Here is a 57,671-nt window from a genome sequence, read left to right as displayed (position 1 = left end):
CGTAAAACCTTTGGCGCAGTGATGGCTGGAATGACCCTGCCACATCACTGGTCTATCTCCCTCTATCGCGCCAAGGACTTCTGCACTCACCCGGGCCAGTGGATATAACTGCAAAAGTGAGTGTAGATGAACTTTTAATATGAGTGCTTTTTGTACAGTTGGCCGATAAGCGGTGGTTACCCACAATCGCTGTGCACGTGCCTGTGGATAAGGTGTTTGTGCTTGTCCACAGGTCACGGGAATCAAGGCCTGTGGCGGTCTGTACGAAAAATGACCAGGCTAAGTGGCGGTTTTTACAGGTGTTTTGATGTGGATAAAGTCTGCGCCCGGTGTCGAGTTGCCCCCAAACTCTGTTGGCGGTTCTGTGGATAAGATGTTCGCTATCGGCTGCAGGCCATATGAACAGTGGGTTTCATGGGTTTGGTTGTATTTTGATCAATTTGCGTCTTTTGCTTCGAAAAACCGATGGATGCCCCGGTTTGTGAAGGTTTGAGATGGTTTTCCACAGCTCGGCCAGAGTTGCCCCCAAAGTCTGTTGGCGGTTCTGTGGATAAGGTGTTTGCGTACCGCTGTGAACCATGTATTCCGTAGCGTGTAGGCTATTGATCATAAATTGATCAATGTGCGGTGAAACCCGTAAAGTTGAATAAGTCACGGATTTTCTTCAGTTAATTTTGAGCAAGCAACGCAGTTGCCCACAATTGCTGTGGGTGGCTTTGTGGATAAGTTGTTGGTCAAAGGCTGGGAGGCAGGGTGGGAGAGGTCTGTGGGAGGTTTGGTTGAATTTTGATCGATGGCGAGGTGCGTGGCGAAACGCGCGCTTGCCCGGTGTGAGTCAAGACGGTATCTACGGGGCGAACGGTGCGCTCGCCCGGTAGGGGTAAGACGACTATGAGTGACCTCAATCAGTCGTGTACGGCCACGCCTTTGAGATACGGCGCCGGGGCCGCGCCCAGGTTGCTCAGCAGGCGTTCGCTGTACCAGTCCACAAAGTTCACCACGCCGAACTCGTAAGTCTTGGAGTACGGGCCAGGCTGGTAAGCGGTGGAGTTGATGCCGCGCTGGTTCTCTTCGGCCAGGCGACGGTCCTGGTCGTTGGTGGCGTCCCACACCTGGCGCATGCGATCCACGTCGTAGTCCACGCCTTCGACGGCGTCCTTGTGCACGATCCACTTGGTGGTGACCATGGTTTCCTGGGCGCTGATCGGCCACACGGTGAACACGATGATGTGGTCGCCCATGCAGTGGTTCCACGAATGCGGCAGGTGCAGGATGCGCATCGAGCCCAGGTCCGGGTTCTTGATGCGGCCCATCAGCTTGGCGCAGCCCTGCTTGCCGTCCAGCGTCATCGACACGGTGCCTTTGAGCAGCGGCATCCGCACGATGCGGTTACGCAGGCCGAAGCTGGCGTGGGCGTAAGGGATCTTCTCGGCATCCCAGGCGGCGGCGGATGCGGCCACGTGGTCCTTGAACGCCTGGTCGGCGCGTGGGTCGGTGACGTCGTCCCATTCCAGCAGGGTTTTCAACAGTTCCGGGTGCGACGCATTGCAGTGGTAGCACTCGCGGTTGTTTTCCAGCACCAGTTTCCAGTTGGCCTTCTCGAACAAAGTGGTCTGAATCGCCACCTTGGTGTTCTCCATGTCGTACGGTTCCATGTAATGGTTCAGCGTCGACAGGAAGTCATCAATGGCCGGCGGGTTCTCGGCCAGGCTGATGAAGATGTAGCCGCCAGCGGTCTTCACGTTCACTGGCTTGAGGCCGTACTGCTTCATGTCGAAGTCGGCGCCCATCTCGGTACCGGCGAACAGCAGGCGGCCGTCCAGTTCGTACGTCCATTGGTGGTAGTGACACACAAGTTTGGCGACCTTGCCCTTGTCGCTGGTGCACAGGCGCGAGCCACGGTGGCGGCAGACGTTGTGGAACGCATGCACCACGCCTTCGGCGCCACGGATCACGATGATCGGGTTCTTGCCGATTTGCAGGGTCAGGTAGTTGCCCTTGGCGGGAATCTCGCAGGTCATGCCGGCGATCAACCACTCTTTCTGGAAGATCTCCTGCATGTCGATATCAAACAGCCGCTCATCAGAGTAAAACGGCTGCGGCAGCGAAAACGTGCGCTCGCGCTCTTGCAGCATTTGCGCGGTGGCCTTGCGTGCGGGTTCCAGCGGATCGCCCAAGCTTAAAGTTGCGGTGACGTCCATCGTGTGTGTCCTCATGGCCATTCTGTGTGGCCGAGATAAGTGGCTAATCAGGTTTGCAGCAAGGCGTAAAGAAAGCGTCGTTGTTGGGAGTGAGTGTGGGGCCGGCGTTGCGACGATCCTTATCCATGGGCGACATGGCCCAATCTGATCCCGACGCGCAACCCCCTGTCGTTGGGGGCTGGTCGCGATAAGTATGTGAATGTCGCAGATAGGTAAATGGGTGGTTCTCGCGTTACGCAGAATCGCCACCATAAAGCCGAGCATCGGCAGTGGAGAATCAGCATGTCCAACAGTTTCCTGAATCCAGTAACCACCCAGACCTGGGCCAATGGTCGGCACATCGTCCGTTGCGTCAAAGTCATCCAGGAAACCTGGGACGTGCGCACCTTTTGCTTCATGGCCGACCAGCCGATCCTGTTCTTTTTCAAGCCGGGGCAATTTGTCACCCTGGAGCTGGAAATCGAAGGCCAGCCGATCATGCGCTCCTACACCATTTCGAGCTCGCCGTCGGTGCCGTATAGCTTCTCGGTGACCATCAAGCGTGTGCCGGGGGGCAAGGTCTCCAACTGGCTGCACGACACGTTGCACGAAGGCCAGGAGTTGGCAGTGCACGGCCCGGTCGGGCTGTTCAATGCCATCGATTTCCCAAGCCCGAAAGTGTTGTACCTCAGCGGCGGCGTGGGGATCACGCCGGTGATGTCCATGGCGCGTTGGTTCTACGACACCAACGCCAATGTCGACATGACCTTTATCCACAGCGCCCGCTCGCCCAAAGACATCATTTACCACCGCGAGCTGGAGCACATGGCATCGCGGATCGACAACTTCAGCCTGCACCTGATCTGCGAAAAGCACGGCCTGGGCGAGCCTTGGGCGGGTTATCGCGGCTACCTGAACCACAAGATGCTCGAACTGATGGTGCCCGACTTCCTGGAGCGCGAAGTGTTCTGCTGCGGGCCGACGCCGTACATGAACGCGGTCAAGCGCCTGCTGGAAGTGGCTGGGTTCGACATGGCGCGCTATCACGAGGAATCCTTCGGTGCGACGCCGCCGGAAGCCCGTGCCGATGCGGTGGAACAAGCCGAACAAGCCGCCGACGCGCCGGAAGTCGACTTGGCGGACCTGCATCAGGTGGAATTCATTGCGTCAGGCAAGAGCATTCGCGTGGCGCCGGGCGAAACCGTGCACGCAGCGGCGGCCAAGCTTGGGCTGTTGATTCCGAAAGCCTGCGGCATGGGGATATGCGGGACGTGCAAGGTGATGAAGCTGGGTGGCGAGGTGGAGATGGAGCACAACGGTGGGATTACCGAAGAAGACGAAGCCGAAGGTTACATCCTGTCGTGCTGCAGTGTGCCGAAGGGGGACGTGCGCATTGAGTTCTGACTAACAGCGCCGGTCTGAAATGTGGGAGAAGGCAAGCCCCCTCCCACAGTCAGTGCTTAACGCACAAACAGGTTGATGATGTACGCCCCGGATGCTGTCATTTCGAATTCTTTACCGGTCACGGTAAAGAGTCGTGAAGGCTCGATGATGGTATCGCCGACGTTCGCCAACTTTCGAAGATCGTCCAGGCTGACGAGTGTGGCGTTGGTGTCGTTCCGGAGTTGCGAATCAGTGGTGTAGCGTTGAATTTCCATGGTGTTGCCCTCGATAGGATTTCCTTTTCCAGCCGACAATTCGGCAGGCAGTCAGCCCCGATATAACGCGTCCGTTCAATCGGGGTGACGAGATCCTAACCAAGGCAAGGGGTAGATAGATACTGTCAGAAATACGTACAAACAGTCTCTGAAAATGAGCTGGAAGGCCCGTGGTTTCAGGCTTCCATCACTTTCCGAATATCCGCGGCTAATTCTCTTACACGCTCTTCCTCGGTATCCCACGCACACATGAAGCGCGCGCCACCTTTGCCGATAAAGGTGTAGAAGCGCCAACCCTTGGCCGTCAGCGCCGCAATGGCCGGTTCGGAGAGTTGCAGGAACACACCATTGGCCTGCACCGGGAACATCAGTTCCACCCCCGGAATATCCGCTACCAGGCTGCTCAGCAGTTGTGCGCAATGGTTGGCGTGACGTGCGTGTTTGAGCCAGGCGTCGTTCTCCAGCAGGCCTACCCACGGGGCGGACAAAAAGCGCATCTTCGACGCGAGCTGGCCGGCCTGTTTGCAGCGGTAGTCGAAGTCTTCGGCCAGCTTGTGGTTGAAGAACAGGATGGCTTCACCCACGGCCATGCCGTTTTTGGTACCACCAAAGCACAGCACGTCGACGCCGGCTTTCCAGGTCAGGTCGGCCGGCGAGCAGCCGAGGAATGCGCAGGCGTTGGAGAAGCGTGCGCCGTCCATGTGCAGGTTCAGGCCCAGCTCTTTGCAGGTGGCGCTGATGGCGCGGATTTCTTCCGGGGTGTACACGCTGCCGACTTCGGTGGCCTGGGTCAGGGTCACGACGCGCGGCTTGGGGTAGTGGATGTCCTGACGCTTGAGGGCGATCTCGCGGATCGACTCCGGGGTCAGCTTGCCGTTTTCAGTGCGGGCGACGAGCAGCTTGGAACCGTTGGAGAAGAACTCCGGCGCGCCGCATTCGTCGGTTTCGACGTGGGCCGTTTCCGAGCAAATCACGCTATGGTAGCTCTGGCACAAGGACGACAGTGCCAGTGAGTTGGCGGCAGTGCCGTTGAAGGCGAAGAACACTTCGCAGTCGGTTTCAAACAGATTGCGGAAACCGTCGGCGGCGCGGTGGGTCCATTCATCATCGCCATAGGCGCGTTGATGGCCCTGGTTGGCTTGTTCCATGGCGGCCCAGGCTTCCGGGCAGATGCCGGAGTAGTTGTCACTGGCGAATTGTTGGCTCTTGTCGGTCATGGCCCATTCCTGTGGTCGATGTTGGTGCGCACTGTAACCAAGATTGTCGCGGGTGCGCACGCTCTGTAAATGCAAAGTCACTGGGGAATTATGCACGGGACTGAAACGATGCCTGTCGGACGTGTCCGCGATGGCGCTTTGGATTTGCTCAAGTGGTTGGCGCTGCTGTGCATGGTGCTGGATCACCTGCGCTATGTCGGCTTGAGCCTGGATGGGCTGTATGTGCCTGGGCGCCTGGCGTTCCCGTGGTTTTGCCTGGCGATTGCAGCGAACCTGCATCGCACCCGGCATGCGTCGGTGACCGGCCATTGGCGTTACCTGGCATGGCTGCTGCTGTTCAGTGTGATCAGCGAAGTGCCGTATCGGTTGTTTATCGAGGATGCCGATACGTTGAACGTTCTTCCCACGTTGGCGCTGGGGTTGCTGGTTGCCCGAGGATGGCAGCAGAAGGCGGTGGTTGATCGAGGATTGGCGCTGATCGCCGTCACGATAGCGGCTTTGTTTTCATCCCACTTAATGTTCGGTTTCTTTGGTGTATTGCTGCCATTGGCGATGCTGCTGGTGTTTCATCGGCCTTGGTATTTCGGTGTGTTGCCGGGATTGGTCTGCGTGGCCGCCAATCAGTGGCAAATCCTGCTCAACAGCGGCACGCCGGTGGCGCTGCTGGGATTGGCTGCATGCCTGATTGCGCCATTGGCCGGATTGGTCTTATTACGACATGCCACAAGCACCTCACCACCCGCCATGCGCCGCTGGGCGTACAGCCTCTATCCCCTGCATTTCTTCCTGCTGCTACTCGTCCGCCAGACTATCGCCTAACCCCCTCCCACATTTGTTGTGTGTTGTTCCGGCAATGTCGTAAACGCACCTTTGCGTGGCGTGCGTAGGCATTTGATCTACCAGCGCCAGCCCTACCATCGCATCAAAGGGCCCTGCGAGGGCCTCAACAATACGAAAGGCTGGGAGAGACGCGATGTTCAGCAAGAAAGACCAGATCCAGGGTTATGACGATGCACTGCTGGCGGCGATGAATGCCGAGGAGCAGCGTCAGGAAGATCATATCGAGCTGATCGCGTCGGAGAACTACACCAGCAAGCGCGTGATGGAAGCTCAAGGCAGCGGCCTCACCAACAAATACGCCGAAGGTTACCCGGGCAAGCGCTACTACGGCGGCTGCGAGCACGTGGACAAGGTTGAAGCCCTGGCCATCGAACGCGCCAAGCAGCTGTTCGGCGCCGATTACGCCAACGTGCAGCCACACTCCGGTTCGTCCGCCAACAGCGCCGTGTACCTGGCGCTGATCAATGCCGGCGACACCATCCTGGGCATGAGCCTGGCCCATGGCGGTCACTTGACCCACGGCGCCAAAGTGTCGTCCTCGGGCAAGCTGTACAACGCGGTGCAGTACGGCATCAACACCGACACTGGCCTGATCGACTACGACGAAGTCGAGCGCCTGGCTGTCGAGTGCCAGCCGAAAATGATCGTGGCTGGTTTCTCGGCCTACTCCAAGACCCTGGATTTCCCGCGCTTCCGTGCCATTGCTGACAAAGTCGGCGCGCTGCTGTTCGTCGACATGGCCCACGTCGCCGGCCTGGTCGCCGCTGGCCTGTACCCGAACCCGCTGCCGTACGCCGACGTGGTCACCACCACCACTCACAAGACCCTGCGCGGTCCACGTGGCGGCTTGATCCTGGCCAAGGCCAACGAAGCCATCGAGAAGAAGCTCAACGCCGCCGTATTCCCTGGCGCCCAGGGTGGCCCGCTGATGCACGTGATCGCCGGCAAGGCCGTTTGCTTCAAGGAAGCGGCTGAGCCTGGCTTCAAGGCCTACCAGCAACAAGTGATCGACAACGCCCAGGCCATGGCCGGCGTGTTTATCAAACGCGGCTACGATGTAGTGTCCGGCGGCACCGATAACCACCTGTTCCTGGTCAGCCTGATCCGTCAGGGCCTCACCGGCAAAGACGCAGACGCCGCTCTCGGTCGCGCCCACATCACCGTCAACAAGAACGCCGTGCCGAATGACCCGCAGTCGCCATTTGTGACCTCGGGCCTGCGCATCGGCACCCCGGCGGTGACCACGCGTGGTTTCAAAGTGGCGCAGTGTGTCGAGTTGGCTGGCTGGATCTGCGACATCCTCGACAACCTCGGCGACGCCGATGTCGAGGCCAACGTGGCCAAGCACGTGTCTGCCCTGTGCGCTGATTTCCCGGTTTATCGCTGAGCGCGGTTTTGGAGTAATGACTATGCAACGCTACTCGGGCTTCGGCCTCTTCAAGCACTCCCTCAGCCATCACGAAAACTGGCAGAAGATGTGGCGCACGCCGACCCCGAAAAAGGTCTACGACGTGGTCATCGTCGGCGGTGGCGGGCATGGTCTGGCGACCGCGTACTACCTGGCCAAGGAACACGGCATCACCAATGTGGCCGTGGTCGAGAAAGGCTGGCTGGGCGGCGGTAACACCGCGCGCAACACCACCATCGTGCGTTCCAACTACCTGTGGGACGAGTCGGCGCACCTGTACGAACACGCGATGAAACTGTGGGAAGGCCTGTCCCAGGACCTGAACTACAACGTGATGTTCTCCCAGCGTGGCGTGTACAACCTGTGCCACACCCTGCAAGACATCCGTGATTCCGAGCGTCGCGTCAGCGCCAACCGCCTCAACGGCGTGGACGGTGAACTGCTCAACGCCAAACAAGTAGCCGACGAGATTCCGTACCTCGACTGCTCGAAAAACACCCGCTACCCGGTACTCGGCGCCACCGTGCAAAGGCGCGGCGGCGTGGCCCGTCACGATGCCGTGGCCTGGGGCTTTGCCCGCGCCGCTGACGCACTCGGCGTGGACTTGATCCAGCAGACCGAAGTGATCGGCTTCCGCAAGGAAAACGGCGTGTGCATCGGCGTGGAAACCAACAAAGGCTTTATCGGCGCCAAGCGCGTCGGTGTGGTGACGGCGGGTAACTCCGGTCATATGGCGTCGCTCGCGGGCTTTCGCCTGCCGATCGAATCCCACCCGCTGCAAGCGTTGGTGTCGGAGCCGATCAAGCCGATCATCGACAGCGTGATCATGTCCAACGCCGTGCACGGCTACATCAGCCAGTCCGACAAGGGCGACCTGGTGATCGGCGCCGGTATCGACGGCTACAACGGCTACGGCCAGCGAGGTTCGTACCCGGTGATCGAACACACCATCCAGGCCATCGTCGAGATGTTCCCGGTGCTGTCGCGGGTGCGCATGAACCGTCAGTGGGGCGGCATCGTCGACACCACGCCGGACGCCTGCCCGATCATCTCCAAGACGCCGGTACCGAACATGTTCTTCAACTGCGGTTGGGGCACCGGTGGCTTCAAGGCCACGCCTGGCTCAGGCAACGTATTTGCCGCGAGCCTCGCCAAGGGTGAAATGCACCCGTTGGCCGCACCTTTCTCCATCGACCGTTTCCACAACGGTGCGTTGATCGACGAACACGGCGCTGCGGCTGTCGCCCACTAACAGGAGAAATTTCCTATGTTGCATATCTTCTGTCCTCACTGTGGCGAACTGCGCTCCGAAGAGGAATTCCACGCCTCCGGCCAAGCGCACATCCCGCGCCCGCTGGACCCGAATGCCTGCACCGATGCGGAGTGGGGCGACTACATGTTCTTCCGCGACAACCCCCGTGGCTTGCACCACGAGCTGTGGATCCATGCCGCCGGTTGCCGTCAGTACTTCAACGCCACCCGCGACACCGTCACCTACGAAATTCTTGAAACCTACAAGATCGGTGAGAAGCCACAATTCACCGCCAAGGCCTCTGGAGAGAAGGTATGAGCCAGACCAATCGCCTGTCCAACGGTGGCCGGATCGACCGTAATAAAGTCCTGACGTTTACCTTTAACGGCCAGAGCTACAAAGGCTTTGAAGGCGACACTCTGGCCGCAGCCCTGCTGGCCAATGGCGTCGACATCATCGGCCGCAGCTTCAAATACTCGCGTCCGCGCGGCATCTTTGCTGCGGGCGCTGAAGAGCCAAACGCGGTGCTGCAGATCGGCGCCACCGAAGCCACGCAAATTCCCAACGTGCGCGCCACGCAACAGGCGCTGTACCAGGGCCTGGTCGCCACCAGCACCAACGGCTGGCCGAACGTCAACAATGACGTGATGGGCATTCTCGGCAAGGTTGGCGGCAAGCTGATGCCGCCGGGTTTCTACTACAAAACCTTCATGTACCCGCAATCGTTCTGGATGACCTACGAGAAGTACATCCGTAAGGCAGCAGGCCTTGGCCGCTCGCCAACCGAGAACGACCCGGACACCTACGACAACTTCAACCGTCACTGCGACGTGCTGATCGTGGGCGCAGGCCCTGCCGGCCTGGCGGCTGCACTGGCGGCTGCGCGCAGCGGTGCCCGCGTGATCATCGCCGATGAGCAGGAAGAGTTCGGCGGGTCCTTGCTGGACTCGCGTGAAAGCCTCGACGGCAAGCCGGCTGCTGAGTGGGTTGCCAGCGTCATCGCCGAATTGAAAGCCCTGCCGGACGTGGTGCTGCTGCCCCGCGCCACCGTCAACGGCTACCACGACCATAACTTCCTGACCATTCACGAGCGCCTGACCGATCACCTCGGTGACCGTGCGCCGATTGGTGTGGTGCGTCAGCGTATCCACCGCGTACGTGCCAAGCGCGTCGTGCTGGCGACTGGTGCGTGCGAGCGTCCGCTGGTGTACGGCAACAACGACGTGCCGGGCAACATGCTGGCCGGTGCGGTCTCGACTTACGTGCGTCGCTACGGTGTGGCGCCGGGCAAGAAACTGGTGCTGTCGACCAACAACGACCACGCCTACCGCGTCGCGCTGGACTGGCTCGACGCCGGCCTGCAAGTGGTTGCCGTGGCTGATGTGCGCCACAACCCACGTGGCGCGCTGGTGGAAGAAGCCCGCGCCAAAGGCATTCGTATCCTCACCGGCAGCGCTGTGGTCGAAGCCCGTGGCACCAAGCGCGTGACCGCTGCACGGATTGCCGCGATTGACGTCAAGGCACATAAAGTCAGCAGCCCTGGCGAGTGGCTGGACTGCGACCTGGTGGCCAGTTCCGGCGGCTACAGCCCGGTGGTTCACTTGGCCTCGCACTTGGGCGGCAAGCCGACCTGGCGTGAAGACATCCTCGGTTTTGTTCCGGGCGAAGCACCGCAGAAACGCGTGTGTGTCGGTGGCATCAACGGCGTCTACGGCCTCGGTGATTCCCTGGCGGACGGTTTTGAAGGCGGCGTTCGCGCGGCCAGCGAAGCCGGTTTCGCTCCGGTGGAAGGCACGCTGCCAAAAGCCCTGAGCCGTCTGGAAGAGCCAACCCTGGCGATCTACCAAGTGCCGCACGACAAACCTACCGCACGGGCGCCGAAGCAATTCGTCGACCTGCAAAACGACGTCACCGCTGCGGCCATCGAACTGGCCACCCGCGAAGGTTTCGAGTCGGTCGAGCACGTCAAACGCTACACCGCGCTGGGCTTCGGCACCGACCAGGGCAAGCTGGGTAACGTCAACGGCCTGGCCATCGCCGCCCGCTCGCTGAACGTGACCATCCCGCAGATGGGCACCACCATGTTCCGTCCCAACTACACGCCGGTGACTTTCGGCGCGGTGGCGGGCCGTCACTGTGGGCACATCTTTGAACCGGTGCGTTACACCGCGCTGCAAGCCTGGCACGTGAAAAACGGCGCTGAGTTTGAAGACGTCGGCCAGTGGAAACGTCCATGGTACTTCCCGCGTAACGGTGAAGATCTGCACGCCGCCGTCAAACGCGAATGCCTGGCCGTGCGCGACAGCGTCGGCCTGCTCGATGCGTCGACCCTCGGCAAGATCGACATTCAAGGCCCGGATGCCCGCGAATTCCTCAACCGCATCTACTCCAACGCCTGGACCAAGCTCGACGTGGGCAAGGCGCGCTACGGCCTGATGTGCAAGGAAGACGGCATGGTCTTCGACGACGGCGTCACCGCCTGCATCGCCGACAACCACTTCCTGATGACCACCACCACCGGCGGCGCGGCTCGCGTTCTTCAGTGGCTGGAAATCTACCAACAGACCGAATGGCCGGACCTCAAGGTGTACTTCACCTCGGTCACCGACCACTGGGCAACCATGACCCTGTCCGGCCCCAACAGCCGCAAGCTGCTGAGCGAAGTGACCGACATCGACCTGGACAAGGACGGCTTCCCGTTCATGACCTGGAAAGAAGGCCTGGTGGGCGGTGTTCCAGCGCGGGTGTTCCGTATCTCGTTCACCGGTGAGCTGTCGTACGAAGTCAACGTGCAAGCCGACTACGCCATGGGCGTGCTGGAAAAAATCGTCGAGGCCGGCAAAAAGTACAACCTGACCCCGTACGGCACCGAAACCATGCACGTCCTGCGGGCCGAGAAGGGCTTCATCATCGTCGGCCAGGACACCGACGGCTCGATGACCCCGGACGACCTGAACATGGGCTGGTGCGTTGGCCGCACCAAACCGTTCTCGTGGATCGGCTGGCGCGGCATGAACCGTGAAGACTGCGTGCGCGACGAGCGTAAGCAACTGGTGGGCTTGAAGCCCATCGACCCGACCGTGTGGCTGCCGGAAGGCGCGCAGTTGGTGTTCGATCCGAAGCAGACGATCCCGATGAAGATGGTCGGCCACGTCACCTCAAGTTATGCACACAACTCCCTGGGTTATTCGTTTGCCATGGGCGTGGTCAAGGGCGGCTTGAAGCGCATCGGTGAGCGGGTGTTCTCACCGCAGGCGGATGGCAGCGTGATCGAGGCGGAGATTGTGTCTTCGGTGTTCTTTGACCCTAAGGGTGATCGGCAGAACATCTGATAGACCGAGTTGCCTGCATCGGGGGCAAGCCCCCTCCCACATTTTGAAATGCATTCCCCTGTGGGAGGGGCTTGCCCCGATGAGGCCATCAGCCTCACAACAGAATTCAGAACAGGTGCTTTATGACAGCAGCCAATGTCTACCAACAACGCCCCACCAACGGCGCCAAGGCCGAATCCTCGCTGCACCACGCCGACCTCGCCAGCCTGGTCGGCAAGGGCCGCAAGAACGCCGGCGTGACCGTGCGTGAAAAGAAACTCCTCGGTCACCTGACCATTCGTGGCGACGGCCATGACGCGGCCTTCGCCGCCGGCGTGCACAAGGCCCTGGGCATCGAACTGCCCGGCGCCCTGCAAGTCATCATCAAAGGTGAAACCAGCCTGCAATGGCTCGGCCCGGATGAGTGGTTGCTGATCGTGCCGAGCGGTGAAGAATTCGCCGCCGAGCAAAACCTGCGTGCCGCGCTGGGCGATTTGCATATCCAGATCGTCAACGTCAGCGGCGGCCAGCAGATTCTTGAGCTGAGCGGCCCGAACGTGCGCGACGTGCTGATGAAGTCCACCAGCTACGACGTGCATCCCAACAACTTCCCGGTGGGCAAGGCAGTGGGCACGGTGTTCGCCAAGTCGCAATTGGTGATCCGCCACACGGCTGAAGACACTTGGGAACTGCTGATCCGTCGCAGTTTCTCGGATTACTGGTGGCTGTGGCTGCAGGACGCCTCTGCCGAATTCGGCCTGAGTGTTCAAGCCTGAGGAATGACCCATGAGCCGCGCCCCTGATACATGGATTTTGACTGCCGACTGCCCCAGCGTGCTCGGCACGGTGGACGCGGTCACCCGCTACCTGTTCGAGCAGGGTTGCTACGTCACCGAGCACCATTCGTTCGATGATCGCCTCTCGGGCCGATTTTTTATTCGGGTGGAATTCCGCCAGCCCGACGGCTTCGACGAGCAGGGTTTCCGCGATGGCCTGGCCACTCGCGGTGAAGCCTTTGGCATGATCTTCGAGCTGACGGCGCCGAACTACCGGCCAAAAGTGGTGATCATGGTCTCCAAGGCCGATCACTGCCTCAATGACCTGTTGTACCGCCAGCGCATCGGCCAACTGTCGATGGACGTGGTCGCGGTGGTGTCCAACCACCCCGATCTGAAACCTTTGGCCGACTGGCATCAGATTCCCTACTACCATTTCCCCCTCGACCCCAACGACAAACCGTCCCAGGAGCGTCAAGTGTGGCAAGTGGTGGAAGATACCGGCGCCGAACTGGTGATCCTTGCGCGCTACATGCAAGTGCTGTCGCCGGAGCTGTGCCGCAAGCTGGATGGCAAGGCCATCAATATTCACCACTCGTTGTTGCCAGGGTTCAAGGGCGCCAAGCCTTACCACCAGGCGTACAACAAGGGCGTGAAACTGGTGGGCGCCACGGCGCATTACATCAATAACGATCTGGACGAAGGCCCAATCATTGCCCAAGGCGTGGAAGTGGTGGATCACAGCCACTATCCCGAGGATTTGATTGCCAAGGGGCGGGACATCGAAGGGCTGACATTGGCGCGGGCAGTGGGGTATCACATTGAGCGGCGGGTGTTCTTGAATGCCAATAGAACTGTGGTGCTCTGACTGACGCCATCGGGGGCTAGCCCCCTCCCACCTTTTGAATTGTGAATACCTTCAAATGTGGGAGGGGGCTTGCCCCCGATGAGGCCCAACAAACAACACAAGAAACAGCATCTGTACCCGAGCATTTAACGCGCTGCCCCCAAGGGCAACGTAGTTCCATAAAAACAACAGCGAGGTGAAAGCATGTCTGGTAATCGTGGTGTCGTGTATCTCGGCAACGGCAAGGTCGAAGTACAGAAAATCGACTATCCCAAAATGCAGGACCCCCGTGGCAGGAAGATTGAGCACGGCGTCATCCTGCGCGTGGTTTCCACCAACATCTGCGGCTCCGACCAACACATGGTGCGCGGCCGCACTACTGCCCAGACCGGCCTGGTGCTCGGTCACGAGATCACTGGCGAAGTGATCGAAATGGGCAAAGGCGTCGAAAACCTGAAAATCGGCGACCTGGTCTCGGTACCGTTCAACGTCGCCTGCGGCCTGTGCCGCTCCTGCAAGGAGCAACACACCGGCGTATGCCTGAGCGTCAACCCGGCCCGTCCGGGCGGTGCCTACGGCTACGTCGACATGGGTGACTGGACCGGTGGTCAAGCCGAATACGTGCTGGTGCCGTACGCTGACTTCAACCTGCTGAAACTGCCGGACCGCGACAAGGCCATGGAAAAAATCCGCGACCTGACGTGCCTTTCCGACATTTTGCCGACCGGCTATCACGGCGCCGTGACCGCTGGCGTTGGCCCGGGCAGCTCCGTCTACATCGCCGGTGCCGGTCCCGTGGGCCTTGCGGCTGCCGCTTCCGCACGCTTGCTCGGTGCGGCCGTGGTGATCATCGGCGACGTCAACCCGATCCGTCTTGCCCACGCCAAGGCGCAGGGTTTTGAAATTGCCGACCTGTCCACCGACACACCGCTGCACGAGCAGATTGCCGCGCTGCTCGGCGAGCCCGAAGTGGACTGCGCCGTCGATGCCGTAGGCTTCGAAGCACGCGGCCACGGCCACGACGGCGTCAAGGCCGAAGCCCCGGCCACCGTACTCAACTCGCTGATGGGCGTGGTGCGTGTAGCGGGCAAGATCGGTATCCCTGGCCTGTACGTCACTGAAGATCCAGGCGCCGTCGACGCCGCCGCCAAAATGGGCAGCCTGAGCATTCGTTTTGGCCTGGGCTGGGCCAAGTCCCACAGCTTCCACACGGGTCAGACGCCGGTGATGAAGTACAACCGCCAGTTGATGCAGGCGATCATGTGGGACCGGATCAACATCGCCGAGATCGTTGGCGTGCAGGTGATCAGCCTGGATGACGCGCCGCGTGGGTACGGCGAGTTCGATGCGGGTGTGCCGAAGAAGTTTGTGATTGATCCGCATAAGTTGTTTAGTGCGGCGTAAACGTTAGATAAGGGCGACTTAGAGTCGCCCTTTTTTATCACGGATAAGTCTTATATAAAAAACCAGCTGATAAACATGCCGGCAAAAGATATGCAGGCAGTGAGTGTCGGTATCACCATCCAATACCTAAGGTGTTTTGGTATTCTTTCAACGTCCTCCACAAGTACCAGACGTCTCCATTGAAGTATCTTTGGAATGAGAATAATGGTGGCCATGGCGAATACACGCTGGGGCCGTCCGTCAAAGTGCGCATTACGAAAGATATGTTTTTGCACGACTAGGTAGGTACTGTATTGCACATAGCCTTCTGCAGCATCCAGCTTTTTGTACATGGCACAAAAGATCAGCGGAAAGCTCAACAGCATCAGGATGACTGAACCAATACCGAGGTAGAACCAGACCATTTAATCCCTCGCAGTCTTATAGATGAAATCGCCTGTGCTTTGCGCAAGCCCGGTTCCCAGCGCAGCCCCCCCTAGTCCGCCTGCGGCACCGCCGACGATGCCACATGCCAAGGCTCCGGCGCCAGCCGTGGGTATTCCAAAAACTAACATGCAGGCGCCGATGCCAATGGAGGCTCCAAGTCTTGCTCCCAAGTATGAGCCACCAACGCCAGCTACCAACTTTCCTCCTTCAACGTATTTCGCTTGCGTACATTCTTGCTCACGCCCGGTGGAACACGCCTCCGCTATCTCCATTGCCGTCGACCCCACATCCAGTGCGAGACCAATGTAAGTACCTTTCTTTAATATCTGCGAAGCCTTGGCTACACGTTTGACTGTTTCCTCATACCCCTGAATCTCCCCGTGATGCCAATAGCTCTTAGTGGAAATTCCCAGCATTTTCTTGATCGAACCTTCATTCTTCAACCTCGTACCTAAGCGCGCCATCCCCGAGAGTTGGGTGTCGAGCCTCGCAAACAAAGCCCTGCGCTTAGCCAGAAATTCATTTCTCGCACTCACGGTACCGCTCCTCAGGTACTGCTTATGCAACTCATCGATTTCCTTGAGCGTCTGCTCGACGTGCGTCAGGTGCTTGCTCCAAGCACTGCTCACGCTGCCGATGCCCAAAGACGCATGGGACATGATGGCCTGTAACTGATCGTAGTTTTTGATCAGGAATTGATCAGTGGCGGAGTGTGCCAACAAAGCATGTTTGATGTTAGCGGCTGATTGCATCAAGCGAGCTTCTTCAGCGGTACAAGCAGCGGTTCGGCTGTCACCGATAATGACCAATTGCCCAGGCAGCACGACGGTGTTGCGAATGTGCTGGTTGAGGATGTCGAACTTGGTTTGGGTATTGGGGTTGAGCGAGAGGCTCAGTTTGAGCAACGGATAAGGCTGCGGCCGTTCATTGATAAATGCATAGGCTCCCTGCATAACGTGTACCTCCATGACTGTGGCGCACGACTATAAGAAGGCGCTACAAGCGAGGTAAGACGCATGCAGGGGCGGTTTTAACGTTTCGGAAATGGACTACTTAAGTCCAGGCGCATGCCTACGATCCCATCAGCTGATGAAGATCAAATGTGGGAGGGAGCTTGCTCCCGATGACGGTGGGTCAGCTACACATAGGCTGCCTGACACTCTGCCATCGGGGGCAAGCCCCCTCCCACACGGGTTTTACGCTATCAGCGAATAGCCAGTGCGCCCTGGTACACCGTCGGGCCTGTCGGTTGCTTACTCAGCGAACCACCTTTGGTTTCCGCACTCACCATCAATTCCACCGGCTGGCTGATGCTCGCCTGCTGGCGCGGGTTCAAGCCGATGATGCCTTGGCCATCCTCCGGCAACAGCCCCAGCGAAACCGGCTGGCCACCTTCGGGCATGGCCCACAGCTCCAGGCTTTGGTCGGGTGCCGGGGCAGTGGCGGCGATGGGTTCGACTTCGAGGTAATCCTTATGCGCCCTGATTTGCGCAGCCGGTTGCTGGGTGGTGGTCACCAGGGTGGCGGCGGATTGGACGTTGTCTTGAGTGTAGAGTGCGCCGCCGAGGCCGCTGAGGAGGGCCACGCAGACGCCGATAAGCAGGCGGGGGCGGTTCCAGAATGGGGGCTTCTGTTCAATCACTGTGGGACGTGTCGCGCTCATTGAGATTTTCCTGACAGGGCTTTCACACTTGTCATTGACCCCGATGGGCGCGATGGGTTCCTGGCCCCGGTTCAGCTCACAGTGATGCCAATTGGCCTTGATACAGCACCGGCCCGGTTGGTTGACCGGTCGGCGAGCCGCCCCGAGGCTCCAGGCTCACGGCCAGGGTCAGCGGCGCTGTCAGCAGCGCTTGCTGTTCCTTGCTCAACTGGATTCGACCCTTGCCGGCAGCCGGTACCAGCCCCAGTGAGATGGGTTTGCCACCGGGCGGGATGACCCACAGCTCCAGGTCTCGCGTCGGCTCTACCGCAGCCAAGGCCAGCGGTTCGATTTGCAGGTGGTCGCTGAACGCCTGGATGTGCAGCGCCGGTTGCTGGTCGGCGGCGACCAGCGTGGCGTTGTATTCCACGGATGTGTCGCGCTGGTAAAGCAGGCCGACCAGCACCGCGAGCACGACCCCAAAGGCTGCCGCCAACAGGCGCAGGTTCATCCAGAACGGTTTCTGCGCCGGCACATGCAGCACTTGCGGCTCGATCCGCGCGTTGATGGCTGCCCATACATGCTCAGGCACCGGCCGCTCGGGCAGGCCGCCGGTCAGGCTGGCAAGCGTTTGCTGCCAATGACCCAGTTCGACGCGCAATGCGGCATCGTCCAGCAAGAGGGCATCAAAACGCCGACGGGCGGTGGCGGGCATCAGGCCGATGGCGTAGTCGGCGGCCAGGGCGCGGCGCAGGGCTGTGGTTTGGTAGTTCATGATTCGAGGCACCTGCGCAGGCGTTCCATGCCGCGGCGAATCCAGGATTTGACCGAGCCCAGCGGCGCGGCCAAGTGGTCGGCCAACTCCGAGCACGACAGGCCCTGGAAGTACGCCGCCGTGATCGATTGACGCTGCATGCCGTCGAGGGTGTCGAGGCAGCGGTTGAGGGCGCGGGCGTCGCGTTCGCTGTCGAGCAGGTCGTGGGCGCTGGGGCTTTCGTCGAGCAAGGCGTCTTCTTGACCGTCGGCCAGGGGCTGTTCGCGGCGTTTACGCAGTTGGTCGATGGCCAGGTTGCGGGTGATGTTGATCATCCAGGTCATCGGCGCAGCCAAGTGGGCTTCGTAACGCGAGGCGTTGTACCAGATGCGTATGAAGGCTTCCTGCAGCACCTCTTCAGCCAGGTCCTGGCGGCCCATGAAGCGCATGGCCACGCCGTGCAGACGTGGCGATACAGTGCGATAGAGCGTTTCGAACGCTTGGCGATTGCCCAAGGCGCATTGGGCCAGCAGGGGCCGCAACGGGTCAGCATCGGTGAGGGTAATAGGGCTTCTCCAGGCTCTCTTTCGAGGGCGACGGGACTGCGCACGGTAGGCAGAGGTTAGTCCAGCTTGGGCATTCATTCCATCCTGCTCCGGGCGGGGTATGAAGCCTATACGTAGGGTAGGGCGATTCGGATGCGGGCATGGGAACAATCCTCCGGAATACCCAGTCAAACGCCTGCTTTCGCACCTATATCCAGAGGTTGTTTCAATGAAGATTTCACGCGGTTTCGCCCTTTCCTGTCTGATGACCCTGGCGGCAACCCCGGTGTTTGCCGCAGGCTTCAGCCTTGGCGACGCGGCCAATGCCATTTCCGGTATGCAGGGCGGCAGCAACAAAGCCGCTGCCGCCGCGCCGTCTTCCGAGACGGCCGGCCTGCTGAGCGCCCTGACCTCGCAACTCAATATCACCCCCGAACAAGCCGTTGGCGGTACTGGCGCCATGCTGGGCCTGGCCAAGAACAAACTGAGCGGCAACGATTACTCGCAGTTGGGCAGCAGCGTGCCTGGCCTGGATCAGCTATCGGGCAACAATGCCCTGGGCAGCCTCGGTGCCTTGAGCGGGATGCTCGGCCAGACCGGCGGCAGCAAGACCAGCGGCCTGGACGGCCTGCTGGGTAATGTGAAGAACACCAACGACCTCAACACTGCGTTCAGCGCGCTGGGCATGGACAGTGGCATGATCGGCCAATTCGCCCCGGTGATCCTGCAGTACCTGGGCGGCCAGGGTGCCAGCAGTTCCGTGCTGGGCAAGCTGGCCGAGGCCTGGGGCACCGGCAGCTAAGTCGATTCCGCGCGCAGTTGCCCGATGCGCGCGTCCTTCTCCTTCCAGAGCTGGTTGACCCAGTTCTGGACGGTCTGGCGAAACGCCGGATCGTTCTCGTAATCCCCCTGCCACAACGCCGGGTCCAGCTCACGGGTACGGATATCAATGATCACCTTCGGCACTGCGCCGCTGATCAAGTCCCAGAACCCCGGAATCTTCTGCTGCGGATAGACCACCGTGACGTCGAGGATCGCGTCCAGTTGTTCACCCATCGCCGCCAGCACAAACGCCACGCCGCCCGCCTTGGGCTTGAGCAACCGCGTGAAGGGTGAACCCTGCTGCGTGCGCTTGGCCTTGGTGAACCGCGTACCTTCCAGGTAATTGACCACCGTCACCGGCTGGCGCTTGAACAGCTCGCAGGCCTCTTTGGTGATTTTAAGATCCTGCCCCGCCAGTTCCGGATGCTTGGCCAGGAATGCCTTGCTGTAGCGCTTCATGAACGGGTAATCCAGCGCCCACCAGGCGAGGCCCAGGAAGGGCACCCAGATCAGTTCTTTTTTCAGGAAGAACTTAAAGAACGGCGTACGCCGGTTAAGCGCCTGGATCAGCGCCGGAATATCCACCCAGGATTGGTGGTTGCTGATGACCAGATACGAGGTGTCACTGCGCAAGTCGTCGCCGCCGCGAATGTCCCATTGGGTGGGGATGCAGCGTGCGAAGATCAGTTTGTCGATCTCGGCCCAGGTCTCGGCGATCCACATCACCGCCCACGACATGTAGTCACGCGAGCGCCCCGGAGCCACCAGCTTGAGCAGGGCGAACACCAGCAAGGGGCCGATCAGGATCAGCGTATTGAGTAACAGCAGCAGGGTGACTAGACAGCCGGTGAGCAGGCGGCGCATAAGCAACTCTTGGGATCTTGTGGGCGGGCCATGATAAGAGAGCTGAGTCTAGAGGCCAAATCGCAAAACGCCTGACGAATGTTTCACAAGGCACCGGGTACGGTGGGCAGACTAACTAACAGTCACTTTTGCGGTCTAGAATCCGCCTACTTAATTCAAGGAAACCACCTACGTGAAATCTATCCTTGCCTTGCTTGCCCTCGTTGCGCTGCCCGTCATGGCCGCCGAGCCGACCCTTTACGGTCGCTACGAATACATCCAGTTGCCGGAGATCGGCGAAACCTTCAAGGCCAAGATGGACACCGGCGCGCTGACCGCCTCGCTGTCGGCCCGCGACATCGAAACCTTCACCCGTGATGGCGACGATTGGGTGCGCTTCCGCCTCGGCGGCAAGGACGCTTCCAACAAAGTCTACGAACACAAAGTCTCGCGCATCAGCAAGATCAAGAGCCGCGCCGACGAAGACGACGACAAGGACGAAGCCAGCGTGGCCAAGCGTCCGGTGATCGATCTGGAAATGTGCCTGGGCGACGTCAAGCGCACCGTCGAGGTCAACCTTACCGACCGCAGCAGCTTCAACTACCCGCTGCTGATCGGCGCCAAGGCCCTGCGTGAATTTGGCGCAGCGGTAAACCCGGCCCGTCGGTACACTGCCGACAAACCGGACTGCTGACAGACCCAAATGCCCCACATCCTGATTGTCGAAGACGAAGCGGCGATAGCCGATACGCTGATATTCGCCCTGCAAGGCGAGGGTTTCACCACCACCTGGCTGAGCCTCGGCCAGGAGGCGTTGGCCCATCAGCGCCAGAGCCCCGCCGACCTGATCATCCTCGACATCGGCCTGCCCGACATCAGCGGGTTTGAAACCTGCAAGCAATTGCGCCGTTTCACCGAAGTGCCGGTGATGTTCCTCAGCGCCCGCGATGGCGAAATCGACCGCGTGGTGGGGCTGGAAATCGGCGCTGACGATTATGTGGTCAAGCCGTTCAGCCCTCGGGAAGTGGCGGCGCGGGTCAAGGCAATCCTCAAGCGGGTCGGCCCTGGCGTTGCACCGCCAGTGTTCCAAGTGGATCTGGAACGCATGCAGATCCACTATCGCGGCCAGCCCCTGAACCTCACGCGCCATGAGTTCCGCCTGCTGCAAAGCCTGCTGGAGCAACCCGAGCGGGTGTTCAGCCGCGAGCAGTTGCTCGATGCGGTGGGCGTACCGGCGGATGCCGGCTACGAGCGCAATATCGACAGCCATATCAAAAGCCTGCGCAGCAAACTGCGTAGCGTGGCAGCGCAGGCCGAGCCGATCCAGACCCATCGTGGCCTGGGCTACAGCTACAGCCCGAGCAACAGCTGATGCGCCTGGGGCTGCGGATTTTCCTGGTGTACGCGCTGTTTATCGGCCTTACCGGTTACTTTGTGCTCAGCACCGTCATGAAGGAAATCCGCCCCGGCGTGCGCCAGTCCACCGAAGAAACGCTGGTGGACACCGCCAATCTGTTGGCCGAGATCCTGCGCGACGACGTGAAAAACCGCACCCTTGGCCAAAGCCACTGGCAGGAACTGCTCAAGGCCTACGGCAACCGCCAGCCGGGCGCGACCATCTGGGGCCTGCCGAAAAACCAGGTCAACCACCGCATCTACGTCACCGACGCCAAAGGCATCGTGTTGCTCGACTCCACGGGCCAGGCGGTGGGCCAGGACTACTCCAAATGGAACGATGTCTACCTCACCCTGCGCGGCGAATACGGCGCCCGTTCCACCCGCAGCGATGTGGATGACGCCACTTCATCAGTGATGCACGTGGGCGCGCCGATCCGCGACAACGGGCAGATCATCGGCGTGGTCACTGTGGCCAAACCCAATAGCTCATTGCAGCCTTATGTGGATCGCACCGAGCGGCGCCTGCTGTGGTACGGCGCCGGATTGGTCATCCTGGGCCTGCTGCTGGGCGCGCTGTTGTCGTGGTGGTTGAGCGTCGCGCTACGGCGGCTGACGGCCTATGCCGAGGCGGTCAGTGAAGGGCGGCGCGCCGAGTTGCCTCACTACCGTGGCGGCGAGTTGAAGCAGTTGTCCACCGCCGTGGAGCACATGCGCACGCAACTGGAGGGCAAGGCCTACGTCGAGCATTACGTGCACACCCTGACCCATGAATTGAAAAGCCCGCTGGCGGCGATTCGCGGCGCGGCGGAGCTGTTGCAGGGCGACATGACCCGCGAGCAGCAGCAGCGTTTTGTCGGCAATATCGACAGCGAAAGCGCACGCCTGCAACAGTTGATCGAGCGCCTGCTGAACCTGGCGCAAGTGGAACAACGCCAGGGCCTGGAGGAGCAGGCAAGTATCGCGCTGGCCGCCTTGGTCGACGAAGTGCTCAAGGCCCAATGTGCACGGATCGAAAGCGCCGGCTTGCGAGTGGAGCAGACGATCGCGGCGGATGTGAAGGTGTTCGGCGAGCCCTTTCTGCTGCGCCAGGCGCTGGGCAATCTGCTGGAGAACGCGTTGGATTTCACACCGCCGGGCGGCCTGTTGAAATTCGCGGCGCAGACGCACCACAACGCAGTGCAGGTGAGCCTGTTCAACCAGGCTGCGCCGATTCCCGACTACGCCTTGCCGCGTCTGAGCGAACGCTTTTATTCGCTGCCACGCCCGGCCAGCGGACGCAAAAGCACGGGCCTGGGTCTGAACTTTGTCGAGGAAGTGATGAAGCTCCACGGCGGCGCTTTGCAGATCGGTAACGTCCCCGGCGGCGTGCGCGTGGAACTGCATCTCCACACAGTCTCCACATTGCCCACATAAAACCCCCACACACGCGGCCCACTCTCCCTCCATCAAAACAGGGAGAGACCCATGAACCGCAGCCTGCTTTTCAAACTTGGCGCGATTGCGCTGCTGATCCTGCTGTTGCTGATTCCGTTGCTGATGATCAACGGCATCATCAGCGACCGCCAGCAACTGCGCGACGGCGTATTGATGGACATCGCCCGCAGTTCCAGCTACGCCCAGCGCCTCACCGGCCCGGTGATGGTGGTGCCGTATCGCAAAACCGTGCGCGAGTGGAAGCTCAATGAAAAGCTCAACAAGCGCTACGAAGAAACCCGTGAAGTGCGTGGTCGTTTGTACTTCCTGCCGGAGCGTTTTGAGCTCGATGGCAAGGTGCAGACCGAACTGCGCGCACGGGGCATTTACCAGGCGCGACTGTTCCATGCCGACAACCGCATCAGCGGGCGTTTTGTGCTGCCGGAGCAGTGGGGCATCACCGAGAACTATGCCGATTACCGTTTTGAACCGGCGTTTCTGGCGGTGGGCATCAGCGATATTCGCGGCATCGAAAACGCACTGAAACTGGAACTGGGCAGCCAGCGCCTGGAGTTCTCGCCGGGCAGCCAGGTGGGCTGGCTGGGCGAGGGTGTACACGTCGAACTGCCGGCGCAGGACAACAAGAAACCGGCCGCCATGGACTTCGCCTTTGACCTGCGCCTGCAAGGCACCGAACAACTGCAAGTGGTGCCGGTGGGCAAGACCAGCCAGGTGTCGCTGGCCTCCAATTGGCCGCACCCGAGCTTTATCGGCAACTTCCTGCCGGCTCAGCGCGAGGTTACCGACCAAGGTTTTACCGCCAACTGGCAGACCTCGTTCTTCTCCACCAACCTTGAAGAAGCCCTACGCGGTTGCCTGTCCGAAAACAGCTGCGAGGACTTCAACAGCCGCAGCTTCGGCGTGAACTTCATCGACCCGGTGGACCAGTACCTCAAGAGCGACCGTGCGATCAAATACGCACTGCTGTTTATCGCCCTGACCTTTGCCGGCTTCTTCCTGTTCGAAGTGCTCAAGAGCCTGGCGGTGCACCCGATTCAATACGCCTTGGTGGGCGTGGCGCTGGCGTTCTTCTACCTGCTGCTGTTGTCGCTGTCCGAGCACTTGGGCTTTGCCCTGGCGTACCTGATCTCGGCGAGTGCCTGTGTGATGTTGATCGGCTTTTATGTGTGCCACGTGCTGCGCAGCGTCGTCCATGGCCTGGGGTTTTCGGCGGGGTTGGCGGCGTTGTATGGCTTGTTGTACGGACTGTTGAGCGCCGAGGATTACGCGCTGCTGATGGGGTCGTTGTTGCTGTTCGGTCTGCTGGGTACGGTGATGGTGCTGACGCGTAAGCTGGACTGGTATGGCGTGGGCAAGCGCAAGGAGGTTGAGCCGTTGGTGTTTGATCTGGAGGCAGTGCAATGATCGGGTTGCGCGAGGATCAGCAAATGAAGGCAACATTGGTGTCACGGATTGACAGGCTATTTTTTGTGGCGAGCGAGCTTGCTCCCGCTGGGGCGCGAAGCGGCCCTCAAGAAGGGGACTGCTGCGCAGCCCAGCGGGAGCAAGCTCCCTCGCCACGAAACCTCACATGGGTGGTTGGGTCTGCTGCATCGACGGCCGCTGGCTGACCTCGGCGTACCACGCAGCTAGCTTGGGATTATCCAACCGCCACTGCATGTCCGGATGGCGAAAGTCCAGATAACCCAAGGCGCAGGCCACGCTGATGGCGGCGATGTCGAAGTGGCTGGTCAGTTCGGCAATCGCGTCCTGCTCCAATTCGGCGAGGGCGCGACGCATCTTGTGGCGCTGCTCGTCGAGCCACGGGGTCCAGTGTTTTTCTACCGGGCGCAGGGTGGTTTCGTAGCGCACCAGCACGGCGGCATCCATGATGCCGTCGGCCATCGACGCCAGGGTCAGGCGGCGCCAGCGCGCCGAGCCATCGCGGGGGATCAGCGGGTTGCCTACATGCTGGTAGTCCAGGTAATCGAGGATCACCCGGCTGTCGTGCAATACCGTGCCGTCCGCCAGGCGCAGGGCCGGGATCTTGCCCACGGGGTTGCCTTGCACCACCTGAGCATCCGGGTTGACTGGGGTCGGCATGCACCCTTGCAGGGCGACGCGATCCTGCTGGCCGGTTTCGATCAGCAGCACGCGGACTTTACGCACGAAGGGTGAAGCCGGGTTATGAAACAAGGTCATGCTGGGAGCGGACATGGGCATTCCTCTGAATAGGCTGGGGCTAGCCTAGAGGGTTGCGCGGTGGCTGGCGAGGGGGATTGTGGGGGTTTTTATGGGCCTCATCGAGGGCAAGCCCCCTCCCACACTTGAACGTGTTCACAAATCAGAATGTGGGAGGGGGCTTGCCCCCGATGAGGTCCTCAGTCGCGCCGCTTGAACAACCCCCACGCACCTATGGCGGCAGGTATGCCCAGCCCGAGCCAACTCAACGAATCCCACAGCCCATCCCCCAGCAGCGCCGCAAACAACCCGGCGGCGCTGAGCAGGCCAATCCCCAGCGGAAGGCCAAACACCTTCCAGAAATTCGACTGACGCGGCTTCATGCCTTGCCTGCCTTGCGTCGCACGATCCACAGGTAAATCCCGCTGATCAGCACCACGATGGTCAACACATCCAGCACCGCCCACAGGATCTTCATCGGCATGCCGCCGTAATCACCGAAGTGCAGCGGCTGGGACATGCCCATGGCGTCCATGTACCACGGGCGTTCGGCGATGGCGGTGACGGCCAGGGTACTGGCGTCGATCAGCACCGGCGTGAGCAGGTGCGAGGTCAGGTGCGTGCTGCCCTTCATGAACACCGCGTAATGGTGCTCGCTGGAAAAGCGCGTGCCGGGGAAGGCGATAAAGTCCGGCCGCATGCCGGGGGCGGCCTCGGCGGCGATGGTCAGCAGTTCCGTTGCAGGCGCACGCAGGGTCAGCGGCGGAGCGTTCTTGTAGGGTTCGATCAAGGCGTTGAGGCTGTCCTGGCGCCAGGCGGCGATGATCAGGTCGGCGCAGGCGCTGATCACGCCGGTCACGCCCACCACCAGCGCCCAGGTCAGGGTGACCACGCCAATCAGGTTGTGCAGGTCGAGCCAGCGCAGGCGGGTGGATTTGTCCTGGCGCACGGTGGCGAACTTCAAGCGACGCATAAACGGCAGGTACAACACCGTGCCGGAGATGATCGCCAGCACAAACAGCACGCCCATGAGCGCCAGCAGCAACTTGCCGGGCAACCCGGCGAACATATCCACATGCAGGCGCAGCAGGAACAGCGTGAAGCCGCCATTGGCCGAGGGCATTTCCACCGCATCGCCGGTGCGCGCGTCGAGCATGAAGGTGTGGGACGAATTGGGCTCGGTGCCGGCGGTGGCGGCCATGATCGCGATCACGCCGTTCTGATCGTCCTCGTCCCAGGCCAGGTATTGCATGGCTTCGCCGGGTCGATGGGCCTCTGCTTTGGCGACAAGCTGCTCCAGGTTGAGCTGCGGCGTATCGGCAGGCATCTGTGCCAGCGTGGGCTCGTTGCCCAGCAGATGGTCGATCTCATGGTGAAACACCAGCGGCAGGCCAGTGAGGGCGAGCAGCAGGAGGAATACGGTGCAGATCAGGCTGGTCCAGGTGTGGAGGAAGGACCAGCGGCGGATGGTTTTGCTTTTCATCACGGCTCCAAAAGGCAAAAGGGCCGCGGTTCAGGCGGCCCTTCATCAGCGGTTTTTCACCGTCTTAGAATTTGTAGTTCACGCTGGCGACCACGTTACGCTGGTCACCGTAGTAGCAGTAGAAGCCGTCGCAGGTCGACAGGTAATCCTTGTTGAAGATGTTCTTGGCGTCGACTGCCACGGTCACACCTTTCATGGAGCTGTTTACGCGGCCCAGGTCGTAGTGCACCGAGGCGTCGTATACGGTGTAGGAGCCCACATGACCGAGGTCGGTGTTGGCGGCATTGCCGTAGGTGTCGCCGACGTAGCGCACGCCTGCACCCACACCGAATCCGTCCAGCATGCCGCTGCGCCAGGTGTAGTCGGCCCAGCCGGTGGCTTGGTTGCGAGGCAGCTGGTTCAGACGATTGCCTTTTTCTGCGGCAACACCTTCAGTGATTTCACTGTCGTTATAGGTATAGGAACCCACGAGCTTGAGGCTCTCGGTAACGTCGGCGCTGGCTTCCAATTCAAGTCCACGGACTCGTACCTCACCGACTTGGCGAGTGATGCTGCCTTCGGTGACCGAGGTGTTTTGTTGGGTCAGGTCGAACACCGCAGCGGTGAACAACGCTTTTGTGCCTGGCGGCTGGTATTTGACACCGGCTTCATATTGCTTGCCTTCGGTGGGCTTGAATGCCCCGGTGCTGCCCACTTGTGTACCCGAGCCGGCCTGGAATGATTCAGCGTAGGAGAGGTACGGGGTGATGCCGTTGTCGAAGACATAGCTCAGCGCTGCGTTACCGCTGAAATGCTTGTCACGCTGAGTATTGGTTGCGTCGTTGAGGTTATGGAACGTGGTGCCGGTATGGACCCAGTCTTCACGCCCGCCGAGCGTCAGGCGCCAGTTGTCGAGAGCCATTTGGTCTTGAAGATAGAGACCGGTCTGCTGGGTCTTCTGGTTGTAGTCGTACATGGTGAAGTAGGTGACTTTCGAGAAGTCCTGCCCATACACCGGACGGTTGAAGTTGATGGTCGGCACGCCCGCCGAGCCCCACAGCCAGCGCGCATCGCTGTCGGAGCGCTGGTGGTCGAGGCCCAGCAGCAGGGTGTGATTGATTGCACCAGTCTTGAAGTCAGCCTGGAAGTTGTTGTCGACGGCGAACTGGCCGATGTTTTCATCGACCTTGCCAGCTGAACGACTCACGTTGCCATCGGCATCAACCGCAACTTCAGGGCCATTCGGAAAGAACGCGCCACCGGCGGTAATGCCCTGGAAGGACAGGTCGTTCTTGGTGTAACGCAGGTTTTGATGGAACTGCCAGGTGTCGTTCAGGCGCGTCTCGAAGGCGTAACCCAGCGCGTAGTAAGTGCGGTCGTAGAATTCCCAGTCCGGATCACCCAGGTTTTTGTGGTGGGAAATCTTGCCGGCCGGTGAACTCAACTTGGTGCCTTGCAATGGCAGGAACTGCCCGGTGATACCCGTATCGTCGCGGGTGAACTGGGTCAGTAGCGTGAGCCTGGTGTCGTCGTTGATATTCCACGTCAGGCTGGGTGCGACGTTGTAGCGCTTGTCCGGGATGTGATCGACAGCGGTGTTGCTGTCGCGCACCACACCGCTGACGCGGTAGAGGAACTGGCCTTCATCGTCGACCTTGCCGGTGCTGTCGAAGTTGATCTGTTTGTGGTTATTGCTGCCGGCTTGAACTTCAATTTCATTCGAGCTTTGTGCCTGAGGGCGGCGGCTGACCATGTCCAGCAAACCGCCAGGCGGAGTCTGCCCATAGACCGAAGAGGCCGGGCCCCGCAGGACGGCAATGCGCTCAAGATTCCACGTGTCGATTTTCGGCGTGGCGTAGTTGCCTTTAGGCAGTGGCAGGCCATCAAGGAATTGCGTCGGAACAAAACCGCGTACCAGCAGCCAGTCACTGCGCGAGTCGGAGCCATAGCCGCTGCTCTGCACGCCAGCGGTGTACCGCAGGGCATCGTTAAGGTTGAGAACGGAGCGGTCTTCCATTTGCTGACGAGTGATCACCGTGACCGAGCGAGGCAGTTCGGCGATAGGCGTATCGGTCTTGGTGCCAGCCGCTGTGCGGGTGGCGACGTAACCCTCCACCGGCCCCCAAGCGCTTTCGCTATCGCCCTGCCCAATGATGCTGGTCTCCGGCAACGCCACAACCCCCTCGGGAATCGCCACCAAGGTAAACGTCCCAGCGCTGCTCTGCTCCAACTGCAACCCGGTGCCACGCAACGCTTCGCGCAGTGCGCCTTGCGCATCGAACTGGCCTTTGACCGGAGCCGAAGTCTTGCCCGCCGCCAGCGCCGGGTTGAGGGTCAGCGCGAGGCCGGCCTGGCTGGCGATCTGGTTCAGGGTCGTGGCCAGCGATGCGGCAGGCAGGTTGTAGGCACGCACGCTGGACGCCTGTTCGGCGGCGAACAGCGAGGTGCTGGCCAGCGGGGCGCTGAGGGCAATGGCCACGGCTAACAGGCTGGGGCGCAACAAGGTGTCTAGCGTGCGGGACATGGGCGGCTCCTGAATGGAAATATTTCTCAATTGCCTAGGTGCCGAACGAGAATCGAAAAGTGATAGGGCAGGGCGAAAATATTTTTTGTGGGGTGTTTGAGGACCTCATCGGGGGCAAGCCCCTCCCACAAAAATGTGGGAGGGGGCTTGCCCTCGATAGCGATCGCCCAGCGACCACAGACCCTACGGCTTACCCTTGACCGTCACCCACCACGGCGTGTGCTGCTCGATCCGCACCGGCAGGGTCGGCAGCAGGGCGTTGAGCGCCAGTGTGGTGTCGTGCAGCGGGAAGCTGCCGGTGATGCGCAGGTCAGCCACGTTTTTGTCCACGCCCAGGTAGCCGGTGCGGTAGCGGCTGAGCTCATCCACCACGTCGCCCAGGCGGGCGTTGTCGACCACCAGCATGCCGCGGGTCCAGGCGTCGGTGGCGGGGGTGACGGCCAGCAGTGGGCCGAGGCCGTCACTGCGCATCAGCACTTGCTGGCCTTCCTTGAAAATCTGTTCCTGGTGCAAGGCTTCCGGCTGCGCCGCGACTGCCGATTGCAAAACGCTCAATCGCGTGGCGCCTTCCTCGCGCTTGACGATAAACCGCGTGCCCAGCGCTCGCAGGCTGCCGTCGCGGGTTTGCACGTAGAACGGGCGCGCATCGTTGTGGCCGGTCTCGACGAGGATTTCGCCGTCCTGCAACACGATCAGCCGGCGTTTTTCATCAAAGCGCACGTCGATGGCACTGTGGGTATTGAGGTTGATCCGGGTGCCGTCCGCCAGTTTCAGCGTGCGCTGTTCGCCGGTGGCGGTGCGCTGGTCGGCCAGCCAATAGTGGATCGGCACATAGCGCTCGCCGGCAAACAACGCCAGACCGCACACCAGCGCGATACTCGCCAGGCCAGTGCCGAGCTTGCGCACCCGCTGGCGAATGCCTTCGCGCGACTGCAGCAATGCCGCCCGCGCCGGGCCCGAGGCCACGCCGAAGCGTTGGTCGAGCATGCCCAGTTGGCGCCAGGCGCGAGCGTGTTCTTCATGGCTGGCCAGCCATTTGCTGAACTCTTCGCGTTCTACGGCGCTGCCGTCGCCGGAGTCCAGGGACAACTGCCAGGCAATCGCCGCATCCAGCACACGGGCCGACACCGGCTTGGCGCTGATCGCACTCACGTTGGCTCGCCATACAGCGCGATATAGCACTGGCGAATGCCCTGGGCCAGGTACTGGCGCACACGAGGCACCGACACGCCGAGGCGCTGGGCGATCTCTGCGTGACCCAGGCCGTCGAGACGGTTATAGAGGAAGGCGGCGCGGGCCTTGCTCGACAGCTTGCCGAGCAGGCGGTCGATGGCCTTGAGGTCTTCGAGGATCAGTTGCTGTTCTTCCGGGGACGGGTGTTCGCTTTCCGGGATCAGCATCAATTCGGTGAGATAGGCCTGTTCCAGGGCGGCGCGACGGAAGTAGTCGAACAACAAGCCTTTGGCGATCGCCACCAGAAATGCCCGAGGCTCGCGGGGTTCGCGCAACTCGTCACGGCCCAGCAGGCGCATGAAAGTATCCTGGCTCAGGTCTTCGGCGCGGCTCGGGCAGGCCACATTGCGCCGCAGCCAGGCCAGCAGCCAGCCACGATGGTCGCGATACAACGCGCCAACAAGCTCACTGTGTGGGGTCTGGGCCGACGACAAGGCATCACCGAATAAACAAGGGGTTTAAACTAACGAGAATTATTCGCGATTGTGTCAGAGGCGTGGGGTGGGCGCAATTGGCGTCCGTCGGGAGATGACATTAAAACGATGGCGCTCGTTTACGCCGGTTCCATTGGCTCAAACGCTCCTGCAGCGCCTGTGGGGAGTCGATGTGCTGCTGTCGCGCACGGCTGAACAGAATCAGCATCAGTTCCGCCGTGGCCAGGGCATCGGCGCTGGCGTGATGGCGTTCGCCCACGTGCAGCTGGAAATGGTTGATCCAGTCATCCAGCCCGGCTTCGCGGATATGCGCCTCGGGGCACAGCAGCGGGGCGATGTCGGCCACATCCAGAAACGGGTGCGCCAAGCGATAACCCAGGCTGTCCTTGAGTGCGCGGCCCAGCATGTGCTGGTCGAAGGGCGCATGGAAAGCCAGCAATGGGCTGTCGCCGACGAATGCCATGAAGTCCAGCAGCGCTTCTACCGGATCACTGCCGGCGGCGATGGCGCTGGGGCCGAGGCCGTGGATCAACACGCTGGGGCTGAGTTTTGTTTCTGCGCGTTGCAGGGTGCGCTCGAACAGCTGGGAGAAATCCACCGCGCCGTCTTCAATCACCACTGCGCCGATGGACAGTACCTGATCACGGTTGAGGTTCAGGCCGCTGGTTTCCAGGTCCACCACCACCCAGCGTTGGGCGCGCAATGGGGTGTCGCCCAGCGGCACCGGCTTGGACAGTTGCTCCAGGCGCCGTTGTTGCGCGGCATCGAGTCCGGGCTTTTTCGTACGTAGCCAGTCGAACCAACTCACAGTTGGTACCGCAACGTCAGGCTGCTTTGCAGACGCTGGGCCTGGCGCAGGGATTCACGCAGGATGCGGCGGTCGAGGTGGTTGAGGCTGTCGGGGTCGACGCGATTGGAATACGGCTGGTTCTCGCGGGTCTGCAACTGGTGCTGCTGCATGCGGGTTTGCTGGATAAAGTGGTACGCCTCTTCATACGCGGCGCCGTCCAGCGGCTCGATGACCTCCTTGGCCACCAACTGACGCAGGCGCTCCAGGGTGTTGTTGGCGTGAATACCATTGGCCAGCGCCAGCAGGCGCGCTCCATCGACGAATGGCGTAAGCCCCTGCACTTTGAGGTCGAGTGTGGCCTTTTCACCGCTTTTGCGTGTCAGCACGAATTCACGGAAACGTCCTACAGGTGGCCGTTGGCGCAAGGCATTCTCTGCAAGCATGCGTTGAAACAGCCGGTTATCCGCCACCTGATCCAGAATGCTTTGGCGCAAGTGCTCGCAACCCTGTTCATCGCCCCACACCACCCGCAGATCAAAATAGATGCTCGAACCCAACAGGTTTTCCGGCGTCGCCTCACGAATAAACGCCGCAAACCGCCGCGCCCATTCCGCCCGCGACAGGCACAGCTCGGGGTTGCCAGCCATGATGTTGCCTTTGCACAGGCTGAACCCGCACAGCGCCAGGCTCTGGTTGATCTGCTGCGCCAGGGGCAGCAACCGACCGCGAATCTCGGCGGCTTCCACCGCGTCCCTGGCCTCGAACAGAATGCCGTTGTCCTGGTCGGTGTACAGCGTTTGCTCGCGACGGCCTTCGCTGCCGAAACACAACCAACTGAAGGGCACACCGGGGTCGCCTTTTTCGGCGAGTGTCAGCTCGATCACCCGGCACACGGTGTGATCGTTGAGCAGGGTAATGATGTGAGTAATCTGGGTGGACGACGCGCCATGGGCGAGCATCCGCTCGACCAACTGGCCGATCTCCCCGCGAATCGCCACCAGATTCTCCACCCTGGGCGCGTTGCGGATGGTGCGGGCCAAGTGCACCAGGTCGACCCGTTGCAGGGAAAACAGGTCGCGCTCGGACACCACGCCACACAGGCGCTGGTCCTTGACCAGGCACACATGGGCGATATGCCGCTCGGTCATGGCGATTGCCGCGTCGAAAGCGCTGTGGTCCGGGGTCAGGAAGAACGGCGCCTGGGTCATATAACTGTCGATGGCCTGGCTGAAATTACTGGTGCCGTCGGCCACCACATGGCGCAGATCGCGCAGGGTAAAAATCCCCAGAGGCGCCTGGTGCGCGTCGACAATCACAATGCTGCCCACTTGTTGCTCGTGCATCAGTGTCACCGCTTCGCGCAGCGGCGTGTCCGGGCTGCACATCACCGGGTGGCGCATGGCCAATTCGCCCAGGCGGGTGTTCAACGAATATTGAGTGCCGAGGGTTTCCACGGCTTTTTGCTGCACCTGCTGGTTGACCTGATCCAACAGGCTGCTGACGCCACGCAGGGCAAAGTCGCGAAACGGGCTGGAGAGGGCGAACAGCTTGATAAAGGCCGGTTTGTTCAATTGCAGGCAGAAGGTGTCTTCGGCGGCTTTATGCTCAGTGCGCGTGTCCCGTTCGCCCAGCAGCGCGGCGAGGGGGAAGCACTCGCCGGTGGTGATTTCAAAGGTGGTTTCTGCCGACTCCGGCCGCTCGCCCACGACGCGGCCTTGCTTGACGATGTAGAAGTGCTCCACCGGCCCGCCCGATGGCTTGAGAATGCTCTCGCCGGGGCCGAAGAAGCGTAATTGACACTGTTCAACCAAAAACGCCAGGTGCGCATTTTCCATTTGATTGAATGGCGGGAAACGTTGCAGGAATTGCAGGGTGCCGTGGATGTTCTGCAACACGGCGGTTTTACCCGCCTGCGTGAAAGCATCAGCTTTACTCATAACAGTGACCGCAGTTTTTTTGTCGTTATCGTCCCTCATGGTCGGCTCCTACGCGGTGGGTGCCCATTGGACGTAAGTCTAGGTCGATACAAACGGCACACACCTAGGGAAAAACCTTACATGAATATCGTCCAAACCCCGTAGAACACCCACTAGGCAAACTTTCCGACGAAGTGCACATTGATCGCCCTTCCGCAGATGTCTGACGAGTGTGCTGGGGGATTGATGAAAACTGCTGAGAACCGTATGTCCGACCACGATATTTTGAGTGATGCCGAGCGCGAGGCGCTGAGCGCCGTGATGCTGGAGCCTGATTTACCGCCACAACGCGTGTTGATCGTCGACGACGACAAGGACGCACGCGAACTGCTGGCGGAAATCCTGGGGCTGGACGGTATTCGCTGCATGACGGCCGACAGTGGTGAGGCGGCGTGGGATTTATTGAAGTCGAGCAGTTCCATCGGTTTGCTGATCACCGACTTGCGCATGGCACCGAGCAATGGCCTGGAGCTGATTCGCCAGGTGCGAGAATCCACCCGTGCGGCGCTGCCGATCATCATTATGTCCGGCGACGCCGAAGCCCCGGATGTGATTGATGCGATGCATTTAAGCGTGGTGGATTTTTTGCTCAAGCCGATTGATAGCGTGAAGTTGGCGAAGCTGGTGAAGCGGGAGTTGGGGATGGCATCTTGACGTGCGGCGTCAACCGCTCATCCGATTGTGGCGAATACTGTCAAATCTGACAGTTGTTCATGTTTGACAACGAACATTTACTGGAGGGGTGGGCAGTGAAGGTTGCCCTATAACCCTTAACAGTGAGCGGGAGTTGGTCATGAGCAAAAAAAAATTTCCAGTAACGGAAGCTTTTCCAGTAACGGAAGCTGAAGTAAAAAAACACGAGACTGCCGGCAAAGCCGATATCACTGTGACAGTTGACGATGTATCCCACTCCTTTCCAGCGATAAAGTTCTCTGGGTATCTGTCCTGGACTGGAATTGATGGTGAGTGGCCCACAAGTATTCGTATCGACTATGGGAGCAACTTGGCGGTTGGCACCCATACCTTTGACTTTGAAGTCTCTCAAAAAATGCTCTCCTACGCAGATGCACAGGGGAATCGGAGGCATTGGCCGACAAGCGGTAAAGTTGAGGTAATCGTACAGCGCCCAGAGTTCGGAGATGAGTTCAACCATGTTGGTACGCTCGTGGACGTCAAGTACGGTGATCAGTCACCTGTCATTACCCTCAACGGCACATATGAGGTTGGTGAGTACGAACCTGATTGATGCATGTCTTTGTAAAACGACAAAGCCCTGATCTCTTGATCAGGGCTTTGTTATTTTCTCGCTTGTTTATAGACCGTTCTTAGCCTTGAACTCCCGACGCCGACGGTGCAATACCGGCTCGGTATACCCATTAGGCTGCTTAGTCCCTTCAATCACCAACTCCACCGCTGCCTGGAACGCGATGTTGCTGTCGAAATCCGGAGCCAGTGGGCGGTACAGCGCATCCCCGGCATTCTGACGGTCCACCACCGGCGCCATGCGCTTGAGGCTTTCCATGACCTGGTCTTGGTTGACGATGCCGTGGCGCAGCCAGTTGGCGATGTGCTGGCTGGAGATGCGCAGGGTGGCGCGGTCTTCCATCAGGCCCACATCATTGATGTCCGGCACTTTCGAGCAGCCGACGCCCTGGTCGATCCAACGGACCACATAACCCAGGATGCCCTGGGCGTTGTTGTCCAGCTCGTTGCGGATTTCTTCGTCGGACCAATCGGTGTTGCTGGCCAGAGGAATGGTCAGGATGTCGTCTACCGACGCACGCTCGCGCTTGGCAAGCTCGGCCTGGCGGGCGAATACATCAACCTTGTGGTAGTGCAACGCGTGCAGCGCGGCGGCGGTCGGCGATGGCACCCAGGCGGTGTTGGCGCCGGCCAATGGGTGGGCGATTTTCTGTTCGAGCATCGCCGCCATCAGGTCGGGCATCGCCCACATGCCTTTACCGATCTGCGCGCGACCTTGCAGGCCGGTGCTCAGGCCGATATCAACGTTCCAGTTTTCGTAGGCGCCGATCCATTTTTCGGCCTTCATGGCAGCCTTGCGCACCATCGCGCCCGCTTCCATGGAGGTGTGGATTTCGTCACCGGTACGGTCGAGGAAGCCGGTGTTGATAAACACCACGCGCTCGCTGGCCGCCTTGATGCAGGCCTTGAGGTTGACCGTGGTGCGGCGCTCCTCGTCCATGATTCCGACCTTGAGGGTGTTGCGCGGCAGGTTCAGCACGTCTTCTATGCGGCCGAAAAGCTCGTTGGTGAGCGCAGCTTCTTCCGGGCCGTGCATCTTCGGCTTGACGATGTACACCGAGCCAGTGCGGCTGTTCTTGCGGGTGTTGTTGCCGTTGAGGCTGTGGGTCGCGGCGAGGCTGGTGACCAGGCCGTCGAGGATGCCTTCCGGCACTTCGTTGCCGTCTTTATCGAGGATCGCGTCGATGGTCATCAGGTGACCCACGTTGCGCACGAACAGCAGCGAACGGCCGTGCAGCGTCACGTCCTGGCCATCCACGCCGGTATAAACGCGGTCGGCGTTCATGGTACGGGTGAAGGTTTTTCCGCCCTTGGCCACTTCTTCGGCCAGGTCGCCCTTCATCAGGCCGAGCCAGTTGCGGTAGATCACCACTTTGTCGTCCGCATCCACCGCGGCGACGGAGTCTTCGCAGTCCATGATGGTGGTCAGCGCGGCTTCCATCAGCACATCTTTGACGCCGGCGGCATCGGTCTGGCCGACGGGCGTGCTGGCGTCGATCTGGATTTCGAAGTGCAGGCCGTTGTGTTTCAGCAGGATCGCAATCGGCTCGGCCGCAGGGCCCTGGAAACCGATCAACTGGGCATCGTCACGCAGGCCACTGTTGCTGCCGCCCTTGAGGCTGACGATCAGCGTGCCGTCGACGATCTTGTAACCGGTGGAGTCGACGTGGCTGCCGGCGCTGAGCGGCGCGGCTTCGTCAAGGAAGGCGCGGGCGAAGGCGATGACCTTGTCGCCACGCACCTTGTTGTAACCCTTGCCCTTCTCGGCGCCGTCGGCTTCGCTGATGGCGTCGGTGCCGTACAGCGCGTCGTACAGCGAACCCCAGCGCGCATTGGAGGCGTTGAGGGCGAAACGGGCATTCATCACCGGCACCACCAACTGTGGGCCGGCCATGCGGGCGATTTCGTCATCGACGTTTTGGGTCGAGGCCTGGAAGTCTGCGGCTTCTGGCAGCAGATATCCGATGTCTTGCAGGAAGGCTTTGTAGGCCACCGGGTCGTGGGCCTGGCCGGCGTGGGTCTGGTGCCAGGTGTCGATGCGCGCCTGGAAATCATCGCGTTTGGCGAGTAGGGCTTTGTTCTTCGGTGCCAGGTCGTGGATGACCTTGTCGGCGCCGGCCCAGAACTGGTCGGCAGTGATGCCGGTGCCGGGAATGGCTTCGTTGTTCACGAAGTCGAACAGGACTTTGGCGACCTGCAGGCCACCGACTTGAACGTGTTCAGTCATTGCTTGCCTCACTCTGCACAGCTTAAGCGCTTTTTAGATTTTCATTATGTAGTGCCAAGTTGCGCATACTACATGATGACTTGCGGTTGTGAAAATTAGACTAAATACGTCGTTTAGCGACCCACTTTGGTCGTACGGTCACAGCGGAGAACGGGATGTTCTCAAAAAACTATTGGATTGTTCCAGATAAATATAAAAATGGTACACGATTTGTTTTCGGGGACTCCCGGGTCCACCTTGTAGATTGAATTCAGAGGGCTTCGCCATGGACCATCTTGTACTCACAATTATCGCCGCCGACAAACCCGGCCTGGTCGAGCGCATCGCGCAGAACATTGCCGCCCACGGGGGCAACTGGCTGGAAAGCCGCATGGCCCACATGGCCGGGCAGTTTGCCGGGATCCTGCGGGTCAGCGTACCCGCGGAAAGCCGCCAGGCATTGTTGGGGGCGCTGGAGGACTTATCCACACATGGCATTCGCGTGCTGGTGGGTGAGGGCAGTACCGGGCAGGCCTCGGCGTCCAAGCCGATTGTGATGACATTGGTGGGCAATGACCGCTCGGGCATCGTGCGTGAGATCACGGCCCTGTTGAGCCAGCAAGGCGTGAACCTGGAGCGCTTGAGCACGGATGTGCGCCCGGCCCCCATGAGTGGCGACCCGTTGTTCAGCGCCGAAGCGTTGTTGCAGGTGCCGCCGTCGTTATCCCTGGAGCGCTTGCAGCTATCCCTGGAAACCTTGGCGGATGACTTGATGGTGGAGCTGCGCAGCGAGGAATAATCTGTCCACAAGGTTATGCATGGAAAACTTGCATGGGCCTGTGGATAACCTTGGGGTGAATGCCTGCAAGCCACGGCGGTTGTGGCTTGCATGATGCTGTATGTTATTTGATCAGCGTTTGCGCACGGTCAGCCAGGCATCGACGCTGTAGACGACCAGGCCAGCCCAGATAAAGGCGAAGGCGAGCAGCGTGCTGGGCGCCAGGTGTTCGCCGAACAGCAGCACGGCTTCGAGCAACACCAGGGTCGGCGCAACATACTGCAAAAAGCCCAGCGCGGTGTAGGGCAGATGCCGTGCGGCGGCGTTGAAGCACACCAGCGGGATCAACGTCACCGGGCCGGCGGCCACCAGCCACCAGGCTTCGGATGTGCTCCAGAACTCAAGCTGAGCACTGTGGGCGGTCGGGTTGAACAGCAACCACGCGACTGCAATCGGCACCAGCATCCAGGTTTCCACCACCAGCCCCGGCAGTGCTTTGACTGGCGCCTGTTTGCGGATCAGGCCATAGAAGCCAAAGGTCAGCGCCAACACCAGTGACACCCACGGCAAACTGCCCACCTGCCACACCTGTTGCGCCACACCCACAGCTGCCAGCCCGACCGCTACCCATTGCAAACGACGCAGGCGTTCGCCGAGAAGCAACATGCCGAGCAGCACATTCACCAGCGGGTTGATGTAATAACCCAGGCTCGCCTCAAGCATGCGCCCGGTGTTCACCGACCATACGTAGGTCAGCCAATTGGCCGCAATCAACGCTCCGCTCAAGGCCAGGATCGCCAGGCGCCTGGGGTTGTCGCGCAGTTCGCGGAACCAGCCGGGATGCTTCCACACCATCAACAGCAAGCCCCCGAACAGCGCCGACCACAGCACGCGGTGCACGATGATTTCGGCGGCGGGTACGCTGGCGATGGCTTTGAAGTAGAGCGGGAACAAGCCCCAGATGACATAGGCGCTGAGGCCCAGGATGTACCCCTTGCGGGGGTTGGCGGCGTGCATTGCAGAGTCCTTGTTCTAGCAGTTAAAACAGTTTCAATGGTTCTTCGTTGAGGGCTGATAGTTGCTCGCGCAACGCCAGCACTTGATCGCCCCAATACCGCTCGCTACCGAACCACGGAAAACTGTGGGGGAACGCCGGATCGTCCCAGCGCCGTGCCAGCCAGGCGCTGTAGTGCATCAGGCGCAAGGCGCGCAGCGGTTCGATCAGCGCCAATTCACGCGGGTCGAAGTCGTGGAATTCCTGATAGCCGTCCATCAATTCCGACAGTTGGCCCAGGCATTCCTGACGGTCACCGGCGAGCATCATCCACAGGTCCTGCACCGCCGGGCCCATGCGGCAGTCATCCAGGTCGACGATATGGAACATCTCGTCACGGCACATCATGTTGCCGGGGTGGCAATCGCCGTGCATGCGGATGTTCTTGTGCGGCGTGGCCTTGTAGACCTCTTCCACGCGCTTGAGCAGGTCGCGGGCCACAGACTCGTAGGCCGGCAGCAGGCTTTTGGGAATGAAATTGCCTTCAAGCAATGTGTTGAGTGAGTCGTGACCGAAGTTCTTCACGCCCAGGGCTTCGCGGTGTTCGAACGGGCGGGTGGAGCCCACCGCGTGCAAACGGCCGAGCAGTTGCCCGAGGCGATACAGTTGATCAAGGTTGCCGGGCTCCGGCGCGCGGCCGCCACGGCGAGGGAACAGGGTGAAGCGGAAACCTTCGTGTTCGAACAGGCTTTCACCGTTGTGGATCAGTGGCGCGACGACCGGCACGTCGCATTCGGCCAGTTCGAAGGTGAAGCGGTGTTCTTCGAGAATCGCATCGTTGGTCCAGCGCTGGGGGCGATAGAACTTCGCGATCAGCGGTTCGCCGTCTTCGATGCCCACCTGATACACGCGGTTTTCGTAGCTGTTGAGCGCCAGGACGCGAGCATCACTGAGAAAACCGATGCTTTCGACGGCGTCGAGCACCAGATCAGGGGTGAGGGTTTCAAACGGATGGGCCATGGGAACTCCTGCGGGCAGCAGGGCGCCGCGTCCGGCCGAGTATGGTAACGCACCGGGCTTGAGATAGGGGGCGACTTGAGTATCGCCACCGGGGGCAAGCCCCCTCCCACATTTGAAATGCGTTCCCATGTGGGAGGGGGCTTGCCCCCGATGGGGCCCTATCAGGCGCCGACGATCCCGCCATCATCCCTGCGAATCGCCATCACCGAAGACCGCGGCTTCCCATTCGGCAGATGCTCCGGCCACGTCGAACCGCCGGTTTCCCCCGGATGCTGGATCCCCACAAACAGCGTTTTCTGATCCGGCGAAAAGCTGATCCCCGTAACCTCGCACGCCACCGGCCCGACCATGAAACGACGGATTTCACCGGTCGCCGGGTCGGCGCAGAGCATCTGGTTATTGCCCATGCCGGCGAAGTCACCCGCGTTGCTGTAGTCGCCGTCGGTGAGGATCCACAGGCGTCCGGCCTTGTCGAAACCCAGGCCGTCGGGGCTGTTGAACATGTTCTGCGGGTTGATGTTGGACGAGCCGCCCTTGGGCTTGCCCGCGTGTACGCCGGGGTTGCCGGCCACCACAAACAAATCCCAGCTGAAATCGGCCGCGCCGTGGTCATCGGCATTGGCTTTCCAGCGCAGGATCTGACCGTAGACGTTTTTCTCCCGTGGGTTGGGGCCGCCCACGGGTTGGCCGTCTTCGCCGCGCTTGGCGTTGTTGGTCAGGGTGCAATAGACCTGGCCATCGGAGGGGCTGACCACGATCCATTCCGGGCGGTCCATGCGCGTGGCTTTGACCACGCTGGCGGCCAGGCGCGCATGGATCAGCACTTCGGCCTGATTGGCAAAACCGGTGCTGGCGTCGATGCCGTTTTTCCCATGGGTCAGCTCAACCCATTGGCCTTTGCCTTTTGGATGGTCGGCATCGCCATCGCCCGCGTCGAAGATCGCCACATACAAGGTGCCGTGGTCGAGCAGGTCTTTGTTGGCCTTGGGGTTCTTGTGGTTGATCTTGTCGCGGCTGACGAACTTGTAGATGAACTCGCCGCGCTCATCGTCGCCCATGTACACAACGGCGCGGCCATCGCGGGTTTCGGCGAGGGCGGCGTTTTCGTGTTTGAAGCGGCCCAGGGCCGTGCGTTTGGCCGGGGTGGATTGCGGGTCGAACGGGTCGATTTCCACTACCCAGCCATGGCGGTTGAGTTCGTTGGGGTTCTTGGCCATGTCGAAGCGCGGGTCGTGCAGGTGCCAGTTGATCTCTTTACTGGCGGCCACTACGCCGTAGCGTTTCTGCCCGGCGTCGAAGGTTTGTTGTGGGTTGCTGCTGCCGAAGCAGTCGGTGAAGTTCTCTTCACAGGTCAGATAAGTGCCCCACGGTGTCATGCCGTTGGCGCAGTTCTGGAAGGTGCCGAGGGCTTTCTTGCCGGATTTGTCGGCGCTGGTTTTCAGCCAGTCGTGGCCGGCAGCGGGGCCGCTCAGACGGATCGGCGAGTTGCCGTGAATGCGGCGGTTGTAGCGTGAATCCTGGACGAACTGCCAGGTGTCGCCCTTGCGCCGCACTTCGATCACCGACACGCCTTCGCTGGCCTGGGCCTTGCGCACGTCTTCGGCCGATTGCGGCGCGCCGCCGTGGGCGTAGAGGTAGCGGTAGTTGGTGTATTCGTTGTTGATCGCCATCAGCGCGCGGTTGTCGTCGCCAGGGAAGGCGAACAGGCTCATGCCGTCGTTGTTGTCGCCGAATTGTTGCTCCTGGGCCTTGGCCGTGCCGTTGCCGGACGGGTCGAAGGCCGGCGCGCTCTTGTGCAGCGGCTGGCCCCAACTGATCAACACCGAGGCGCTGTAGCCCGGCGGCAAGGTGATGGTGTCGCTGGTCGCGGCGGCGATGCTGGCAAACCCCAGCAGCGGGCTGGCGGAAGCGGCATTCACGGCCAGGGCGCTGCGGCTCAACAGGTTGCCGCCCAGGAACATCGCGGCGCCGCACAAGGCGCCGGCGCCGATAAAGCGGCGGCGGGTGAGGCCAACCATCTGCTCAAGGTCGGTGGCTTGGTTTTCTTCTAATAGGCTCATCTCAGGCTCCCTGCGGTTTTTGCAGACACCATAAGGAGCGGGTGTGACGAAGTTGTTGCAGTTTGAAGAACTCTGCGGCTCAGACTGGCGTACCGAGCAATACATGACAGGGGGCGAATTGCACGTGGATCGCCCGGCCTTCGGTGGCGTCCAGGGCCTTAAGTACGTCGGGCTGCGCCAGGGCGCATAAAACCTGGCCATTGGGCAGGGCGATGCGCACTTCGCTGGGGCCGTCCTCGGCGTGGAGAATGGCGTCTACCTTTCCGCTCATGCAATTGTGTCCGAGTGTTGCAGCGCTGTGCGATGCGAGCAATTCCAGCCAGCCGGCCTTGATCAGTGCGACGACTTCCACGCCAATCTCCAGCTCCAGCCGTTGCGTGCTGTCATGGGTGATTTGGGCTGTGAGGGTCAGCCCACCCGCGAGTTGCAAATGAATCAGATCATTGCGGCCGTGGCTTTCAATCGCGCTGACCTGGCCATGCAGCTGGTTGCGTGCACTGGTGCGCAGCATCAGGCGGCCCAACAGATTGAAGTCACTGGCGGCTTCGTCCGAACCCAGCACCTCGGCCTGTAACGCTTGCAGGCGTTGGTAGAGGCGCAACACCCGTTCGCCTTCGGCGGTGAGTTTGGCACCGCCACCGCCTTTGCCGCCGACATTGCGTTCTACCAGGGGTTTTTGCGCGAGGTTGTTCAGTTCATCGATGGCATCCCACGCGGCCTTGTAGCTCAAGCCAGCACTTTTGGCGGCGCGGGTGATGGAGCCCTGTTCGGCGATATGCCCCAGCAGGGCGATGCGCTGGGGGCGACGGACGATATGTTGGCTGAGCAAAGTCGGGAGAGACATGGGCATACGCTGTGTTGGGATGAGCGGACGTTGCGGCCGTGCGGCATGAGAGTCAAGTGCCAGGCTTGGGGGTGCGGGCCAGGCAGTACACATCCACCTGCCGCGCTCCGGCGCTGATCAACAGCCGCGCCAGGCTGTGGGCGGTAGCGCCGGTGGTGAGTACGTCGTCCACCAGTGCGAAGTGGCGGTCTTGTACCTGCGCGTCAGGGGCCAGGGCAAAGGCGTTGAGCAGGTTGCGTTTGCGGCTCTTGGCGTCGAGGTTCTGTTGCGCCAGGGTTTCATGGGGGCGCAACAACACGTGTTCATTGCAGGGGATAGTCAGGTCGGCGCTGAGCCAGCGCGCCAGCATCAGCGCCTGGTTATAACCGCGCTCGCGCAGGCGCTGGCTCGCCATGGGCACCGGCAGCAGTGCGTCCGGGCGAATGAGTTCGTGGTTGTCGAAGCGATGTTGCAGGTATTTTCCCAGTAAGTGCCCCAGCAGATGCCCGAGTGGCCAGCGTGCCTGGTGCTTGAAGCGGCTGATCAGGGTGTCCACGGGAAAACTGTAGGTCCAGGGCGCGATGACTTGTTTAAAGGCGGGCGGTTGTTTGAGGCATTGGCCGCAGACCAACCCGTCCATCGCCAGGGGCAGCGCGCAGATTTCGCAATGCTCCATCAGCCAAGGCAGCTCGGTTTCGCAGACGTTGCACACACAATCGGCTGTTTCTGTGGCTTCGTCGCAGAGTAAACAGGTCTGTGTGTTTTTTGACCAGATGTAAACTTGGTGCTTGTACCCAGGTTGACAGTGCATGAATCTTCCTTAAATATGCCGAGCATCCGTGTCGCGCCTGTGGGTATTACCTTTCCCGCAGCGAGAGCCCAAGCATAATCAAGGAATCGCCCATGAGCGCCAGCATCACCGCCACCTTGCGTCACGATTGGTCCCTGGCCGAAGTCAAAGCACTGTTCGTGCAGCCGTTCAACGACCTCTTGTTCCAGGCGCAGACCGTACACCGTGCGCATTTCGACGCGAACCGTGTACAGGTGTCGACCCTGCTGTCGATCAAGACCGGCGCCTGCCCGGAAGATTGCAAATATTGTCCGCAGTCGGGCCACTACAACACGGGCCTCGAAAAAGAAAAGCTGATGGAGGTGCAGAAGGTCCTCGAAGAGGCCGCTCGCGCCAAGGCCATCGGTTCGACCCGCTTCTGCATGGGCGCCGCCTGGAAACACCCGTCGGCCAAAGACATGCCGTACGTGCTGCAGATGGTCAAGGGCGTGAAAGCCATGGGCCTGGAAACCTGCATGACCCTCGGCCGTCTCGACCAGGACCAGACCGAAGCCCTGGCCCAGGCCGGCCTCGACTACTACAACCACAACCTGGATACCTCGCCGGAGTTCTACGGCAGCATCATCACGACCCGCACCTACAGCGAGCGCCTGCAAACCCTGGCCTATGTGCGTGACTCGGGGATGAAGATCTGTTCCGGCGGCATCCTCGGCATGGGCGAGTCCCTCGACGACCGCGCCAACCTGCTGATCCAGTTGGCCAACCTGCCGGAGCATCCAGAGTCGGTGCCGATCAACATGCTGGTGAAAGTGGCCGGTACGCCGTTGGAAAACGCCGAAGATATCGACCCGTTCGACTTCATCCGCATGCTCGCCGTGGCGCGCATCCTGATGCCGCAGTCCCACGTGCGCCTGTCGGCCGGTCGTGAAGCCATGAACGAGCAGATGCAGGCCCTGGCGTTTTTCGCCGGCGCCAACTCGATCTTCTACGGCGACAAACTGCTGACCACTGCCAACCCGCAGGCCGACAAGGACATGCAACTGTTCTCGCGCCTGGGCATCCTGCCGGAAGCCCGTGAAGAGCACGCCGATGAAGTGCATCAGGCGGCAATCGAGCAGGCATTGGTGGAGCAGAAGAGCAGCGAGCAGTTCTACAACGCTGCTGTTTGATTCGGACCCTGTAGGAGCCGGCTTGCTGTGGTGAGCAGGCTTGTCCTGCGCGGGGTTGCGAAGCAGCCCCTCCGACATTCTCGACTGAGTTAATCCTGTTAAACCGAGGCCAGCATGTCTTTCGATCTCTCTGCGCGCCTCGCTGCCCGCCGTGCCGAACACCTTTACCGCCAACGCCCATTGCTCCAGAGCCCTCAAGGCCCTGAAGTGGTGGTCGACGGCCAACCGTTGCTCGCCTTCTGCAATAACGACTACCTGGGCCTGGCCAATCACCCGCAAGTGATCGAAGCCTGGCGCGCCGGTGCTTCCCGTTGGGGCGTGGGCGGTGGCGCGTCGCACCTGGTGGTCGGGCATGCCACGCCGCACCATGAGCTGGAAGAGGCGCTGGCTGACCTGACCGGTCGCCCGCGTGCGCTGCTGTTTACCACCGGCTACATGGCCAATATGGGCGCGGTCACGGCGCTGGTGGGGCAGGGCGACACGGTGCTGCAGGACCGGCTCAATCACGCGTCGTTGCTGGATGCGGGCTTACTGTCCGGGGCGCGCTTCAATCGCTATCTGCACAACGACGCGGCCAGCCTGGCCAAGCGCCTGGAGAAAGCCACCGGCAATACGTTGGTAGTCACCGATGGCGTGTTCAGCATGGACGGCGATTTGGCTGACTTGCCCGCCCTGGCCCGTGAAGCCAAGGCCAAAGGCGCCTGGCTGATGGTCGACGACGCCCATGGCTTCGGCCCGCTGGGGGCCAACGGCGCAGGCATCGTCGAGCATTTCGGCTTGAGCCAGGAAGACGTGCCCGTATTGGTCGGCACCCTGGGCAAAGCCTTCGGTACCGCCGGCGCGTTTGTGGCGGGCAGTGAAGACTTGATCGAAAGCCTGATCCAGTTTGCTCGCCCCTATATCTACACCACCAGCCAACCACCGGCGCTGGCCTGCGCCACGTTGAAAAGCCTGGAACTGCTGCGCACCGAGCATTGGCGGCGTGAACACCTCAACGGCCTGATCCGTCAGTTCCGCCACGGCGCCGAGCAGCTTGGCCTGGACTTGATGGACAGCTTTACACCGATCCAGCCGATCCTGATCGGCGACAGCGCCAGGGCCGTGCGTTTGTCCCGGATGCTGCGCGAGCGTGGCCTGATGGTCACCGCGATCCGCCCACCTACTGTGCCCGTCGGCAGCGCCCGTTTGCGCGTGACATTGACGGCGGCACACAGTGAGGCGCAGGTGCAGCTATTGTTAAACGCATTGGAAGAGTGTTTCCGCTTGCCAGGCGCCCTGGAGCCCGACCATGCGTGATCGACTGATATTGCTGCCCGGCTGGGGCCTTGGCGTATCGCCGCTGGAACCATTGGCCACCGCATTGCGTGGGCTGGACGAGCATCTGCACGTACAGATCGAGCCGTTGCCGGCGCTGGGCGTCAGCGATCTCGGCGAATGGTTGGATGAACTCGACGCCACCTTGCCGGACAACACCTGGCTCGGCGGTTGGTCGCTGGGCGGCATGCTGGCCTCTGAATTGGCGGCGCGACGCGGTGAACGCTGCTGTGGCTTGCTGACCCTGGCGAGCAACCCGTGTTTTGTCGCCCACGACAGTTGGCCGAGTGCGATGCCCGCCGAGACCTTCGATGCGTTTCTCGCCGGGTGCCACGCGGACTCCCAGGTCACGCTCAAGCGCTTCGGCCTGTTGTGTGCCAAAGGCGCCGCAGACCCTCGCGGGCTCGCGCGGTTGTTGGTCAGTGGCGCGCCGAAGACGCCGTCCGCCGTGTTGATGACCGGTCTTGAACTGCTTGCGCAACTGGACACCCGCGAAGCCTTGCTGGCCTATCGCGGCCCGCAGTTGCATCTGTTTGCCGGTATGGACGGCTTGGTGCCCGCCGAAGCCGCCAGCGACCTGCTGGCGCTGCTGCCCGATGTTGAAATCGGTCTGATTGAACAGGCCGGTCACGCGTTTCTTCTGGAAGACCCCCACGGTGTAGCGGGGGCCATCCAGGCTTTTTTGCATGAGTGTGTCGATGACTGATCTATCCCACCCCCCTCTGCCGGGTGCCTTGCCAGACAAGCGCCAGGTGGCGGCGTCGTTTTCCCGTGCGGCGGCCAGTTACGACAGCGTCGCCGAGTTGCAGCGCGCTGTGGGGCACGCGTTGCTGTCCCGCCTGCCGTCAGCCTGTGCGCCACGTCGTTGGCTGGATATGGGATGTGGTACGGGGTATTTCAGTCGCGTGCTGGGGGATTTATTGCCCGCCAGTCAGGGCGTGGCCCTGGATATCGCCGAAGGCATGCTCAACCATGCGCGGCCCTTGGGTGGCGCGCAGCATTTCATCGCGGGGGATGCCGAACGCTTGCCGCTGAACGCCGAGCGCTTTGAGCTGATCTTCTCCAGCCTTGCGGTGCAATGGTGTGCGAACTTCGATGCGGTGCTCAGCGAGGCCCATCGCGTGCTGCAACCGGGCGGGGTGTTGGCGTTTGCCAGTTTGTGCGTGGGCACATTGGATGAACTGCGCGAAAGCTGGCGCGCCGCCGATGGCCTGGTGCACGTCAATCGCTTCCGCACCTTCGAGGCTTACCAGCAATTGTGCGCGGCCAGCGGTTTGCGCGTGGTCAGCCTGGAGCGCCAGCCCCACGTGCTGCATTACCCGGATGTACGCAGCCTGACCCATGAATTGAAGGCCCTCGGTGCACACAACCTCAACCCCGGCCGCCCCGGCGGGTTGACTGGCCGGGCGCGGATTGTGGCACTGGTTGAGGCTTATGAGCGGTTCCGCCAGGCCCAGGGCCTGCCGGCGACTTATCAAGTGGTGTATGCCGTACTGGAGAAACCTCAATGAGCGTCGCTTATTTCATTACGGGCACCGACACCGATGTCGGCAAGACCACCGTCGCCGCCGGCCTCCTGCATGCCGCCCGCCAAGCCGGCAAAAGCACCGCCGCCGGTAAACCCGTGGCCTCCGGTTGTGCCGTGACCCCCAACGGCCTGCGCAATGCCGATGCCCTGGCGCTGCTGGCCGAATGCTCATTGCCGTTGAGTTATGCCGAGGTCAATCCGGTGGCGTTCGAACCGGCCATAGCCCCTCATCTGGCGGCGCGGGAGGCCGGTGTTTCGCTGACGGTGCAATCGCTGCTCAAGCCCATGCAACTGGTTCTGGCGCGGCACGCGGATTTCACCTTGATCGAGGGCGCGGGCGGCTGGCGCGTGCCGCTGGCTGACCAGGCCAATCTGTCGGACCTGGCCATCGCGCTCAAACTGCCGGTGATCCTGGTGGTGGGCGTGCGTCTGGGCTGTATCAGCCATGCTTTGCTCACCGCCGAAGCCATCGCACGGGACGGTTTGGCGCTGGCGGGTTGGGTCGCGAACATCATCGACCCCAAGACCTCCCGCCTGGAGGAAAACCTCGCCACCTTGGCCGAACGGTTGCCCGCACCGTGCCTGGGGCGCGTGCCCAAACTCAAGCTTGCCGGCGCCGAAGCCGTGGCGGAATACTTGCAGTTGGACTTGCTTGACTGATTTTGGCTATCGATAAGGCATTGTGCTATTAGTGTTTTTGACGGGCGTTTTGCCACGTTCTCTGCTTCAATCAGCGTTCACGATTCTCTAAAGGCAGGCTTACGCCATGGAAATCTCTGGAAGCAGCGCGTTTTACTCGGGCCTGAATACCATTCAGTCCGGGCAAAGCCGTGTCGACCAGGCCGCTGGCAAGATCGCCAGTGCAGCCACCAGCCAACCTTCGGATGCCCAGAATGATCGCTTGCAGGCGGTCAACCGTGGCCAGCCGACCAACTCCGCCAGCAATATGGTGGAACTGGCCGAAGGCAAGTTTCAGGTGGAGCTGGGCGTCAAAGTCGCCAAGGCTTCCGACGAAATGCTCGGTACGCTGATCGACACCTACGCCTGATCTAAAAGTGTGGGAGGGGGGCAAGCCCCTTCCCACATTTGCCCTGTTTATCCTGAACCCTCTCCTACACTCTCTTTGATGTGGCATCTCGCCGCAGGCCTTGTTGCGCCTGGGTTGATCCACGTCATGACAAACGGCGCTTGGACGACGCTTGACATCCCCAGGTCGTAAACGTATGTTTCAAACACCTGTTTGACCGCCACAACACATTCCACGCGGTTGTTCATTCCAGCTACATCAGCAGAGGTTTATCGCTATGCCTGACTACAAGGCCCCCTTGCGTGATATTCGCTTCGTTCGTGACGAACTGCTCGGTTATGAAGCGCACTATCAGAGCCTGCCGGCTTGCCAGGACGCTACTCCGGACATGGTTGACGCCATCCTTGAAGAGGGCGCCAAGTTCTGTGAACAAGTGCTGGCACCGCTGAACCGCGTGGGCGACATCGAAGGGTGCACCTGGAGTGAGTCAGGCGTTAAGACGCCGACGGGTTTCAAAGAAGCCTACAAGCAATTCGTCGAAGGCGGCTGGCCTAGCCTGGCCCACGACGTGGAACACGGCGGCCAAGGCCTGCCGGAATCCCTGGGCCTGGCGGTGAGTGAAATGGTTGGCGCCGCCAACTGGTCGTGGGGCATGTACCCAGGCCTGTCCCACGGTGCGATGAACACCATCTCTGAGCACGGCACCCCTGAACAGCAAGACGCTTACCTGACCAAACTGGTATCGGGCGAATGGACCGGCACCATGTGCCTGACCGAGCCACACTGCGGCACCGACCTGGGCATGCTGCGTACCAAGGCCGAGCCTCAGGCCGACGGTTCCTACAAAGTCTCCGGCACCAAGATCTTCATCTCGGCCGGTGAGCACGACATGGCCGACAACATCGTCCACATCGTACTGGCCCGCCTGCCGGACGCGCCGGCCGGCACCAAAGGTATCTCGCTGTTTATCGTGCCGAAGTTCCTGCCCAACGCCGACGGTTCGGTGGGTGAGCGCAACGCGGTGTCCTGTGGCTCCCTGGAACACAAGATGGGCATCCACGGCAACGCCACCTGCGTGATGAACTTCGATGCGGCCACCGGTTTCCTGATCGGCCCGGCGAACAAAGGCCTGAACTGCATGTTCACCTTTATGAACACCGCGCGCCTGGGCACCGCACTGCAAGGCCTGTCCCACGCCGAGATCGGCTTCCAGGGCGGCCTGAAATACGCTCGCGATCGCCTGCAAATGCGCTCCCTGACCGGCCCGAAAGCACCGGACAAGGCTGCTGACCCGATCATCGTGCATCCCGACGTGCGCCGCATGCTGCTGACCATGAAAGCCTTCGCTGAAGGCAACCGTGCGATGGTGTACTTCACCGCCAAGCAAGTGGACATCGTCAAGTACGGCACCGACGACGAAGCCAAGAAACAGGCCGACGGCCTGCTGGCTTTCATGACCCCAATCGCCAAGGCGTTCATGACCGAAGTCGGCTTTGAAGCGGCTAACCATGGCGTGCAGATCTACGGCGGCCACGGCTTCATCGCCGAGTGGGGCATGGAGCAGAACGTTCGCGACAGCCGCATTTCGATGTTGTACGAAGGCACCACCGGTATCCAGGCGCTGGACCTGCTCGGCCGTAAAGTGCTGATGACCCAGGGCGAAGCGCTCAAGGGCTTCACCAAGATCGTGCATAAGTTCTGCCAGGCCAACGAAGGCAACGCCGCCGTTCAGGAGTTCGTGACACCGCTGGCTGCACTGAACAAAGAGTGGGGCGAGTTGACCATGAAGGTCGGCATGGCCGCGATGAAAGACCGTGAAGAAGTCGGCGCCGCCTCGGTGGATTACCTGATGTACTCCGGTTACGCGTGCCTGGCTTACTTCTGGGCCGACATGGCCCGCCTGGCGGCTGAAAAACTGGCTGCCGGCACCACCGAAGAGGCCTTCTACACCGCCAAGCTACAGACCGCGCGCTTCTACTTCCAGCGCATCCTGCCGCGTACTCTGGCGCACAAGGCAACCATGCTGTCGGGCGCCAACAACCTGATGGACATGAAAGAGGAAGACTTCGGCCTGGCTTACTAAGCCTCACCGGGTTTACCTGAAACCGCCGCTTCCTTTGGGAGCGGCGGTTTTTTTTGGAGGATAAAAAACACAGCACAGCGCTCAGGGATTGCCGCCGGCTGCCGTTACAGTGATGGCAATGTGATACATGGCGGACAGGGTGTGCTTAACTGTTCCGCCCAAGGCACATTGCCATCATTTTTTGCGGGTCGGAGTTTTACCCTTGTCACGCGTGTCCGCTGTACGTTTCAGTCATTTTCTACCTTCGTTGCTGCTCTTGCTGGCCGGGCTCTCGGCTGCGTACGTCAAGGACCTCAACGTCTTCTTCACATCACTGTTCAACGTGTTGCCCACCTTGGTGCTGTTGCTCGGCGGTTCGTACTGCGCGGTTTATCGGCGCCAGCGTGAGCTGTTTTTGATGATCACCGTGTACATTGCCTACTTCCTGCTCGATACCCAAACCGATTTCTATCGCGACAACGGCCGCGTGCGCGAAGACGCGGCGGTGGTGTTTCATCTGTGTTGCCTGTTGTTGCCGCTGCTGTTCAGCATCTACGCGCTGTGGCAGGAGAAAACTCATTTGTTCCGCGACTTCGTGGCCCGCTGCGCCGTGTTGCTGGCCATCGGCAGTGTGGCGCTGGCCCTGGAACAGAGTTTTCCGCAGGCGGTGCTGAACTGGCTGGCAGAGATTCGCTGGCCGGCGCTGCACGGCACTTGGATGAGCCTGATCCAGTTGTCGTATCCGATGTTCCTGATCGGTTTTCTCACCCTCGCCGCACAGTACTGGTACCAACCGCGCCCCCTGCATGCGGCGCAATTGGTCGGGCTGCTGGGGCTGTTCTGGATGTTGCCGAAAACCTTCATCCTGCCGTTTACCCTGAACATCATGTGTAGCCAGGTGATGCTGATGATTGCTGCGGGCGTGGCCCACGAGGCCTATCAAATGGCGTTCCGCGATGAACTGACCGGCCTGCCGGGGCGCCGCGCCCTCAACGAACGCATGCAACGGCTGGGGCGCAACTATGTGCTGGCAATGACCGACGTCGATCACTTCAAACGCTTCAACGATACCCATGGTCACGACGTGGGTGACCAAGTGCTGCGTCTGGTGGCGAGCAAGCTGTCCAAGGTCAACGGCGGCGGGCGTGCCTATCGCTATGGCGGCGAGGAGTTCGCCGTGGTATTTGCCGGCAAGACCCTCGATGAGTGCATGCCGCACTTGGAAGAAATCCGCGAAATTGTCGCCAACTACGACATCAAGCTACGCAACGCGGACCGCCCTCATGACGATCAGCAAGGCCGTCAGCGCCGAGCGGGCAGCGGCGCGACGAGCGTGTCGGTGACCGTCAGCATCGGCGTGGCCGAGCGCCAGGCCGAGCAGCGCACGCCGGAAGAAGTCCTCAAGTCTGCCGACCAGGCACTCTATGCCGCCAAGGGCGCGGGGCGTAACTGCGTGATTGCCGCCGGGCAGACCCGCCGTGGCGCAGTGCGCATGGAAAGCGCTACCGGTTGAGTAATGGCGCTGTATTCAGCGGTTCTACAGTGATTGTTTGCGGCGTTCGCCGGCAGTAGGTTGAGACTATCTGCTGCCGGAGACATGACCATGCCTGAGTACAAAGCTCCCCTGCGCGACATGCGCTTTCTGATTGACAACGTGTTCGATTTCCACGGCCACTACGCCGCGCTGGGCGCAACCGACGCCAGCCCGGACATGGTCAGCGCGATCCTCGAAGAAGGCGCGAGATTCTGCGAGAACGTGCTCTCGCCGCTCAACCGCAGCGGCGATGAAGAGGGCTGCCATTTCGATAATGGCGTCGTTACCACGCCCAAGGGGTTCAAGGAGGCCTTCGCCCAGTACGTCGAAGGCGGCTGGCACGGTGTGGCGGCAGACCCGGCCTACGGTGGCCAAGGCTTGCCGCAATCCCTGGGTCTGGTGCTCAGTGAGATGATCGGCTCCAGCAATACCTCCTGGGGTATGTACCCCGGGCTGACCCACGGCGCCATGTCGGCGATCCACGCGCACGGCACCCCTGAGCAGAAAGACACCTTCCTGAGCAAACTCACGGCCGGCGAATGGACCGGCACCATGTGCCTCACCGAAGCCCATTGCGGCACCGACCTCGGCCTGATCAAGACCCGCGCCGTGCCACAGGCGGACGGCAGTTATGCGGTCACCGGCAGCAAAATCTTCATCTCGGCCGGCGAGCACGACATGAGCGCCAACATCATCCACTTGGTGTTGGCCAAACTGCCGGATGCGCCGGCGGGCACCAAGGGCATCTCGCTGTTTATCGTGCCCAAGTTCCACGCCGATTCCGGCGAACGCAACGCGGTGCACTGCGGGTCCATCGAGCACAAGATGGGCATCAAGGCCTCGGCCACCTGCGTGCTGAACTTCGACGGTGCCAAGGGCTTTTTGATTGGCGAGGCCAACAAAGGCCTCAACTGCATGTTCACCATGATGAACCACGCGCGGCTGGGCACCGGCATGCAAGGCCTGTGCAACGGCGAGGCGAGCTTCCAGGGCGCGGTCAAATACGCCAACGACCGCCTGCAAATGCGCTCGCTCACCGGCGCCAAGGCTCCGGACAAGGCCGCCGATCCGATCATCGTGCACCCCGATGTGCGCCGCATGCTGCTGACCATGAAAGCCTTCAACGAAGGCAACCGCGCACTGACCTACTTCACCGCGCAATTGCTCGACACTGCGCACATGAGCAGCGACGCCGCTCAACGCCAGGACGCTGAAGACCTGTTGGCGTTTCTCACGCCCATCTGCAAGGCGTTTATGACCGACACCGGGCTGGAAGTGACCAACCACGGCATGCAGGTGTTTGGTGGTCACGGCTACATCCGCGAATGGGGCATGGAACAACTGGCCCGCGATGCGCGGATTGCGCCGATCTATGAAGGCACCAACGGCATCCAGGCGCTCGACCTGCTGGGCCGCAAGATATTGGGCAGCCAGGGCAAGTTGCTGCGCGGCTTCACCAAAATTGTGCATAAGTTCTGCGCCGCGAATGCTGAACATCCGCAGTTCAAGGCCTTTGTGGCGCAGCTCAATCAATTGAACGGAGAGTGGGGCGAACTGACCACCCAGGTCGGCATGGCCGCGATGAAAAATCCTGACGAAGTGGGCGCCGCTGCCGTGGATTACTTGATGTACAGCGGTTACATCATCCTCGCCTACCTGTGGCTGCGCATGGCGATCGCGGCGCAGGCCCATGACGATGTCGAGTTTGCCAAGGCCAAGCTGGCCACGTGCGAGTTCTACTTCAAGCGCCTGCTACCGCGTACGGCAACCCACCGTGCAGCGGTGGAAGCGGGCAGCGAATGCCTGATGAGTCTGCCGGCGGAGGCGTTTGCTTTGTAATGACTTAAAAATACCAATCAGTCACAAGTGGACCCTATGTGTCTGAAAAGTTGTTCGGGTACACTCGGAGCCTGTAAAACCGATCCTATCGAATCACTTTTCACGTTCCCACGAGGTTTGCCATGGCTGATTACAAAGCGCCGCTGCGTGATATGCGCTTCGTCCTCAACGAAGTTTTTGAGGTCGCCAGCACCTGGGCCCAATTGCCGGCATTGGCAGACACCGTCGACGCCGAAACCGTCGAGGCGATCCTCGAAGAAGCCGGCAAGGTCACCGCCAAATCCATTGCCCCGATCAGTCGCAGCGGCGATGAACAAGGCTGCCGCTGGGACAACACAGCGGTGTTCACCCCGGACGGTTACCCACAGGCCTACAAAACCTACGCTGAAGGCGGCTGGGTCGGCGTCGGCGGCGATCCTGCGTTTGGCGGCATGGGCATGCCCAAGGCTGTGTCGGCGCAGGTTGAGGAGATGATCAACTCGTCGAGCCTGGCGTTTGGCCTGTATCCAATGTTGACGTCCGGTGCGTGTGTGTCGATCAACACCCACGCCAGTGAAGAACTCAAGGCGGCCTACCTGCCGAAGATGTATTCCGGCGAGTGGGCCGGGTCCATGTGCCTGACCGAGGCCCATGCCGGCACCGACCTGGGGATTATCCGTACCAAGGCCGAGCCGCAGACGGATGGTTCCTACAAAATCAGCGGCACCAAGATTTTCATTACCGGTGGCGAGCACGACCTCACCGAAAACATCATCCATCTGGTCCTGGCCAAGCTGCCGGATGCGCCGGCCGGGCCTAAAGGCATTTCGCTGTTCCTGGTGCCGAAGTTCATGGTCAACACCGACGGCAGCCTGGGCGCGCGCAACCTGGTGAGCTGTGGCTCCATTGAACACAAGATGGGTATCCAGGCGTCCGCGACCTGCGTGATGAACTTCGACGAAGCCGTGGGTTACCTGGTGGGCGAGCCTAATCGCGGGCTGGCGGCGATGTTCACCATGATGAACTACGAGCGTCTGGGTGTGGGTATCCAGGGCTTGGCGTCCGGCGAGCGTTCCTATCAGAACGCGATTGAATATGCCCGTGACCGCTTGCAAAGCCGTGCGCCGACCGGTGCCCAGGCGAAAGACAAAGTCGCTGACCCGATCATCGTCCACCCGGACGTGCGCCGCATGCTGCTGACCATGAAAGCCGCCAATGAAGGCGGCCGTGCGTTCTCCACCTACGTGGCAACGCAGTTGGACATCGCCAAGTTCAGCGAAGACGCCGCAGCCCGTGAACGAGCGGATAACCTGGTGGCATTGCTGACGCCGGTGGCCAAGGCGTTCCTCAGCGACCTGGGCCTGGAAACCACGGTGCTCGGCCAGCAGGTGTTTGGCGGCCACGGTTACATCCGCGAGTGGGGCCAGGAGCAATTGGTGCGTGATGTGCGCATCACCCAGATCTACGAAGGCACCAACGGCATTCAGGCCCTGGACTTGATGGGCCGCAAGATCGTGGGCAGCGGCGGGGCGTTCTACACCTTGTTCGCTGATGAGATCCGCCAGTTCGTCGTTGAGTCAGGCCCTGGGTTGACCGAGTTCACTAAACCGCTGAGCGCGGCGGTGGATAACCTGGATGAACTGACGGCCTGGGTACTGGATCGCGCCAAGACCAACCCGAATGAAATCGGCGCGGCCTCGGTGGAGTATTTGCATGCGTTTGGATACATGGCCTACGCCTACATGTGGGCGCGTATGGCCAAGGCCGCGTTGGGCAAAGAGGCTGAAGAAGACTTCTACGCCAGCAAACTGGGGACGGCGCGCTTCTACTTTGCACGCCTGCTGCCGCGTATTCACTCGCTGAGCGCGTCGGTAAAGGCCGGGAGTGAATCACTGTTTCTGCTGGATGAGGCACTGTTCTAAGGGTTTGGAGGGCGTGTAAGCATTCTCTTACATGACGTACTGCTATTCGTCCTCTATCGCCAAATTGGATCCACGGATAATCTACTTCACATGGACGTCGCGCAGGAAGCGCAAAGCAACAACACGGACACGTAGGATTCTGCCAGGACGGCGGAGTGAAATGGATGTCAGGGAAACAGTCTGCAAAGCCCCGCTTCGGCGGGGTTTTCTTTTGCCTGCGAAAAAGTCAGGCCGGCGCCTGCGGGGCATTCATCACGTCTTCGAGCAAGGTGCGCAGCAACGCCACCGTCGCCTGTTGACGCTGCACATCACGGCAGACCAGGCCTACTTTCAGCGGCACCCGCGGTTCACTCAAGGGTTTCCACAGCAGCATCTGGCTGTTGTGTTCGTCCTGGGAGCGCCCCGGCAGCACGGTTGCCAGTTTGGTATGGGGCAGGCTGTCGAGAATCCCCACCATGGTATTGAGCTCAGCCTGTACTTGCGGTCGTCGCCCAAGATTGGCGAGCTGGCCCTGCCATATCTGCCTGATTTGAAACTCTTCCCCCAATAGCAACATTGGCAACTCGGCCGCTTGTTTCAGCGAGACTTTCTTGAATTCGCGCAGGGGATGATCGTCCGGGATCACCACTTTCAGCTCATCCTCATACAGCAGCACGCCGTGTAACCCCGGCTGACGCGGCGGCAGGTAACTGATGCCAATGTCCAGCGAGCCGTTGAGCAGCCGCCGTTCTATCTCAATCCCGGTGAGTTCATAGATCTGCACCACCAGGTGCGGCTGGGCCTTGCGCACCCGCTCAAGCATCTGCGGCACCAGGCTGGTGTGCACGGTTTGCAGCACTCCGATGGCCAAGGTGCGCAAGGCCTGGCCTTTGAAGTTGCGTAGCGCCTCGACAGCTTGCTGCATGCCATCGATCAACGGCAGCGCATGGTTGTACAGCGTGTGGGCGGCCAGGGTTGGCAGCAGACGCTTGCTGCTGCGCTCGAACAGGCTCACATCCAGGTTCTGCTCCAACTGGCGAATCTGCTGTGACAGCGCCGGTTGAGAGATCGACAGACGTTCGGCGGCACGGCCCACATGGCCTTCTTCATATACCGCGACGAAATAACGCAGTTGCTTGAAATCCATAAGACTTTCTTATCGAAAAAGCTGCAAAATCGAAATGGCCGTTGGCCTGTGAGACGCCTAGTCTAGCGCCTATTCGCAGGGCTTACAGGGCCGGATCGGGCAATGAACAGTGTTTGTGTTGATAGCGTTTACATAGGCAAGTCAAAAAATCCAAAGGCAGTGTCGGCGCCAGGCTTGGTTGCTATCGGGACGGATCTGTGAACTTGTTCTCTATCCGCCGCCCCGCGCCAAGCCTGGACGATTTGGTCCTGGATGCGCCGCGCAATGATCCCTCCAGCGAATCCTTGATGCCCACGGTGGCGCGGCCGCAACACGTCTTCGTGCGTGGCCAGGGTTCCTGGTTGTGGGACAGTGACGACCGCGCCTATTTGGACTTCAGCCAAGGCAATGGCGCCAACAGCCTCGGACACAGCCCGCGGGTGTTGATCAAAGCCTTGAGCGAACAGACCCACGCGCTGATCAACCCCGGCATGGGCCTGCATAACCGCGTTCAACTCAACCTCGTTGAGCGCTTGTGCCACCGCACCGGCAGCGACCAGGCTTATTTGCTCAACAGCGGCGCGGAAGCCTGTGAAGCGGCGATCAAACTGGCGCGTAAATGGGGCCAACTGCACCGCGGCGGCGCCTATCGCATCATCAGCGCCAGCAACGGTTGCCATGGCCGCAGTTTCGCGGCGCTGGCGGCATCGGCCGGGACCTTGGAAAACCGTTTCGAGCCGCAACTGCCCGGTTTCAGCCATGTGCCTTTCAACGACCTGCCGGCCCTGCACGCTGCTGTCGATGCGCAAACCGTTGCCATCCTGCTTGAGCCGATCCAGGGCGCCAACGTAACCCCCGCGACCGAACACTACCTCAAGGGCGTCGAGCGCCTTTGCCGTGAACTGGGAATCCTGCTGATCCT

At 60.8% G+C, this 57,671-nt stretch carries 53 protein-coding genes (2 of these 53 only partly in view); 28 read left to right on the top strand and 25 right to left on the bottom strand.

From position 1 onward, the window contains the following. Both DNK50_RS00960 and gbcA read right to left on the bottom strand, forming a co-directional pair. Positions 1–45: the 5' end (the start) of a type II secretion system protein gene (locus DNK50_RS00960; RefSeq protein ID WP_112192615.1), read on the bottom strand. Its footprint begins 450 nt before the window's first position; 45 of the gene's 495 nt are visible here — the first part of the coding sequence; it begins with the start codon at positions 43–45; its stop codon lies beyond the left edge, outside the window. Positions 46–905: 860 nt separating this feature from the next. Further along, positions 906–2,201, bottom strand: a complete 1,296-nt coding sequence (gene gbcA, locus DNK50_RS00955) for a glycine-betaine demethylase subunit GbcA (RefSeq protein ID WP_099585739.1) — start codon at positions 2,199–2,201, stop codon at positions 906–908. A 282-nt stretch (positions 2,202–2,483) separates the two neighbouring features. On the opposite strand from gbcA, the gene gbcB reads away from it, so the two are divergent. Beyond that, positions 2,484–3,584 carry a glycine-betaine demethylase subunit GbcB gene (gene gbcB / locus DNK50_RS00950; RefSeq protein WP_017738440.1) on the top strand — a complete coding sequence of 367 codons (1,101 nt, stop codon included), beginning with the start codon at positions 2,484–2,486 and terminating at the stop codon, positions 3,582–3,584. Between the two features lie 56 nt (positions 3,585–3,640). On the opposite strand, the gene DNK50_RS00945 is transcribed toward gbcB, so the two are convergent. Further along, positions 3,641–3,838 (bottom strand): hypothetical protein, encoded by a 198-nt coding sequence (locus tag DNK50_RS00945; protein ID WP_099585738.1) that lies wholly within the window; start codon positions 3,836–3,838, stop codon positions 3,641–3,643. A 176-nt stretch (positions 3,839–4,014) separates the two neighbouring features. After that, positions 4,015–5,055 (bottom strand): low specificity L-threonine aldolase, encoded by a 1,041-nt coding sequence (locus DNK50_RS00940; protein WP_099585737.1) that lies wholly within the window; start codon positions 5,053–5,055, stop codon positions 4,015–4,017. 90 nt (positions 5,056–5,145) lie between these two features. On the opposite strand from DNK50_RS00940, the gene DNK50_RS00935 reads away from it, so the two are divergent. From DNK50_RS00935 to fdhA, 8 genes are all read left to right on the top strand, one after another. Next, entirely contained in the window at positions 5,146–5,874 is a 729-nt protein-coding gene (locus DNK50_RS00935; protein WP_112192614.1) for a TraX family protein, read from the top strand. Positions 5,875–6,028: 154 nt separating this feature from the next. Further along, positions 6,029–7,282, top strand: a complete 1,254-nt coding sequence (glyA, locus tag DNK50_RS00930) for a serine hydroxymethyltransferase (protein ID WP_099585735.1) — start codon at positions 6,029–6,031, stop codon at positions 7,280–7,282. Between the two features lie 22 nt (positions 7,283–7,304). Continuing rightward, positions 7,305–8,555 carry a sarcosine oxidase subunit beta gene (locus tag DNK50_RS00925; RefSeq protein WP_010207084.1) on the top strand — a complete coding sequence of 417 codons (1,251 nt, stop codon included), beginning with the start codon at positions 7,305–7,307 and terminating at the stop codon, positions 8,553–8,555. A 15-nt stretch (positions 8,556–8,570) separates the two neighbouring features. Continuing rightward, positions 8,571–8,873, top strand: coding sequence for a sarcosine oxidase subunit delta (locus DNK50_RS00920; RefSeq protein ID WP_065885450.1), 303 nt, complete (start codon positions 8,571–8,573; stop codon positions 8,871–8,873). Continuing rightward, on the top strand, positions 8,870–11,887 hold the full coding sequence (locus tag DNK50_RS00915) for a sarcosine oxidase subunit alpha (protein ID WP_112192613.1): 3,018 nt from the start codon (positions 8,870–8,872) through the stop codon (positions 11,885–11,887). The genes DNK50_RS00920 and DNK50_RS00915 overlap by 4 nt, the downstream gene beginning before the upstream one ends. Positions 11,888–12,009: 122 nt before the next feature. Beyond that, the gene (locus tag DNK50_RS00910) at positions 12,010–12,642 is read left to right on the top strand and encodes a sarcosine oxidase subunit gamma (protein WP_112192612.1); all 633 of its coding nucleotides are present in this window, start codon (positions 12,010–12,012) and stop codon (positions 12,640–12,642) included. Positions 12,643–12,652: 10 nt separating this feature from the next. Continuing rightward, positions 12,653–13,510, top strand: coding sequence for a formyltetrahydrofolate deformylase (purU, locus tag DNK50_RS00905; protein ID WP_016977808.1), 858 nt, complete (start codon positions 12,653–12,655; stop codon positions 13,508–13,510). 183 nt (positions 13,511–13,693) lie between these two features. Continuing rightward, a complete protein-coding gene (fdhA, locus tag DNK50_RS00900) occupies positions 13,694–14,893 on the top strand; it encodes a formaldehyde dehydrogenase, glutathione-independent (RefSeq protein WP_099585732.1) in 1,200 nt (399 codons plus the stop codon). Positions 14,894–14,943: 50 nt separating this feature from the next. Here the strand turns inward: fdhA and DNK50_RS00895 are convergent, their stop codons facing one another. The 5 genes from DNK50_RS00895 to DNK50_RS00875 form a co-directional block, all read right to left on the bottom strand. Continuing rightward, a complete protein-coding gene (locus DNK50_RS00895; RefSeq protein ID WP_112192611.1) occupies positions 14,944–15,297 on the bottom strand; it encodes a hypothetical protein in 354 nt (117 codons plus the stop codon). Next, positions 15,298–16,272 (bottom strand): hypothetical protein, encoded by a 975-nt coding sequence (locus DNK50_RS00890; RefSeq protein ID WP_112192610.1) that lies wholly within the window; start codon positions 16,270–16,272, stop codon positions 15,298–15,300. A gap of 251 nt (positions 16,273–16,523) precedes the next feature. Beyond that, positions 16,524–16,982, bottom strand: coding sequence for an anti-sigma factor domain-containing protein (locus DNK50_RS00885; protein ID WP_112192609.1), 459 nt, complete (start codon positions 16,980–16,982; stop codon positions 16,524–16,526). A gap of 76 nt (positions 16,983–17,058) precedes the next feature. Further along, complete coding sequence (locus DNK50_RS00880) at positions 17,059–17,736, bottom strand: anti-sigma factor domain-containing protein (protein ID WP_112192608.1); 678 nt, start codon at positions 17,734–17,736, stop codon at positions 17,059–17,061. Beyond that, positions 17,733–18,359, bottom strand: coding sequence for a sigma-70 family RNA polymerase sigma factor (locus DNK50_RS00875; RefSeq protein ID WP_112192607.1), 627 nt, complete (start codon positions 18,357–18,359; stop codon positions 17,733–17,735). Before DNK50_RS00875 ends, DNK50_RS00880 begins: the two co-directional genes overlap by 4 nt. A gap of 130 nt (positions 18,360–18,489) precedes the next feature. Between DNK50_RS00875 and DNK50_RS00870 the strand changes: the two genes are divergently transcribed. Continuing rightward, entirely contained in the window at positions 18,490–19,062 is a 573-nt protein-coding gene (locus tag DNK50_RS00870) for a DUF2780 domain-containing protein (protein ID WP_099585726.1), read from the top strand. On the opposite strand, the gene DNK50_RS00865 is transcribed toward DNK50_RS00870, so the two are convergent. Further along, positions 19,059–19,946, bottom strand: a complete 888-nt coding sequence (locus tag DNK50_RS00865; protein ID WP_112192606.1) for an acyltransferase — start codon at positions 19,944–19,946, stop codon at positions 19,059–19,061. The two genes, DNK50_RS00870 and DNK50_RS00865, sit on opposite strands and share 4 nt — an antisense overlap. A 172-nt stretch (positions 19,947–20,118) precedes the next feature. On the opposite strand from DNK50_RS00865, the gene DNK50_RS00860 reads away from it, so the two are divergent. The 4 genes from DNK50_RS00860 to creD are packed head-to-tail and all read left to right on the top strand — an operon-like array spanning position 20,119 to position 24,161. Then, on the top strand, positions 20,119–20,619 hold the full coding sequence (locus tag DNK50_RS00860; protein WP_099585724.1) for an ATP-dependent zinc protease: 501 nt from the start codon (positions 20,119–20,121) through the stop codon (positions 20,617–20,619). Positions 20,620–20,628: 9 nt separating this feature from the next. Beyond that, positions 20,629–21,297 carry a two-component system response regulator CreB gene (creB, locus tag DNK50_RS00855; protein ID WP_099585723.1) on the top strand — a complete coding sequence of 223 codons (669 nt, stop codon included), beginning with the start codon at positions 20,629–20,631 and terminating at the stop codon, positions 21,295–21,297. Further along, positions 21,297–22,736 carry a two-component system sensor histidine kinase CreC gene (creC, locus tag DNK50_RS00850; RefSeq protein ID WP_099585722.1) on the top strand — a complete coding sequence of 480 codons (1,440 nt, stop codon included), beginning with the start codon at positions 21,297–21,299 and terminating at the stop codon, positions 22,734–22,736. Before creB ends, creC begins: the two co-directional genes overlap by 1 nt. A gap of 51 nt (positions 22,737–22,787) precedes the next feature. Beyond that, positions 22,788–24,161, top strand: coding sequence for a cell envelope integrity protein CreD (creD, locus tag DNK50_RS00845; RefSeq protein WP_099585721.1), 1,374 nt, complete (start codon positions 22,788–22,790; stop codon positions 24,159–24,161). Between the two features lie 162 nt (positions 24,162–24,323). Here the strand turns inward: creD and DNK50_RS00840 are convergent, their stop codons facing one another. From DNK50_RS00840 to DNK50_RS00805, 8 genes are all read right to left on the bottom strand, one after another. Continuing rightward, positions 24,324–24,953 (bottom strand): glutathione S-transferase, encoded by a 630-nt coding sequence (locus DNK50_RS00840; RefSeq protein WP_112192605.1) that lies wholly within the window; start codon positions 24,951–24,953, stop codon positions 24,324–24,326. A gap of 164 nt (positions 24,954–25,117) precedes the next feature. Further along, a complete protein-coding gene (locus DNK50_RS00835; RefSeq protein WP_112192604.1) occupies positions 25,118–25,300 on the bottom strand; it encodes a hypothetical protein in 183 nt (60 codons plus the stop codon). After that, positions 25,297–26,400 (bottom strand): PepSY domain-containing protein, encoded by a 1,104-nt coding sequence (locus tag DNK50_RS00830; protein WP_112192603.1) that lies wholly within the window; start codon positions 26,398–26,400, stop codon positions 25,297–25,299. The genes DNK50_RS00835 and DNK50_RS00830 overlap by 4 nt, the downstream gene beginning before the upstream one ends. A gap of 64 nt (positions 26,401–26,464) precedes the next feature. Beyond that, positions 26,465–28,903, bottom strand: a complete 2,439-nt coding sequence (locus DNK50_RS00825) for a TonB-dependent siderophore receptor (RefSeq protein ID WP_112192602.1) — start codon at positions 28,901–28,903, stop codon at positions 26,465–26,467. Between the two features lie 183 nt (positions 28,904–29,086). Continuing rightward, entirely contained in the window at positions 29,087–30,055 is a 969-nt protein-coding gene (locus DNK50_RS00820) for a FecR domain-containing protein (protein WP_112192601.1), read from the bottom strand. Beyond that, a complete protein-coding gene (locus tag DNK50_RS00815; protein WP_112192600.1) occupies positions 30,052–30,570 on the bottom strand; it encodes an RNA polymerase sigma factor in 519 nt (172 codons plus the stop codon). The genes DNK50_RS00820 and DNK50_RS00815 overlap by 4 nt, the downstream gene beginning before the upstream one ends. A gap of 100 nt (positions 30,571–30,670) precedes the next feature. Then, on the bottom strand, positions 30,671–31,378 hold the full coding sequence (locus DNK50_RS00810; RefSeq protein ID WP_112192599.1) for a PolC-type DNA polymerase III: 708 nt from the start codon (positions 31,376–31,378) through the stop codon (positions 30,671–30,673). After that, a complete protein-coding gene (locus DNK50_RS00805; protein ID WP_177411500.1) occupies positions 31,375–33,297 on the bottom strand; it encodes a putative nucleotidyltransferase substrate binding domain-containing protein in 1,923 nt (640 codons plus the stop codon). The genes DNK50_RS00810 and DNK50_RS00805 overlap by 4 nt, the downstream gene beginning before the upstream one ends. Before the next feature lie 246 nt (positions 33,298–33,543). On the opposite strand from DNK50_RS00805, the gene DNK50_RS00800 reads away from it, so the two are divergent. Then, entirely contained in the window at positions 33,544–33,990 is a 447-nt protein-coding gene (locus tag DNK50_RS00800) for a response regulator (RefSeq protein WP_090401770.1), read from the top strand. 139 nt (positions 33,991–34,129) lie between these two features. Then, positions 34,130–34,582, top strand: coding sequence for a hypothetical protein (locus tag DNK50_RS00795; RefSeq protein ID WP_112192597.1), 453 nt, complete (start codon positions 34,130–34,132; stop codon positions 34,580–34,582). 66 nt (positions 34,583–34,648) lie between these two features. Here DNK50_RS00795 and DNK50_RS00790 read toward each other — a convergent pair whose 3' ends face one another. Continuing rightward, positions 34,649–36,826: a malate synthase G gene (locus DNK50_RS00790; RefSeq protein WP_112192596.1), complete on the bottom strand. Its 2,178-nt coding sequence runs from the start codon at positions 36,824–36,826 to the stop codon at positions 34,649–34,651. 265 nt (positions 36,827–37,091) lie between these two features. Here DNK50_RS00790 and DNK50_RS00785 point away from each other — a divergent pair, with 265 nt between their 5' ends. Further along, positions 37,092–37,604 (top strand): glycine cleavage system protein R, encoded by a 513-nt coding sequence (locus tag DNK50_RS00785; RefSeq protein ID WP_099585711.1) that lies wholly within the window; start codon positions 37,092–37,094, stop codon positions 37,602–37,604. Between the two features lie 111 nt (positions 37,605–37,715). Here the strand turns inward: DNK50_RS00785 and rarD are convergent, their stop codons facing one another. From rarD to DNK50_RS00760, 5 genes are all read right to left on the bottom strand, one after another. Next, positions 37,716–38,600: an EamA family transporter RarD gene (rarD, locus tag DNK50_RS00780; protein ID WP_099585710.1), complete on the bottom strand. Its 885-nt coding sequence runs from the start codon at positions 38,598–38,600 to the stop codon at positions 37,716–37,718. A 22-nt stretch (positions 38,601–38,622) separates the two neighbouring features. Then, on the bottom strand, positions 38,623–39,597 hold the full coding sequence (locus DNK50_RS00775) for a serine/threonine protein kinase (protein ID WP_099585709.1): 975 nt from the start codon (positions 39,595–39,597) through the stop codon (positions 38,623–38,625). A gap of 161 nt (positions 39,598–39,758) precedes the next feature. Next, positions 39,759–41,657: a PhoX family phosphatase gene (locus tag DNK50_RS00770; RefSeq protein ID WP_112192595.1), complete on the bottom strand. Its 1,899-nt coding sequence runs from the start codon at positions 41,655–41,657 to the stop codon at positions 39,759–39,761. Between the two features lie 79 nt (positions 41,658–41,736). Further along, positions 41,737–42,501, bottom strand: coding sequence for a TOBE domain-containing protein (locus DNK50_RS00765; RefSeq protein ID WP_112192594.1), 765 nt, complete (start codon positions 42,499–42,501; stop codon positions 41,737–41,739). 52 nt (positions 42,502–42,553) lie between these two features. Continuing rightward, positions 42,554–43,291 (bottom strand): ComF family protein, encoded by a 738-nt coding sequence (locus DNK50_RS00760; protein ID WP_112192593.1) that lies wholly within the window; start codon positions 43,289–43,291, stop codon positions 42,554–42,556. 92 nt (positions 43,292–43,383) lie between these two features. On the opposite strand from DNK50_RS00760, the gene bioB reads away from it, so the two are divergent. The 10 genes from bioB to DNK50_RS00710 all read left to right on the top strand — a co-directional run bounded on the left by bioB (position 43,384) and on the right by DNK50_RS00710 (position 55,644). Continuing rightward, positions 43,384–44,439 carry a biotin synthase BioB gene (bioB, locus tag DNK50_RS00755; protein WP_112192592.1) on the top strand — a complete coding sequence of 352 codons (1,056 nt, stop codon included), beginning with the start codon at positions 43,384–43,386 and terminating at the stop codon, positions 44,437–44,439. A 114-nt stretch (positions 44,440–44,553) separates the two neighbouring features. Beyond that, positions 44,554–45,735 (top strand): 8-amino-7-oxononanoate synthase, encoded by a 1,182-nt coding sequence (bioF, locus tag DNK50_RS00750; RefSeq protein WP_112192591.1) that lies wholly within the window; start codon positions 44,554–44,556, stop codon positions 45,733–45,735. Continuing rightward, positions 45,728–46,459 carry an alpha/beta fold hydrolase gene (locus tag DNK50_RS00745; protein WP_112192590.1) on the top strand — a complete coding sequence of 244 codons (732 nt, stop codon included), beginning with the start codon at positions 45,728–45,730 and terminating at the stop codon, positions 46,457–46,459. Before bioF ends, DNK50_RS00745 begins: the two co-directional genes overlap by 8 nt. Then, positions 46,452–47,264 (top strand): malonyl-ACP O-methyltransferase BioC, encoded by an 813-nt coding sequence (bioC, locus tag DNK50_RS00740; RefSeq protein WP_112192589.1) that lies wholly within the window; start codon positions 46,452–46,454, stop codon positions 47,262–47,264. The genes DNK50_RS00745 and bioC overlap by 8 nt, the downstream gene beginning before the upstream one ends. Beyond that, positions 47,261–47,941, top strand: a complete 681-nt coding sequence (bioD, locus tag DNK50_RS00735; RefSeq protein WP_112192588.1) for a dethiobiotin synthase — start codon at positions 47,261–47,263, stop codon at positions 47,939–47,941. Before bioC ends, bioD begins: the two co-directional genes overlap by 4 nt. Positions 47,942–48,047: 106 nt before the next feature. Then, entirely contained in the window at positions 48,048–48,329 is a 282-nt protein-coding gene (locus tag DNK50_RS00730; protein WP_099585700.1) for a pyrroloquinoline quinone biosynthesis protein PqqE, read from the top strand. Between the two features lie 256 nt (positions 48,330–48,585). Continuing rightward, the gene (locus DNK50_RS00725) at positions 48,586–50,391 is read left to right on the top strand and encodes a phenylacyl-CoA dehydrogenase (protein WP_099585699.1); all 1,806 of its coding nucleotides are present in this window, start codon (positions 48,586–48,588) and stop codon (positions 50,389–50,391) included. A gap of 202 nt (positions 50,392–50,593) precedes the next feature. Continuing rightward, positions 50,594–51,883 (top strand): diguanylate cyclase, encoded by a 1,290-nt coding sequence (locus DNK50_RS00720; protein WP_099585698.1) that lies wholly within the window; start codon positions 50,594–50,596, stop codon positions 51,881–51,883. Positions 51,884–51,973: 90 nt separating this feature from the next. Further along, positions 51,974–53,743 (top strand): acyl-CoA dehydrogenase C-terminal domain-containing protein, encoded by a 1,770-nt coding sequence (locus DNK50_RS00715; RefSeq protein ID WP_112192587.1) that lies wholly within the window; start codon positions 51,974–51,976, stop codon positions 53,741–53,743. Positions 53,744–53,865: 122 nt separating this feature from the next. Beyond that, positions 53,866–55,644, top strand: coding sequence for an acyl-CoA dehydrogenase C-terminal domain-containing protein (locus DNK50_RS00710; RefSeq protein WP_112192586.1), 1,779 nt, complete (start codon positions 53,866–53,868; stop codon positions 55,642–55,644). A 226-nt stretch (positions 55,645–55,870) separates the two neighbouring features. Here DNK50_RS00710 and DNK50_RS00705 read toward each other — a convergent pair whose 3' ends face one another. Continuing rightward, positions 55,871–56,770, bottom strand: coding sequence for a LysR family transcriptional regulator (locus DNK50_RS00705; protein WP_099585695.1), 900 nt, complete (start codon positions 56,768–56,770; stop codon positions 55,871–55,873). 197 nt (positions 56,771–56,967) lie between these two features. On the opposite strand from DNK50_RS00705, the gene DNK50_RS00700 reads away from it, so the two are divergent. Further along, positions 56,968–57,671 carry the 5' portion of an aspartate aminotransferase family protein gene (locus DNK50_RS00700; RefSeq protein ID WP_112192585.1) on the top strand. The gene runs 562 nt beyond the window's last position, so the window shows 704 of its 1,266 coding nt (coding positions 1–704); the start codon lies at positions 56,968–56,970; its stop codon lies beyond the right edge, outside the window.

The sequence above is a fragment of the Pseudomonas sp. LG1E9 genome (assembly GCF_003290225.1).
Lineage (GTDB): Bacteria > Pseudomonadota > Gammaproteobacteria > Pseudomonadales > Pseudomonadaceae > Aquipseudomonas > Aquipseudomonas cyclaminis.
The sequence above is the reverse complement of the archived record's forward strand: the minus strand, read 5'-3'. Positions and strand labels throughout refer to the sequence as shown.

Coding starts and splice junctions, on each gene's coding strand:
- DNK50_RS00935 (WP_112192614.1), top strand. CDS start 5,146: ATGCACGGGACTGAAACGATGCCTGTCGGACGTGTCCGCGATGGCGCT.
- DNK50_RS00800 (WP_090401770.1), top strand. CDS start 33,544: ATGTCCGACCACGATATTTTGAGTGATGCCGAGCGCGAGGCGCTGAGC.
- fdhA (WP_099585732.1), top strand. CDS start 13,694: ATGTCTGGTAATCGTGGTGTCGTGTATCTCGGCAACGGCAAGGTCGAA.
- DNK50_RS00745 (WP_112192590.1), top strand. CDS start 45,728: ATGCGTGATCGACTGATATTGCTGCCCGGCTGGGGCCTTGGCGTATCG.
- DNK50_RS00770 (WP_112192595.1), bottom strand. CDS start 41,657: ATGAGCCTATTAGAAGAAAACCAAGCCACCGACCTTGAGCAGATGGTT.
- DNK50_RS00790 (WP_112192596.1), bottom strand. CDS start 36,826: ATGACTGAACACGTTCAAGTCGGTGGCCTGCAGGTCGCCAAAGTCCTG.
- DNK50_RS00890 (WP_112192610.1), bottom strand. CDS start 16,272: ATGCAGGGAGCCTATGCATTTATCAATGAACGGCCGCAGCCTTATCCG.
- DNK50_RS00760 (WP_112192593.1), bottom strand. CDS start 43,291: ATGCACTGTCAACCTGGGTACAAGCACCAAGTTTACATCTGGTCAAAA.
- bioD (WP_112192588.1), top strand. CDS start 47,261: ATGAGCGTCGCTTATTTCATTACGGGCACCGACACCGATGTCGGCAAG.
- DNK50_RS00775 (WP_099585709.1), bottom strand. CDS start 39,597: ATGGCCCATCCGTTTGAAACCCTCACCCCTGATCTGGTGCTCGACGCC.
- glyA (WP_099585735.1), top strand. CDS start 6,029: ATGTTCAGCAAGAAAGACCAGATCCAGGGTTATGACGATGCACTGCTG.
- DNK50_RS00870 (WP_099585726.1), top strand. CDS start 18,490: ATGAAGATTTCACGCGGTTTCGCCCTTTCCTGTCTGATGACCCTGGCG.
- DNK50_RS00825 (WP_112192602.1), bottom strand. CDS start 28,903: ATGTCCCGCACGCTAGACACCTTGTTGCGCCCCAGCCTGTTAGCCGTG.
- DNK50_RS00805 (WP_177411500.1), bottom strand. CDS start 33,297: ATGAGTAAAGCTGATGCTTTCACGCAGGCGGGTAAAACCGCCGTGTTG.
- DNK50_RS00715 (WP_112192587.1), top strand. CDS start 51,974: ATGCCTGAGTACAAAGCTCCCCTGCGCGACATGCGCTTTCTGATTGAC.
- DNK50_RS00725 (WP_099585699.1), top strand. CDS start 48,586: ATGCCTGACTACAAGGCCCCCTTGCGTGATATTCGCTTCGTTCGTGAC.
- gbcA (WP_099585739.1), bottom strand. CDS start 2,201: ATGGACGTCACCGCAACTTTAAGCTTGGGCGATCCGCTGGAACCCGCA.
- DNK50_RS00940 (WP_099585737.1), bottom strand. CDS start 5,055: ATGACCGACAAGAGCCAACAATTCGCCAGTGACAACTACTCCGGCATC.
- creD (WP_099585721.1), top strand. CDS start 22,788: ATGAACCGCAGCCTGCTTTTCAAACTTGGCGCGATTGCGCTGCTGATC.
- rarD (WP_099585710.1), bottom strand. CDS start 38,600: ATGCACGCCGCCAACCCCCGCAAGGGGTACATCCTGGGCCTCAGCGCC.
- creC (WP_099585722.1), top strand. CDS start 21,297: ATGCGCCTGGGGCTGCGGATTTTCCTGGTGTACGCGCTGTTTATCGGC.
- DNK50_RS00865 (WP_112192606.1), bottom strand. CDS start 19,946: ATGCGCCGCCTGCTCACCGGCTGTCTAGTCACCCTGCTGCTGTTACTC.
- bioF (WP_112192591.1), top strand. CDS start 44,554: ATGTCTTTCGATCTCTCTGCGCGCCTCGCTGCCCGCCGTGCCGAACAC.
- DNK50_RS00910 (WP_112192612.1), top strand. CDS start 12,010: ATGACAGCAGCCAATGTCTACCAACAACGCCCCACCAACGGCGCCAAG.
- DNK50_RS00765 (WP_112192594.1), bottom strand. CDS start 42,501: ATGTCTCTCCCGACTTTGCTCAGCCAACATATCGTCCGTCGCCCCCAG.
- DNK50_RS00710 (WP_112192586.1), top strand. CDS start 53,866: ATGGCTGATTACAAAGCGCCGCTGCGTGATATGCGCTTCGTCCTCAAC.
- bioC (WP_112192589.1), top strand. CDS start 46,452: ATGACTGATCTATCCCACCCCCCTCTGCCGGGTGCCTTGCCAGACAAG.
- DNK50_RS00875 (WP_112192607.1), bottom strand. CDS start 18,359: ATGAATGCCCAAGCTGGACTAACCTCTGCCTACCGTGCGCAGTCCCGT.
- creB (WP_099585723.1), top strand. CDS start 20,629: ATGCCCCACATCCTGATTGTCGAAGACGAAGCGGCGATAGCCGATACG.
- DNK50_RS00795 (WP_112192597.1), top strand. CDS start 34,130: ATGAGCAAAAAAAAATTTCCAGTAACGGAAGCTTTTCCAGTAACGGAA.
- DNK50_RS00915 (WP_112192613.1), top strand. CDS start 8,870: ATGAGCCAGACCAATCGCCTGTCCAACGGTGGCCGGATCGACCGTAAT.
- purU (WP_016977808.1), top strand. CDS start 12,653: ATGAGCCGCGCCCCTGATACATGGATTTTGACTGCCGACTGCCCCAGC.
- DNK50_RS00730 (WP_099585700.1), top strand. CDS start 48,048: ATGGAAATCTCTGGAAGCAGCGCGTTTTACTCGGGCCTGAATACCATT.
- DNK50_RS00885 (WP_112192609.1), bottom strand. CDS start 16,982: ATGAGCGCGACACGTCCCACAGTGATTGAACAGAAGCCCCCATTCTGG.
- DNK50_RS00840 (WP_112192605.1), bottom strand. CDS start 24,953: ATGTCCGCTCCCAGCATGACCTTGTTTCATAACCCGGCTTCACCCTTC.
- gbcB (WP_017738440.1), top strand. CDS start 2,484: ATGTCCAACAGTTTCCTGAATCCAGTAACCACCCAGACCTGGGCCAAT.
- bioB (WP_112192592.1), top strand. CDS start 43,384: ATGAGCGCCAGCATCACCGCCACCTTGCGTCACGATTGGTCCCTGGCC.
- DNK50_RS00895 (WP_112192611.1), bottom strand. CDS start 15,297: ATGGTCTGGTTCTACCTCGGTATTGGTTCAGTCATCCTGATGCTGTTG.
- DNK50_RS00920 (WP_065885450.1), top strand. CDS start 8,571: ATGTTGCATATCTTCTGTCCTCACTGTGGCGAACTGCGCTCCGAAGAG.
- DNK50_RS00705 (WP_099585695.1), bottom strand. CDS start 56,770: ATGGATTTCAAGCAACTGCGTTATTTCGTCGCGGTATATGAAGAAGGC.
- DNK50_RS00785 (WP_099585711.1), top strand. CDS start 37,092: ATGGACCATCTTGTACTCACAATTATCGCCGCCGACAAACCCGGCCTG.
- DNK50_RS00835 (WP_112192604.1), bottom strand. CDS start 25,300: ATGAAGCCGCGTCAGTCGAATTTCTGGAAGGTGTTTGGCCTTCCGCTG.
- DNK50_RS00880 (WP_112192608.1), bottom strand. CDS start 17,736: ATGAACTACCAAACCACAGCCCTGCGCCGCGCCCTGGCCGCCGACTAC.
- DNK50_RS00925 (WP_010207084.1), top strand. CDS start 7,305: ATGCAACGCTACTCGGGCTTCGGCCTCTTCAAGCACTCCCTCAGCCAT.
- DNK50_RS00830 (WP_112192603.1), bottom strand. CDS start 26,400: ATGAAAAGCAAAACCATCCGCCGCTGGTCCTTCCTCCACACCTGGACC.
- DNK50_RS00945 (WP_099585738.1), bottom strand. CDS start 3,838: ATGGAAATTCAACGCTACACCACTGATTCGCAACTCCGGAACGACACC.